Source organism: Leptotrichia sp. oral taxon 215 str. W9775 (assembly GCF_000469505.1).
In the GTDB taxonomy this organism is placed as follows: Bacteria; Fusobacteriota; Fusobacteriia; order Fusobacteriales; family Leptotrichiaceae; genus Leptotrichia_A.
Genome location: NZ_KI272843.1, coordinates 1 through 49,802 on the forward strand (window position 1 = coordinate 1; position 49,802 = coordinate 49,802).

Below are 49,802 nucleotides of genomic sequence, written 5' to 3' on the forward strand. Positions count from 1 at the left end.
AGGGAAAATCGGTCGTCGCCAAACTTTTTTTGTTGTCTTTTTTTTTTAATAATGTTATAATTATACTATTCTATTGCATAATATGAAGGGTGATAAAATTGAATATTACTTTATATAGAAAATATAGGCCTCAAAAATTTGAAGAGATAGCAGGTCAGGAATACGTAACAAGAGCTATAAAAAATTCCTTGAGGGAAAATAAGTTATCTCATGCATATTTATTTACAGGACCAAGAGGTGTAGGAAAAACAACTCTTGCAAGGCTTATTGCTAAAGGTGTAAATTGTCTGAATTCTGAAGATGTTACTGATAATCCTTGTGGAGTATGTGATAATTGCCGTGAAATAAGTCAAGGTATTTCAATGGATATGATTGAAATTGATGCCGCTTCAAATAGAGGTATAGATGAAATTAGGGAATTAAAAGAAAAGATAAATTATCAGCCCATCAAAGGTAGAAAGAAAATATATATAATAGATGAAGTTCATATGCTTACAAAGGAAGCCTTTAATGCTTTATTAAAAACATTGGAAGAGCCTCCGGCACATGTTCTTTTTATACTTGCAACTACTGAGATTGATAAAATACCTGATACAGTAGTATCACGTTGTCAGAGATATGATTTTCTTCCTATTGATAAGAAAGATATAACTAATCTTTTAAAAGGTGTAGCTGAAAAAGAAAATATCGATATTGATGAGGAAAGTCTTGAATTAATATATAGAAAATCGGAAGGAAGTGCCAGAGACAGTTTTTCAATTTTTGAACAGGTTATTTCTAACTTTGAAGGTGAAAAAATAGATATTTCTAAAACTCAGAAGGCATTAGGAGTAGTACCTGATATTGTTTTAAATGAGTTTCTGGAATTAATTCTTTCTTCAGATAAAATTCAATTATTGGAATTCATCGATAAGATTTGGGAAGATGGAATTGTAATTGAGACTTTTCTGAAGGATTTTGCTTATTATCTTAAAGAGCAGTTTAAAACAAATAGCAAATTATCAGTTAACTTTATTTTGAGTACGATAAGTTCGATTTTCTTTATTTTAAATGAATTTAAGTATGAGGAAGATAAGAGGCTTTTAGGATATGTTCTCGTACACGAATTATATAAAAATAGAAAGATAAATGGAAATATTGAAATTTCGACTAGTGAAAGCCATTCAGCTGTTAATAATGCTGTAATAAAGAAAAATAGTAAAGAAAATGTTAGAGAAGATGAAGTTATAAAAAATAGAGTTTCAGATAATATTGAAAATAATACTAGTTTTCAGTTGAGTGATAGTGAAGTAAACCCTTCAGAATTATTTAAAACTGATGATACTAACATCTTGACTGGAAAAAATGTATCTGAAACTTTTGCTGGAGAAGTTGAAGATAGAGGAAGTAATGAATCTTTATCACAAAATACAGAAAGTTATCCTGAATATTCAATAGATTTATTTGAAGAAAAGTGGGAACAAATACGTAAAGAAATAAAAAATAGCGGTGCAATATTAAATGCTCTTATGGCTGATACTTATCCTGAAAAGGTTAAAAATGGTGTTTTAGAAATAAAATTTCCAGATGGTCATAAATTCCATAGCAGACAGATTATGGAGCTTGATAAAAGAAGCAAGATAGAGATGATAATAAATAAAATATGTAATACTGATATAAGAATAACTACAATTTTTGATAATAATGAAAATGAAAATAGTGATGATAAATTTATTGAAAAAGTAATTAATTTTTTCGAAGGTGAAATTATAGAGAAAAAATAGTATGAAGGAAACAGAAAAATACAGCAGGAGGAGAAATATATGAAAATAAAAGTTATTTTAAAAGAAACAATAAAAGGTGTGGGTAAAAAAGATGAGATTGTTGAAGTTAAAGATGGATATGCTAATAACTTCTTATTCAGTCAGAATAAAGCTATTCCGGCAACACCTGAAAATATAAATAAACTGAACAGTAAAAATGAAAAAATTAAGAAAAATCATGATAATGATGTGAGAAAAGCAAACGAACTTAAGGAACAATTAAATTCAAAAGAAATATTACTGAAGGTAAAAGCAGGAAATAACGGGAAAGTATTTGGATCTGTTGGAGGAAAGGAAATAGCAGAGGCTATAAAAGAACAGCTGAATATAGAGGTTGATAAAAAGAAGGTTTCAACAGATGCAAGAATGAAAGAATTAGGACTACATACTGTTGAACTGAAACTTCATTCTGAAGTTAAGGCAACAATAAAAATAAAACTGGAAGCACAGGATTAGTTTGTAAGATAATCTATAAAAATAGTGAAATTTTATGGAAGATAAAATTTCAGTTTATTAAAAATACAACGAATATATAATTTGAAAGGTCAAATATTATGGAATTATTTGATGAATCTAAATTTGAAAATGAACTGAAAATACCTTATAGTATTGAAGCGGAAGAGGCATTGCTTGGTTCAATTTTCATAAAGCCTGATGCAATAAGTGAAATTATAGAAGTTATCACACCAGCTGATTTTTATAAAAACAACTACAGAATAATATTTGAAGAAATGTTAAAAGCGTATAATATTGGAAAAATAATAGATACCCTTTTAATTGTAGAAGCATTGAAAAAATCAGAGAAACTGGAAGAAATTGGTGGAGAAGATATAATTTATGATCTTGTTGATGTGGTTTCTACGGCAGCAAATGCAGTGAATTATGCATATGTAATTAAGGAGAAATCCATTCAGAGACAGCTGATTGAGACAGGAGAAAGAATAACAAGAATGGCTTATCGTGGCTATGATGAAGTGGATACAATGCTTGATAAGGCAGAAAGTATGATTTTTAAAATAGCTGAAGCAAAACAGAAAAAGGATGTAGTCTCACTAAATGAACTGGCAGGTATGAAAATATCAAGTCTGGATGAAATGTCTAAGTATAAAGGTGGAATAAGAGGAATAAGCTCGGGATTTTCCAAATATGATGAACTGACAAGTGGTTTTCATGGTTCAGATTTAATTATATTGGCAGCAAGACCTGCGATGGGAAAAACTGCATTTGCATTGAATCTGGCTCTGAATGTTGCGAAAGCAGGAAAACATGTTCTTGTATACAGTCTTGAAATGGGAAATGAACAGCTTTTTGACAGACTTCTTTCAATAGAATCTAAAATAAAGCTGTCAGCAATAAAAGATGGAACATTGAAGGATTCAGACTATACAGATTTAGGAAATGGAATGGGAAGGCTTGCTGAACTTCCATTGTATATTTCAGATTCTTCAAGTGTAAATATTCTTGAAATAAAAGCTGTGGCTAGAAGATTAAAGGCTGAAGGAAAACTGGACTTTATGATGATTGATTACTTACAGCTTATAAATCCAACTTCAGGATCAAAAAAGAGCAGGGAGCAGGAAATATCTGAAATATCAAGATCACTAAAAATAATAGCTAAGGAATTAAATATTCCTATTGTCACTTTATCACAGCTGTCGAGAAGTGTTGAACAGAGAACTGACAAAAGGCCTATACTTTCAGATTTGAGGGAATCAGGAGCAATTGAACAGGATGCCGATATGGTAATGTTCTTATATAGGGAAAAATATTATAACAAGGATAATGTACAGCAACCTGGTGATAGTGGTAATTCAGAAGTACCAAGCCAATATACTAAGCCTAAACAGCAGTCAAATGATGAAGAACTTGAAAAGGTTGAAGTAATAGTAGGAAAACATAGAAGTGGTCCTACTGGAACTATAATTTTAGGATTTAGACCGGGATATCAGCAATTTGTAAATGTCATGGGTGATGATGAAGCCACAAGACATTCACAATAAATAATGGTTATATACAAAAATGTATAAATAATAGACAGTTAAATGTCATTTAAATAAATTTGAGGAGGAAAAATGCAACAGCAAAAAGGAAAAGTTGAACTTCTTGCACCTGCAGGAAATATGGAAAAATTAAAAACAGCTTTTCATTTCGGAGCGGATGCCTGCTTCGTAGGAGGAAGTGCCTTTAATTTGAGAGGAATGTCCTCTAACTTTAAAAATAGTGAATTAAGGGAAGCTATAGACTATGTTCATAGTTTAGGAAAAAAAATATATGTCACTTTAAATATATTTGCACATAATTCGGAAATCGAATATATGCCTAGGTTTGTAAAATTACTGGAAGAATATGGAGCAGATGCTGTAATAGTAGCTGACTTGGGAGTATTTCAACTTGTAAGGGAAAATGCCCCAAATTTACCTATTCATGTAAGTACACAGGCTAATAATACAAACTGGATGAGTGTAAAAACATGGAGGGACATGGGAGCAAAAAGGGTTATACTTGCTAGGGAAATGTCATTGAAGGAAATTAAAGAAATAAAGGAAAAGGTGCCTGATGTAGAAATCGAAGTATTCATACATGGAGCAATGTGTATGGCAGTATCAGGAAGATGTCTTTTAAGTAATTATTTCACATCCAGGGATGCAAATAGAGGCATCTGTGCACAGGATTGCAGATGGAATTATAAAGTAATTGCAGAAGGGCATGAAGAAAAGGGTGCACATGATATTGTTGAGGAACAGGGAGAAACTTTTATTTTTAATGCTAAAGATTTATGTACAATAGATTTTATAGACAAGGTTATTGAAACAGGAGTTGATTCACTGAAAATAGAAGGAAGAATGAAAAGTATCTATTACAATTCAACTGTTGTAAAACAATATAGAAAAGCAATAGATTCCTATTATTCAGGGAATTATGAATATGATCCGGAATGGTATAAGGAACTTCAGACAATAAGTCATAGATTATACTCAAAAGGTTTCTACCTTGGGAAAACTACCGAAGAGGATCAGAATTATAATACAGGAAATTCTTACAGTCAGACTTATCAGCTTGTGGCAAATGTAAAGGAAAAGCTGGAAGATGGTAAATATCTGCTTCAAATAAGAAATAGAGTTTTCGCTGATGATACACTTGAATTGATAAGACCTGAAGGAGATCCGGTAAAATTTAAGGTGAAAAACTTTTTCAATACTAAAACAGAAGAGTATGTGGAAGTAGTACATCCAAATACTATAGCTGTTATTGAGTCGGAACTGGAAATGGGACCAATGGATCTAATAAGAATTAAATTACCTGAAGGAAAATCTGAAAGTGATATGGATACAGAGACTAACACGTTATAAATAGCATTTTTGAAAACAAATGCTTAAGTTTATTCAAAGTTAATCTATAAATAAATCAAAGTGTCATGAAATATACTCTTCTAAAGGGAAAATACACGATTATGAAATAGTAGAGTATTAAACTCTACTATTTTTTTAAAAATTGGTGTATAATATAAAAAAGAATCAAAAAACTATAAAAAATAAAGTTGGTGAAGAAAATGAGAGAAAAAATATTAGTAATTGAAGATGATCCAAAGATTTCCAGATTATTGGAAATAGAATTAAAATTTGAAGGATTTGATGTGTTCTTTGCATATGACGGAAAAGAAGGACTTAATATGGCAAAATACGGTTCATATGACTTGATTTTATTGGATGTAATGCTGCCTAAAATGAGTGGAATGGAAGTATGTAAAAGAATAAGGGAAGGATCACAGGTACCTATAATAATGCTTACAGCAAAAGATGAAATAAGTGATAAAATAGTAGGATTTGATTATGGTGCTGATGATTATATGACTAAACCTTTCTCAAATGAAGAATTACTTGCAAGAATAAAAGCTCTTTTAAGAAGAACTAAGAAAACAGTAGATCATAAGGGTGTTTTTGAATTTGAAGATTTAAAAATAAATTATTCTACTTATGAAGTATTTAGAGGAGAAACATTAATTTCTTTATCTAAAAGAGAATTTGAACTATTAGATTTCCTTGTACTAAATAAAGGGATAGTATTATCAAGAGATAAAATACTTGAAGAAGTATGGGGATTTGACTACATAGGTAATGATAATATACTTGATTTATATATAAAGTATTTAAGAGATAAAGTTGATAAACCTTATGAAAGAAAGTTTATTCAGACAGTAAGAGGAATTGGATTTATCTTTAAATAGGGAGACATTGTATGAGAAAAATGAAATTAGGAGGACGTATCGCTTGGAGTTACGCTCTTCTATTTTTGACGTTAATGACTATTTTTATAATCATGCTGAATATAACTTTAAGGAATGAAAATAAGAAAGTTTTGGAAATAGCAGCTGGAAAAAAAGTAGATGAAATAGAGAAGAGATATCTAAATAGGATAGCTGTTTATTCAGAATTGTATGATAATCTTCCTTTGGAATTTAATCCTCAGTTTGACGGTAAGAAAATAACTTATAGAAAGCCTTTTGATCCAGGAGAAGAGGCATATCTTTATCTTGTGGAAATTAAAACAATACAGGGCAGCAGAGTACCTCTGAATACTGTAAGTTCCCAATATGATATAGTTGATGAATCTGTGGGATATAGCCTGATGGAAGAAATTGAAAAAAATAAAATAACAGAAAATACAAATATTGGAAAAATTATAACTTTAAGTGATAATAATAAATATTATGTATTTAAGCTGAGTAGGGAAATAAAAAGTAATATTCTGAATATTTATGTACTGAAAAATATAAATCAGGTAACTGAAATATATGACAGGTTAAATACCCTATCGATTATTTTTGTCTGTATAGGAGTTGCAATAGCAATAATAATGTCAATTATTCTTGGTCAGAGAATAGTAAAGCCGATAAAGAATATAATTAAAACGACAGAAAAAATTACAACAGATGATTTGAGCCAGAGAATAGTAGAACCAAAGTCAGATGATGAGCTGAAAACACTTACACAGATTATAAATCAGATGCTTGACAGGTTGGAAAACTCCTTTGATAACCAGTCAAAATTTGTTTCAGATGCATCACATGAATTACGTACTCCTCTTGCAATAATAAAAGGATATGCGGAAATTATAAAAAAGAGAAGGTTTGCTGACGAAGAGATTTTTGAAGAATCAATAGATTCAATAATAAATGAAACAGAGAATATGAAAAATCTTGTTCAGAAACTTCTATTCCTTGCAAAAGGAGAAATTTCAAAAATAAATACGAATTTTCAGATAATAGAAATGAAGGAATTTATTCAGCAGATATATAATGATACAGAAGTTTCTACTAAAACGCATAAAATATATCTGGAAAGAGATGACGTATATGAAATTAAAGCAGATGTAACTTTACTGCAGCAGGCAATCAGAGCGCTTCTTGAAAATGCAATGAAATATTCTGAAAAAGGTACAAATGTTTATATAAAATCTGCTATAATTGATGGGAAAAATGGAGAAGTTTCAATTAGGGATGAAGGAGTAGGAATTTCAGAAGAAGATTCCAGAAGAATCTTTGACAGATTTTACAGAGTGGATGACTCCAGAACAAAAGCAACTGGTGGAACTGGATTAGGTCTTGCAATTGTAAAAAGAATAGTTGAGCTTCATAAGGGAGAAATAAAAATTAATTCTGAACTGGGAAAAGGAACTGAAATTTCAATTGTTTTACCTTTAGTTACTCAAAAAACAGAAATAGTACCTCAAAGACTAAGAACTAATAAGAAAATATAATATAAAATTTTAGGAGGAAAAATGGCAAGAAAGTATTTTGGTACAGATGGAATGAGGGGAGAGGCCAATAAAGATTTAACAATAGATCTTGTTACAGATTTAGGGTTAGCTTTAGGATATTATTTAAAAAAGAATAAAAAGGGAGATACAAAGCCGAAAGTAATTTTAGGAACTGATACCAGAATATCTGGATATATGATAAGATCAGCATTGACAGCAGGTCTTAACTCAATGGGAATAAATATTGATTTCGTAGGAGTTCTTCCGACACCAGGTGTATGCTATCTGACAAGAAAATTAAATGCAGATGCGGGAATTATGATTTCTGCTTCCCACAATCCGGTAAAAGATAATGGAATTAAAATTTTCAGCCAGAGTGGTTATAAATTGCCTGATGAAGTGGAAGAAGAACTGGAAAAATTAATGGAAAACAGGGAAGAACTTTTAAAGCATCAAGTACCTGGAGATAATCTTGGAAGATTTAAATTCGTGGAAGATGATATGAGAATTTATCTTGATTTCTTAGGGTCAACAGTAAAGAAAAACTTCAAAGGAATGAAAATAGTAATTGATGCGGCAAATGGAGCGGCATACAGGGTTGCATCTAAAATATATCAAAGATTAGGTGCAGATATAATAGTTATAAATAATATACCAAATGGAAAAAATATTAATGTAAAATGTGGTTCAACTCATCCTGAACTGTTACAGGAAGTTGTAAAAGTATATAAGGCAGATCTTGGACTTGCATTTGACGGAGATGCTGACAGACTTATTGCAGTTGACCATACAGGACATATTGTTGACGGAGATTTAATAATAGCAATAATTGCACAGTCATTAAAGAAAAAAGGATTGTTAAATGACAATAAGGTAGTTACTACTGTATTAAGTAATATGGGATTTGAAAAGTATCTGGAAGAAAAGGGAATAGGACTTATAAGAGCAAATGTAGGAGATAGATACGTTCTTGAAAAAATGAAAAAATTTGGGCTTAATGTAGGTGGAGAACAGTCAGGACACATTTTAATGCTTGATTATAATACTACTGGAGATGGAGTCCTTTCATCAATTCAGCTAGTATCTGCAATACTTGATAGCGGAAAATCATTGAACGAACTTATAAAGGACATAAAACTATGGCCTCAGAAATCTCAGAATATCATTGTTGCAAAAGAAAAGAAAGCAACTTGGGATTCAAATGAAGAATTAATGAATTTTATCAAGGAAAAAGAAAAAGAAATAAATAAAAAAGGAAGAGTATTAGTAAGGGCTTCTGGAACAGAACCTCTGATAAGGGTAATGGTAGAAGCTGAAACAATGGAAATAGTTGATAAATATGTAAAAATCTTATCTGAAAAAGTTCAGGAAATTTTAGGTTAGGATAAGTAAGAATAAGAAATTTCAGGTAACAGAAAACTTAGGATATGATACAAAAATAAGAATATAATTTAGACTGTATTTTTAAAGATATTTTCATAAAGATGCAGTTTCTTGAAACAATTAGAAATAGACTAAATTAGACTGGACTTTTTCCAGTCTTTTTTATATAATAATGTACAGAAAGAAAAGGAGTCTATCTCAAAAAATAGAAATAAAGATAAAATATATAAAAGAGGATGTTACAAAATAATAAAATATAGATATAATTTATAAAAAACTATATTTTTCATTTACAAAAATTTTACTCATATAAAACCGTCATTCATTAAGAAAAAGTCGAAACTCGCTTTTCGGCTCAGACAGTTGACTTTGTTAAACTTTAAATTTTTTGAGACAGTCTCACAGATAGGAGAAAAAAATGAATATAGTCGCACCGGCAGGAAATTATGAAAAATTAGAGGCGGCAATAAAGGCAGGAGCAAATGAAGTATATTTCGGTCTTAAAGGTTTTGGAGCAAGAAGAAACAACCAGAACCTTAATATAAAGGAAATATTGGATGGAATAGATTATGCACATTTAAGAGGGGTTAAGACTCTGCTGACTTTAAATACAATAATGAAGGATGTTGAAATTGATTCGGCATATTATAATATAAGCAGAATATATGAACATGGAATAGATGCTGTAATAGTACAGGATTTAGGCTTTGTAAAATTTCTTAAGGAAAATTTTCCTAAACTGACAATACATGGAAGTACACAAATGACGGTGGCAAATCACGTGGAAGCAAACAAACTGAAAGAGTTGGGACTTAGCAGGGTAGTACTTGCAAGGGAACTGTCATTTGAAGAAATAAAAAGTATAAGGGAAAAAACTGATATAGAGCTTGAAATATTCGTTTCAGGGTCATTATGTATTGCCTATTCGGGAAACTGTTATATAAGCAGTTTTATAGGAGGAAGAAGTGGAAATCGTGGACTTTGTGCATATTCCTGCAGGAAAAAGTTTCAGGATGAAGAAGGGAATAAGGCATATTTCTTGAGTCCGAATGATCAGTTGTTACAAACAGAGGAAATTAATAAACTGAAAGAAATAGGAATTGATGCGATAAAAGTTGAAGGAAGAAAAAAATCAAATGAGTATGTCTACGAAACAGTAAGCTATTATGACAATATACTGAAGGGAAAACCTAGACCGACTGAAAGTTATAAATTATTTAACAGGGGATATTCAAAAGGATATTTCTATTTAGATAATAAACTTATGAATTTTAAATATTCATCAAATTTTGGATATTTTTTGGGAGCGCGAATTGAAAACAGCAATAACTTTAAAATAGATGATGAACTTATTTTAGGGGATGGAGTTCAGTTTGTAGATGAAGATTTTGAAAAAATTTCAGGAGAATATGTAAGCAGAATAACAATAAGAGGAGAAAAAGTTCAGAAGGCTGAAAGAAACGATATTGTTTCAATTGGAAAATTGCCTGAAGGGACAAAATATATTTATAAAAATTATTCCAAGGAAATAAATGACAGGATAATTCATAATTTAAAAGTTTCTAAAAGATTTTCATCTGTTGATGCAGAATTATATGCAGAAAAAGGAAAAGAAATGTTGCTGAAGTTTTCTCTAAATAACTTAAAGGGAGAAAGAATATCAGCAATAAAAAAAGGAAATGTAATAACTGAAGATGCCAGAAAAGAAATTACGAAGGAACAGATTGCGGAAAAACTGGGAGAATTAGGAGAAACAGCATTTGAACTGGGAAATGTAAAAATAGATTATGACGGAACTTCTTTTATTCCTTTCAGTGAGCTGAAAAATCTAAAGAGGGAATGTATAAAGCAGCTTGAAATGGAACTTCTGGAATCATATAAAAGAACAGGAAGTCCAAAAAAGACATATTCATTTAGTAATGAAAAAATAGAAAAAGAACCCCTGTTTTCAGCACTTGTTTCAAATAAGGAACAGGAAAAGGCATGCCGTGAAGCAGGGATAACTAAAATTTATTATAAGCAGTATGATGTGGCAAAGGAAAAAAATCTGGATAAAACAGATAAAATAAAACTAGATACAAACCTTGCATCAAATCTGTATCAGGTTGTGATGGGGGAAAAAAATGGATTAAAAGGTCAGTCACTTGACTGGAATCTGAATGTATACAATAACTATACATTAGATCTGTTTTCAGAATTTGATAATCTTGAAACTGTATTTTTGTCGCCTGAACTGAATTATAAGCAGTTTAAAAATATAAAGTCTGATAAAATAAAAAAAGGAATGGTAATATACGGATATTTGAAGGGAATGTACATTGAGCATAAAATATTTGATAAAGAGTATAAGGAGCTCAAGGGGGATCATTATGACAGATATAAAGTGCTGAAAAATGATCTGGATAATATTGAACTTTATCTGGATAAGCCTATGAATCTGATTCCAAAACTGGATTTAATTAGGGAATTTAATTTCGATGAACTGAGAATGGATTTTACATTTGAAACACCTCAGGAGGTAAAGAAAATCATAGGAAGTCTGAAAACAAAAAAAGGAAATTATAATCCTTATTCATTTGAAAGAGGAGTATTCTAATACATGAAAAGAGGTTATATGAATTGGAAACTATAAAAAATAAAGGATATGTGGAAAAGCTGTATGTACTGCTTGGAGCATCAATTTTTATTCATTATGCTTTATTAGTGCTTGTATCTCTTGTAATACTGACAGAGATTTTTGTATCTGGAGAGTATAAGAAAATTTTAAAAAACAAATCTTTGATGATTGTGGAAGCAGTTTTAGGATTTTCAATAATAATGTCAATAATATACAAAAATTATTATGGACTGATAGCAGTTCCAATTTTACTTTGCCTTATGGTTGGAAGATATTATACCCTTATAATTGATGATAACTTTAAAAAAAATAATTTGGAACTTATTGCCAAATTTTCAGCAGTGGCATTTTTTATAAGTATAGTGGAATATTTTGTAACAAAAAGCAGGGCAGGATATTTTGCCTATCTGAATCCAAATTATCTTGGAAGTATAATGATGCTTGCGGCAATAATAAATCTGTACTTCTTTTTTGAAAAAAAATCAAAAATAAACTTTGCCGTATTTATTTTAAATATAATAACATTACTTTTATCAGGGTCTAGAACGGCTTTAGCGGCAGTAGTGGCAGGAATACTCGTATTATTTTATTTTTATCTGAAAAAGAAATATTTTATTGGATGTATCTGTTTATTTATAGGATATATTACAGGAGTATATTTTGGAAGGGTGCCATTTTTAAGACTTGACAGTTTGGGGGAATATTTTAAGTTAAGAAAGGACATAATTAAAATAGCCTTCAGAATTTTTAAAAAGACAAATCTATTATATGGACATGGGAATTTTTATTACTACAAATATACTAATTATGTGTATCCTCATTCGCATAATGTTCTTATGGAATCACTTTTAAGTTATGGATTATTAGGAACAGCCGCATTAGCAGGAGTATTTTTAAAATATTTATATGAAGTAATGAAGGGAAATAAAAGAAACACATTGAAAATAGCTCTGCTTATAGGAACAGTAGTACACAATTCAGCAGATTTCACTATTTTCTGGATACAGACAGTTCTACTTTTTATACTGGCTTTTTCCTATAATGAAGATAGAATAGTAAATTAATGAGTATTTTAAAATGAAAGATAATAAATTTTTAAAGATAGACTAAAAAACACAGTACTGACTCAAATTCAGACTGTGTTTTTTCTAATATTCATATCTTATTTTTAAATATTATAATTAATAAACCTTTTAGTCTATAAATAATAAATTTACAACTTTTTCAAGATAAGGTATTTTAAATTCTTTTTCTACAAGAGCAGATATTGCCGCAATTATTTGGAAAATTGACAATATAGCTGTAAAAATTAAGAATACAAAAGTTCCTAGAACAACTACAATGTTTAGTGCAAGTGCAACTACAGTAACAACACTAAGTGCCAAAGTTTGTTTTGCATAATTTCTTACAAAATCATTTTCACCTTCTAAAATTAATGCTACTATTGGTACTATAAGATTTATTCCTGGCAGGAAATAAGAAAGATTAATTAAAAATGCGGCCGCATTGGCTCTTAATCCTGCGATAGATCTTTGTTCTTTAATATTTGAGTTCATATGTCATAACCTCCGATTCTATATGATTTATTTTTTAAATTTTATCACAAAAAAAGTAAAAAATCAAATTGAAATAAATGGCTAAAGAGAGTATACTGTTACTATAAGAAAATAAAAAAGCGATAAAAAGGAGAAATATGATATATTTTATCGGTGGACTGCAAAATAGGGAATTTAAATATTTTGATACTTTAAAGAAAATAAGAGAGGAAAATCCTGGAATTACAGAGAGTTTTTTTGATGCAGATATAAAAGAGGAAGAAAAATTCCTTGAAAAGATAAGTTTTAATTCGATTTTTTCAGCAGAAGAGCTTGTTGTACTAAAAAGAGCGGAAAAACTGAAGGATTTAGAGAAAACACTTTCCTATATAACGGAACTTGACTTAAATAAAAAGGAAGTAGTGATTGACTATGGAAGGGAAGATGGAAAAATCCCTGCTAAATTAAATAAAAAGCTGGAGTCATTAAAAAAAGAAAAGAAACTGGAAGTTTTTCTGTTTTTAAAGGAAGATGACAAGGATATAAAAAAATATATTCAGGAAGAACTTGAAATTTCACAATTTGAAGCAGATACTCTACTGGAAATGATAGGGAAAAATCCTTTTAAGGTGAGAAATGAAGTCGATAAAATAAAGGTTTACCTTAATGGAGAAAAATTTGAAATTGGTAAAATTAGAAATATAGTATCTGTTCAAAAGGAATACAGAATATATGAAATGACAGAAAATATATTTTCAGGAAAAGCTCAGGAAGTTATTGATTATCTTGAAACAACGAAGGAATATATGGGGATACTTTATCAGCTTTACAATGAACTTGAAATAATGTATAAGCTTAGCAGCTTAAAGGAATCAGGAAGAAACATTTCAAGCCAGTATAATGCATTTAAAGCTCAGTTTGAAGAAATAAAGGAAGTTTTTAAGTCAAATGGCAGAATACCTAACTACTACTCTGTTTTTAAGAAAATAGAAAAATTAAGAAAGTATTCCAACAGAAATTTAAAAAAGCTTGTTTTTCGATGCTGGGAAATTGAGAAGGATATAAAAACTGGAAAAATGGCAATGGAAACAGGAGTTGAGCTTTTAATAATGGAGATAGTAAGCTGTTATGGCAAAAAGTAAAAAAATTATAAAAACTGATAGAAGGGAGAGTGGTTGTAATTTCCGGAATTATTGAATTCAGAAATGTGAGTTATTCAAAAAATAATAATATGATACTGGAAAATATATCCTTTTCCCTGAAAAAAAATAAATATAATGTTATTATTGGAAAAAATGGAAGTGGGAAATCCACAATTTTAAAACTGATTGTAGGACTTGAAAAAATAAGTGGAGGACAGATTTTTATAGATAATGAGGAACTTGTTTATAAAAGGGATGAGCTTTATAAAATCAGGAAAAAGACAGGGATTGTTTTTCAGGAGTCAAATGAACATATAATTGGAGAAACAGTAGCTGAGAGTTTAATTTTTGGGATGGAAAATAATAGGATTCCTTTGGAGAAAATGAAGGAAAATATGACAAAATACGTAAAATTATTTCAGCTTGAGAATATAATAGATAAAAAAACTGTAAATCTTTCAGGAGGGGAAAAACAGAAGGTAGCCCTTGCAGGAGCAGTTATAACAGAGCCTGAGATTATACTGCTTGATGAAGTTACAGAAATGTGGGATAAGGTAACGAAGGACAAAATGAATGGAATTATAGAAGAGTTTCTGAAAGATGGGAAAACAGTAGTTTCAGTAACTCATAATCTGGAGGAGATAAAGAGAAGCGATAATATTGTCTTTATAACTGAAGAAGGAAAAATCGTAACGGGAAAATCAGAAGAAGTAAATAAGATAATTGAAAAAAAAGAAAATACAGAAATAAACCATGAAGTGATATCGGAATATTCTGCTGATTTGACAAAAATGTCCTTAAAGGAAGAAGAAATTAAGGTAAAAATTAAGGATATAAGTTATTATTATGAAAAGGAAAGAAAAATAATAGACAGTTTTTCAGTTAATATTCCAAAAGATAGTATAACTGCAATTACAGGAAAATCAGGAACTGGAAAAACAACATTAATAGAGATAATATCGGGATTGGCATTTTTGGGAGAAAATTTTTCAGGGGAAATTGGGTATAATTTCAGGAATGAAAATAAAGAAAAGGAAGATGAAAAATTACTTCTATATAAAAATATTTCAGAAAGAGAACTGTATGAAATAAGAAAAAGAATGGGAATAGTATTTCAGAATACTGGTGAACAGTTTTTCTCAGGAACAGTTTTGGAAGAACTGGAATATAACATAACAAAAAAATATAAAATAAAAAATAGAAAATCAAAGGAATTAAATGATAAAATAAAAGAAATAGCAGAATTGTTCGGATATGATGAAAAGTTTCTTATGAAGTCGCCATTTGTACTTTCAGGAGGAGAGAAAAAGATGCTGGGATTAGCGCTTGCAGTATGTCTGGAGCCTGAAATACTTATATTGGATGAACCAACAGGAGCGCTTGACTACAATATGACAATAAAATTTATGCAAATAGTGGAAAAAACGAAAAAAAATGGAACAACCGTAATTCTTGTAACACATGATGAAAATATAGTAAAACAGTATTCAGACTATATTTTAAAGATGTAGTTTAAAGAGTAGGGATAAAAAAGATTTATTAAAAATAATACTGAATTGGAGAAGAAAATGGGCAATATATCATTTACACAGGGAATTTATAATCCTTCAGATTCCTTTTTACATAAACTGGATCCGAGGAGTAAAATAATAGGCTCTTTAATGCTGATAATTTCAGTACTGTCAGGTTCTTTTTTTTCATTCGAAGCTTCATTTAAAGGATATTTTTTAATTTCTGTATTCCTTTTTGTGGAAATGATTATATCAAAAATAAGTTTTACAGGAATTATAAAAAAAATAAAAATATATTTGAGTATGGGATTTATCCTGATGATTTTTAATATTTTTTTTATGAAAAGCGGATTGCTTCTGTTAGATTTAAAAATTTTAAAAATTTATGATACTCCTGTACTGATTTCAATGAATGTAATGTGCCAGATATTTCTTCTTACATTAATAGTCGAAATTTTCACATCAACTACAAGTACAAATGAAATAATGAAGGGATTAAACTATCTGACAGGGAAAAAGGGGAAAAATACCGAAATGAGCCTAGTTTATACTTTTTCTGTTTATTTTCTTCCTATTGTATATGAAGAATTTAGAAAAATAATAAAAATACAGAAGAGTAGAGGAAATTTTTCAAAAATATCAGTGAAAAATTTTAAGGAATTTTTTCTTATTATAGTTCCTTTATTTAGACTGACTATTGAAAAAGTAAATAGGACTGCAGAAATAATGACAGTAAAAAATTTTATTATAAATGGAGAAATAATTGAATTTAAGGCGTTAAAATGGAGCTTGAAAGATACATTTTATATAATTTTTGTGATTTTATTTGTTATATTTTATATTTTTCTGTTCTATTTTTAGAATTTTGTGGTATAATTTTAACAATGAAATAAAAAATTCAAAATAGAATTTGTTACATCGTTTTAGGAGGAGAGAGAGAATTATGAACTTGATAAGTGGAATTGGTAAAATCAGGCTCAATGGAAAAAAGGGATTGACAAAGAATAAAGAGATTGTCACTATACCTGAGCCACCAATGATTTATATACCTCTAATCATTGGTTCTTCAACTGCATTTGATGTACATGTGCAGGAAGGAGATCATGTCTGTAAGGGAACAAAGCTTGCTACAAGAACAGACATGTATGTACCCATTTACAGTCCTGTTTCAGGAACAGTAAAGGGAATAGAGAAAAGAATGCATATATCAGGAAAGGTACAAAATCATCTTTTAATCGAAAATGATTTTAAAAATGAAGAAGTTGTGCCATTTTCTTATGAAAATCCAGATGAACTTTCGGCAGAAGAACTGGTGGCTGCAATAAAGGAAATTGGAGTACTGGGATTAGGAGGTTCGGGATTTCCTACATACATTAAGTATGAAAATGCAAAAAATATCGATACTGTATTGATAAATGCAGTAGAATGTGAACCTTATCTTACTTCAGATTATAAAATAATGGAAAAACATGCTAAAGAACTTATAGACGGTACTCATTTTTTAATGAAGGCCGGTCATGCTAAAAAAGGAGTAATTGCAATAAAAGTTGTAAATGACAAACTTGCAAAGAAACTTCAGGAAGCAACAGAAGGATACCAGAATATAGAAGTGGTTACAGTACCTGATGCTTATCCGATGGGATGGGAAAGAGTTCTTATAAGGGAACTTTTCAAGAAAGAATATGACAGATTCCCAGGAGAAATTGGAATAATAGTAAATAATGCCACTACAGCAATCTATCTTTCAGAAGCACTGAGAGATAAAAAGCCTATAACTCACAGAATAGTTACAATATCAGGAGAAGGAGTAAAAAATCCTGAAAATGTGTATGTTCCAATAGGTACATCAGTAGATTATATAATAGAAAAAATAGGTGGATATACTGAAAATATAAATGAAATGTTTGTATTAGGTGGAGGGCCTATGATGGGTAAATCCATTGCAAACGATACTTTTGTAGTAACTACTTACAGTAACTCGATAACTGTACTGCCTAAAGTAGTTGAAGAGGAACTTCCTTGTCTGAGATGCGGACTTTGTGTTGAACATTGCCCAGCAAAAATACAGCCTGTACAAATTATGAATCTTGAAAAACAGAAAAATACAGAGGGTGTAATAGCAGCCTGTGCTGACAGATGTATCACATGTGGATTGTGTACATATATCTGTCCTTCTAAAATAGAAGTTACTGACTGGGTCGGAAAAGCTAAAACAAGAGTAGCTAATGCACGAAAGGCGGGAAAATAAGTATGAAGATAATTTTTAAAAGAACAACACCTACATATAGAAATCAGCTGACTACTCAGCAGGTAATGTTATATTTAACAGCAACTCTGGTAGTAGTAAGTTTGTTTTCTGTCGGGTATTACTTTACTTTGGGAGCAGATTATGGTATTAAAGCTTTATTAATGATAATAGCATCAGTAGTTGCGGCTTATTTATGTGAAGCCGGATATTTCTATCTGCTTAAGGAAAAAGATATAAAAAAGGCAGTTAATAACTCTTTTCCATATGTTACAGCAATATTATTTGCATTGATACTGCCAATAGGAACACCATATTATGTTGTAATTTTCGGTAGTATTTTCTCAATTTTAATAGGAAAATTACTATTTGGAGGATTTGGACAGAATATATTTAACCCTGCACTGATAGGAAGGGTATTTGTAATGATGTCTTATGGAGATAAACTTACAGCGGTACTTCCTGGAAAAGCTGTAGATGGTGTAGCTTCGGCAACTCCTACAACTATTATGTCAATGGGAAGCTGGATGGGAGACTCAAACATATCTCTTGCAAACTTATATTTAGGATTTTATAAAGGGTCAATTGGAGAAACTTTTGCAGTTGTAATCATTATTGCAGGAGTATTCCTTGCTATAAAGAAAGTTCTTGACTGGAGACTTCCTGTATTTTATATAGGAACGGCTTTTGTAATAGCATTTATCGCAGGAATGACACATGGATTATCTCCATTACACTTTGCATTGGTTCATATAGGAATTGGAGGACTTGTATTTGGAGGAATATTCATGCTTACAGATCCGGTAACTTCACCTGTAGATCCATTTGGAAAAATATTATTTGCAGTAGGAGCGGCATTCTTCACAATGCTTTTAAGATTCAGATCAAATATGCCTGAAGGAGTTCTTTATTCTATATTGATAATGAACATGCTTACTCCTATGATTGATAAGTATACTGTAAAACCTACAAATAAAGATGAAAGTAGAAAACTGATAATAGTTATAGCAGCAATGCTTGTATGTTCTTTACTTATAGCATTAGTATGGAAGGGGGCGTAAAATATGAAAAAATCATTGTATTTAAGTTTCTTTTTGGCGGTAATAAGCATTATCTCGGCTTTTATTCTGTCAATGACAAATTCGCTGACTTCAGAAACAATAAAAAATGCAAATATAGCAAAGCAGAATAAAAAACTGCAGGCAATGTTTAATGATAAAACAAAATTTACAGAAGAAGGAACTTCTCATGATAATCCTGCAATAGAAAAGGTTTTCAAAGCGGAAGAAGATGGGAAGGTAACAGGATATGTGTACAATGTAGTTACAAAAGGTTATGGAGGAAAAATTAAATTTCTTGTGGCAATAAGCAGTGATGGGAAATACATAGCTTTTGATTCACTTGAACATAATGAAACTCCTGGATTTGGGACAAAAATGGATGAGCCTAAGTTTAAAGGACAGTTTAAAGACAAACCTGTTACAGATGAAATAGATGGAATCAGTGGTGCCACAATAACAACAAAGGGTCTGAAAAAAGGATTTGATGCGGCAGTGGAAGATTTTGAGAAAAATTATAAGAAATAGGAGGCAGAAATGAAAAAGTCAGAAATAATTAAATCAGGAATATTAAAAGAAAATCCTGTTTTTGTAATGTTCTTAGGTACATGTCCGACACTGGCTACAACAAATTCCCTTACAAATGCTGTAGGGATGTCAATTGCATTTGCGGTTGTACTTATGATGACAAATACAATAATAGCGGCAATAAGAAAAATAGTTCCGGATCAGATAAGAATACCGGTATATATAGTAGTAATAGCAACAGCAGTAAAGTTTTGTGAAATGCTTCTTAACGCATATGCACTTCCAGTTTATGAATCATTAGGGGTATTCCTTGCACTGATAGTCGTAAACTGTATAGTTTTAGGAAGAGCAGAAGCGTTTGCAAGTAAAAATACAGTAATGGATTCGTTTATGGATGCAATCGGAGTAAGTATAGGATTTGGACTGAGCTTGATATTAATGGCGGCATTCAGGGAAATTCTTGGAACAGGTGGATTAAAGCTGAAAAGTCTTTTTGACAGTGAAAAAGTAATATTTGATATTCCTGTATTTAGAGATTATGCAGCTTCATTCTTTACTTCAGGAGCAGGAGCATTCTTAAGCTTTGGAATATTGGCAGGATTGTTTAATATATATAAGAGCAGTCAGGAAAAAAAGGCTAAAGAGAAAAGCAAGAATGAAGCAAAGAAAAAAGCAGCTGAAAACGCGGCTGCCAAGGAAGGTAAGGTGGCATAATGGAATTGGTAACGTTATTTATATCAGCAGTTTTAATAAATAATATAATTTTGACAAAGTATCTTGGGGTATGTCCTTTCCTGGGAGTTTCTAAAAGTGTAAAATCATCTTTTGGTATGGGACTTGCCGTAATATTTGTAATTTTTTCATCATCAGTAATAACTTATGGACTATATTATACAGTTTTAGTTCCTTATAACATGGAATATCTGGATTTGATAACATTCATACTTGTTATAGCTTCACTTGTACAGTTTGTGGAAATGGTAATTAAAAAGTTTTCACCTACACTGTATAAAGCGTTGGGAGTTTATCTTCCGCTAATTACTACAAACTGTGCGGTATTGGGAACAGCTCTTTTAAATATAAGAGAAGGTTATACTTTTGCACAAATGTTAGTTAACTCGATTGCAGTTCCTGTTGGATTTATGCTTGTAATGTTAATATTTGCTACAATAAGAGAAAGACTTGAGTTATCAAAGACTCCTGAGCATTTTAAAGGAAATGCAATTTCATTGATAGTTGCGGCATTGATGGCAATGATTATGCTTGGATTTGCAGGGGTGGTATAAAATGGCTTTAGCACCAATATTATGGGTATTGTTTTTAGTGGCAATGTTCATAACAACTTATCTTTTAAATAAAAAAACACCTAAACCAAAAGGGTGTGAAGATATTATTAAAAATGCAGGATGCAGAGGATGTAAAATGATTTCCTGTGGACATCATCCTTCTGCCGGAAGGGAGAAAAAATAATGCAGATATCAGCTTTAGTAGCGTTAGGACTAATAGGGGCAGTTTTAGGACTTCTATTGGGAATAGCGGATAAATATTTACAGGTAAAAGTGGATGAAAGATTAACAAAAGTAAATGAAATGTTACCTAATTTTAACTGTGGTGCATGCGGTTACCCAGGTTGTAGCGGATTTGCAGGCGGTGTACTAAATGGAGAAATTAAATCTTTAAAACAGTGTAAACCTATGAAACCTGCTGCAAGGGAAAAAATAAAAGAATATTTGGAAACAACACCTGGAGCAGACGGATCAGTTATAAAAGTGGAAGCATAAGTACGGAGATAAAATGAATTTTAATAAAAAAGTTAACATGAATAACATTAATAAAAAATTCGGGAAAATGGGACTTATATTTTTAATATCAGTCCTAATTTTCTCTTGTTTTAATAATAAGGAAAAGGTATATACTGAAACTGTAGATGGCCTATTTGATACAGTGCATGTAATATCGGGATATGACAAAAGTGAACAGGAATTTAAGAAAAAAGTAAAGTTTTATCAGGAGGAAATGGAAAAACTTCATAAATTATATACTTCTTATGAAGATTTCCAGGGAATAAACAATATAAGTACAATTAATGAAAATGCCGGAATAAAACCTGTAAAAGTAGACAGGAATATAATAGACCTACTGAAGGATACACTGGAAAGAAATAAGGAAATAAGTGATAAGGTGAATATAGCGGCAGGAAATGTCATTGATTTGTGGGATAAGGCAAAAACGGAAGGAAAACTTCCTGAACAGTCAGAACTGGAAAAAATGCAGAAATGTGCAAAAACTGAAAATATTGTAATAGATGAACAGAATTCAACAGTCTTTATCAAGGAAAAATGTACTAAGCTAAATTTAGGAGCAGTTGCAAAAGGTTATGCTGTGGAGCAGGTTACAAAAAAGATGGAAAAGGCAGGAATGACATCCTTTATAATATCTGCAGGTGGAAATGTAAAGGTAGTTGGGAAAAGAAAAATTCCAAAAAAGGAAAGTGAAATAACAGATTTAAAAAGTTGCAAGGATCAGTTCTGTATTGGAATAGCTTTACCGTTATATAATGATAATAAGATAGATAAGAGCAATCCTTATAATAATGGTAAAAATGACTATCTTGCAAAAATTGCGACAGAAAATATGTCGATAGTGACAACAGGAAATTATCAGAGATATTTTGTAATGGATAATAAAGTTTATGGGCATGTAATTAATCTTGAAACTTTAAAGCCGGAAGACAGTTTTGCTTCAGTAAGTGTAATAACAGAGGATTCAGGATTGGCAGATTTTATGTCTACTACACTGTTTCTACTTTCTTATGAAGAAGGAAAAGCGCTTATAGAGAAAATGGGTAAAAAAGAAAAGATAGATGTTATATGGGCAATGAAAAATGGAGATGTAATGTCTTCTGAAGGGCTTATAAGTGGAGAAAATTATGTCAAATACAATTTCAGATAGAATTTTTAAGGATACGTCAGAAAAGAAAATGTTAAATAAATTTGATATACTGTATGTGCTATTTATAGTTTTTTTATCATTTTTTCTAATTTTTTTTGGTATTTTCTTTGTGAAAAAAACTGGAAACAGGGCAATTGTAAAATATAATAATAAAGAAATAATGGCGATAGGATTAAATAAAAACCAGACAATAACACTAAAGAAGAAACAGTATCCCCTGTTACTTGATGACATGGTAATAGAAGTCAGGGATAAAAAAATAGCAGTAACAAAGGAAAAATCCCCTTATAACTACTGTTCTATGGCAGGGTTTACAAATGAAAGTACGAGACCGATAATATGTCAGCCTAATAAAGTTGTAATATTGATAGAAGATGTGGAAAATATCAACAAAAAGGATATTGATGCGGAGGTTCATTAATTTGGAAATAACAGGTAAAAAGGAAAATTGTGATGAAATATTAAAGAATGATAAGATATTTGAAAATAAAAATATAGTTGAATCGGATCAGGAATTGAGAAAAGCACTTTTAATATCGGTATTTCTCAGTTTAAGCATAATATTACAGATAGCTGAAAGTTTTATATTTATTCCTCTATTTTTACCTGGAATAAAGCTGGGACTTGCGAATATAGTAACAGTGATAGTCCTTTATGTATATGGAATAAAGGAAGCAGGTAAGATAGGAATAATGAGGATATTTCTTGCAGGAATATTGAGAAATGGACTTGGGATGAATTTTATGTTTTCATTAGTCGGGATATTATGTTCATTAATTGCATCAAGTTTCTTAAAAAAAACAGGAAAATTTTCTGTAATGGGGGTAAGTATTGCAGGAGCAAATTTCCATATGATAGGACAGATAATAGTAGCATCAGCTATTTATAGGACAAATTTACTTTATGTAAGCTATTTACCGTATATGCTGTTAATATCATTGTTTACTGGAATGTTAACAGGGTATTTTGCTGAAAAAATATTGGAAAGAGTAGATTTTAAAAGTTTTTGAGAATAGAAAAATGAAAAAGACTTGATTTTTCTTAAAAAAAATGATAATATATTGTGGTAATTTTGCATCTAATATTATAGAGCAATATTCATAAATATAAATATAATGTTTGAAAGGAGGATGTAATGGCACACTCAAAATCATCTAAAAAAAGAGTATTTATCGGAGAAAGAAACGCTGCTAGAAATAAATCAATAAAGAGTAGAGTTAAAACATTCGTGAAAAAAGTTCTTATTGCTGTTGAAGCTAAAAATGTCGACGAAGCTAAAGCAGCATTACAAGTTGCGTACAAAGAATTAGATAAGGCAGTAACTAAAGGTGTTCTTAAGAAAAATACTGCATCAAGAAAAAAATCTAGACTTACATTAAAAGTTAATGCATTAGCAAACTAATTTTGTTAATGATTAATTTTAAAAAAATTTTTTTAAAATTGTATAAAATATGGAAAACCGGTTTAAAAGTAAATTTTTATCGGTTTTTTTTGTTATAAAAAATAATTTTTGTGCTATACTATAATAGAAAAGTTATTAAAATAATTAGGGGTTTAAAATGAAAGTGAATAATCAAAAAAATGCTGATATAATGATAAAAGCTGCTGGACTTTCAGCAATAATACTTATTTTCTTGTGTTTATTACTTATAATTTATGTTGCCATGTTCAAGAGTGGTACTACCGAACTTCAATATAATAGTGAAGAATATGGAAACAGTGTATTCTACAAGAATAAAGATAAAATCTATGCTTTAGTTTATGGGAATGGATTATTAGAAGTTGAAGGAGTAGATATTCCTACTTTTAAAGTCTTTGAAGAAGATAATAATGGAAATGTAGCTTATGATAAAAATAGAGTTTATTTTGGAAATATTGCAGTTTCAGATTTAGACACAAATAAATTGTATTATGTAGGGAATAATTATTATAGTGATGGGACTAATAGTTATTTTTGCTCAACATCTGTTGAAACATATGAAGAATTGTCAGCACGAAGTATAAATATAAAAAATATATCTCACTTCTTGTTTAAAACAAAAAGACCTCAATACTATTTTTATCCATATAAAAAATTAGAGACTAATAAAAGATTGGAAAAAGTGGAAGAATTAAAAAATGCTGCAACTGATGGGAAAGAAGTATATTATGCCGGCGAAAAGCTAGTTAATGCAGACATCAATACAATAAAAACAATTGAAGATAGCTTATTTTACTTTGCTGATAAAGAAAATGTTTATTATAAATCTAAACTTTTATCATTTAAAAATAACGGAAAATTAAAAGTATTTCATGAGAATGATTACAATGTCTACTATCTTTATGATGAGGAAAGTAAGAATGTTTATGCAAATGACTATCTTTTTGATACCGCAAATGCTCCCTATAAAGTTGTTGGAATTGATGGAACTCATCATTTTAGTTTACTTTTTATAAGTAAGAATGGAGTTTATTTTTATGACCCACTTAAGAGAAAACAAGAAAGAATAGGGGATAATATTTTTAAAGGTGAAATTAAAGAAATTTATCCAGATATATTTTCTGATGATGAAAATGTTTACTATTTAGATGTCTATGAAGACTGGGCAAAAAGGTCAGGTAATAATCCTTTTTCATTATTAAAAGGTCCTTTTAATGGCCAACTAATATCAAGAAACACTAGAATACGTTATCTTGATAAAAAAACTGCTTGGGAAAATGATTGGAAAAAAGTAGCTGATATCAATTTTGATAGGGATGGAAGTATATGGAAAAAAGGAAATAAATATTACTATTTTGATATTTATGGTTTTAATCAAAATATAAATAGAACTATTTATGAAATTGTTGATAAAGAAGTTCTTGACTATTTATTGAATTTTTCAAACTTAAAAGATATCTATACTATAAACTTACCAGATAAAATAAGAGATTTTATATCTAAAAAAAAATTAATAGCCTTTAATGGTGAAGTTAAAATGACCGCTACTATCTATTTCCATGAAGATCCTTATGCTTATAGTATTCCAAAAATTATTTTTATTTCTATTTTCTTTTTATTTGGATTATATGCAAGATATAGATTTGATATTGCAAACTTTTTAAAAAAACGAAAAAAATCTAAATTTTCCAAGAAATAAAAATTAATATAAAAATTTTAGGAGAAAATCTTATGAAGAAAAACAATTTAAGGGAGAGGGTGAACAATATGAATGCAGAAATTAATATAAGTAATGTTATACTGGAAACAGATAGATTAATCCTTCGTGCCTGGGAAATTACAGATTTAGATGATTTCTTTGAATACGCTTCAGTTGAGGGAGTTGGAGAAAAAGCAGGTTGGGAACATCATAAAAGTAAAGATAAAAGTTTAGAGATCCTTAAAATGTTTATAGAGGAGAAAAAAGTTTTTGCTATTGTTCTAAAAGAAAATCAGAAAGTTATAGGTTCTATTGGTATAGAAGAACTTAGTGAAGAATTAGATAAAGATTTAGATAATCTAGTTGGAAGAGAATTAGGCTATGTCTTGAACAAAGATTATTGGAACAAAGGAATAATGACGGAAGCTGTTTCAAAAGTTGTTGACTATTGCTTTAATACATTAAAATTAAATTTCCTGATGGCCTCATACTTTAATCATAATATTGCATCAAAAAAGGTTCTGGAAAATTTAAATTTCAAATTCTATAAAGATATTATTATAAAAACAGGATATAATAATATCAAAGAAAAATCTACTTTAATGCTTTTAAAAAATAATTAGGAGGTTAAATAATGAAACTGGAGGACTTTGAAGAAGAGTTTGATTTTAAAAAGAAAAAAAGTGACTTTGATGAGGATTTTAAATTTAAGAAGAAAAGAAGTTCTGATACTTTATTTATAATTAAAGTTATTTCTGTTGCACTTATAGTATTTTCTTTTCTGTTTTCTTTTCTGATAATGAGGAAAATAGGCGGTTCAGAGTATGAAATAGAAGAAAAGGGGTATAAATATGGGAGAAGCCAATTCATAAAATATCAGGGAAAAATTTCAGTTCCTGTTCCCAGTGGAGGAAGATATTTTTTAGAAAATGTTGATATTAGTTCATTTAGTGAAGTAGATTCAGGAGATGTATCGGATAGAAGTACATTAGTGGTTGGAATGGATAAAAATCATGTTTACTGTGGAAATATTTCTCTTTCTGACCTAAATCCAAATAAGCTTGAAATTATAGGAAATGGCTATTATACAGACGGAACAAATACTTATTTCTGCTCGCCATTTTCTGAGAGAAATGAAAAATTATCTGTTCCAATGGAGCTGTTTCAGTATTTTATGTATGCTTTTTCAAAAACTAAAAAGCCACAGAGGTACATTTATCCCTATATAAAAATAAAAACTGACAAAAAGCTGGAACCAGTCAAAATTTACCAATATTTTGCAACAGATGGAGAGAAGGTCTATTATAAGGGAGAAATCCTGGAAAATGCTGATTTAAATACATTAAAAAGTGTTGATAGAAACAATGAATATTTTACTGATAAAGAAAATGTCTACTATAAGTCAAAACTTCTGCCAATTAAAAACAGCGGAAAGTTAAAGATTGTTTCAACTGAACAGGGGAATGAATTTCTTTATGATGAGGTAAATGGATATGTTTTTATGGGAACTTATTCTTTTGATAGAGGAAAAGCACCTTACAAAGTTCTTGGAAATGAAGGAAATCATTTAAATAGTTTAGTTTTTGTAAATAATGAAGGTGTTTACTATTATGACACAAAATCAAAGAAACAGAAAAGGGCGGGAGATAATATCTTTATTGGGAATATTGAAGAAATAAGTCCTAATGTCTTTACCGATGATGAGAATATATATTATTTTCATGCTTATAGCATATGGAGTAAACGTAAAGGTGGAGGAGGAGGTTTAGCTTCAAGAAATACAGAGATATATTATTTAGATAAAAAAGAAGGCTGGAAAAAAATTTCAGATGTAGGAAGTGGAGTTTATGGAAGTGTCTGGCAGAAAGGTGATAAATATTATTACTTTGATAATTTAGGAATTTCTCAATTAATAGACAATGCCATTTATGAAATAACTGATATGGGAACATTGGAAGAACTTCGTTCTTCTCAAAATGATAGAGTAATAAAAGAACTTATTGAAGATGAAAAATTGATAAAAGTTGAAGGAGAGAAAAAAATAAAAATAGTAGAAAAATATAAAGGAAGCTGGGATTATTTTATGATATTTTTTACACTATGTATTTTTATTGTTCCTACTATTTTTAATACATGTAAAAAGATTATATCTAGGAGGATAGATAATGAAGCCGGAAGATTTTGATGAAGACTTTAATTTTAAGAGGAAAAGAACATCAGATATTTTATTTATACTTAAAATTATCGGAATTATGCTTATAGTCTTTATAATTTTTTCATTTTCGCTTTCTATTAAGAAATTGGGAGGATCAGATTTAGAAATAGAGGAAAAAGGTGAAAAATATGGAAAAAGCTGGTTTATAAAATATCAGGGGAAAATTTCTGTTCCTATACCTAGTGGTGGAAGATATTTTTTAGAAAATGTTGATATTAATTCATTTAGGGCATTGGATTCTCAAGATAGAAGTACGCTAATGGTTGGAATGGATAAAAATCATGTTTACTGTGGAAATATTTCTCTTCCTGACCTGAATCCAGGTAAACTTGAAATAATAGGAAATGGCTATTATACAGATGGTACAAATACTTATTTCTGTTCACCTAATCCTGAAAGAAATGAAAAGTTACCGGATATAATGGAATTTTTACAGTCTCTTGTATATTCCTATTTAAATACTAAAAGACCACAGAGTTATATTTATCCTTATACAAAAATTGAGAATGAGAAAAAATTGCAGGCAGTTAAAGATTTATATCTTGCTGCAACAGATGGAGAAAAAGTCTATTATAAAGGAAAAGTTTTAGAAAATGCAGATTTAAAGACTTTAAAAAGAGTTGATATGTATACAGAATATTTGGCAGATAAAGAAAATGTATACTATAAGTCAAAGCTGCTGCCAATTAAAAATAATGGAAGGCTTAAGGTCGTTTCCCTTGAACAGGGAGAAAAATTTCTTTATGATGAAATGAATGGTTACGTATTTAAGGAAGATTATTTTTTTGATAGGAAGAAGTCGCCTTATAAGGCATTAGGAAATAAAGGAAACCACATGTATAACATGATTTTTGTCAATAATGAAGGTATATATTATTATGATAATGAGGAAAAGAAAGAGAAAAGAGCAGGAGATAATATTTTTATTGGGAAGCTTGAAGAAGTGAGTCCTAATATTTTTACGGATGATGAGAATATTTACTATTTTAATGGTCATGAAGTACGGGAAAGGTATAAAAAAACTTCAAGAAATACAGAAATTTATTATTTAGATAAGAAAGTTAACTGGAAAAAACTTGCAGACATAGAAGATGGAGTTTATGGAAGTGTCTGGCAGAAAGGTGACAAATATTATTATTTTAATAATTTAGGAATAATAGATAATGCCATCTATGAAATAGCCGATAAGGAGACATTGGAATATCTGATAAATAATTCAGGAAATGAGAACAGGATAAAAGAATTTATTGAAAATGGTAAATTAATACAAACTATTGGAGAGAAAAAAGTTGAAATTGCAGTAGAAGATAAAAAAATGCCGGATAATGAGAAAATGTGGTTTTTAGCAGCTCTTGCAGTAGTTTTTGTTGTGGTAATTATTTTAAGGATTAAAGAAAACCAATGAAAGAGGATGAAAAATGAAAAGAAATGATGAGGATTTTTTCCAATTTGAAAAGAAAAAGAATGGGACAAGACTCTTAAAAAAAGTAACAATAACATTTATTGTAATATTTCTAATTTTTAATTTTCTTGCTTTCATTTCCATATTTACAATGAAATCATATTATGATTTTAGCAAAGAAGTTTTTAATAATGGTCAAAAATATGAAAAAAGCATATACATTAAATATAAAAATAAAATATATGCCAATATATATGGAGAGGCCTATCAGCTAAAGAATGTTGATATAGAAAGTTTTAAAGTGATTGATTCGACAGATTATTCTGACAGTTATATAGCGGTAGATAAAAATTCTGTATATTTTGGAAATATTCCAGCTCCATATTTAAACCCGGAAAAATTTGAAGTTATAGGAAATGGGTATTATACAGATGGAAAAAATAACTATTTTTGTCAAAGGTATTCTGAAAAAAATGAAAAATTAAGTAAATTTGAGTATATAAAATATTTTCTGTTAATGGGAAATAGGCCACAGCGATATATTTATCCTTTTAAAAAAGTAGAAATGAATAGAAGTTTACAAGTAATTAAAGATATAGATTTTTTTACAACTGATGGGAAAAAAGTATACTATAAGGGAGAAATTTTAGAAAATGCAGATATAAATACTTTTGGAGTTGTAGATAGTAATAATGAATATTTTTTTGATAAGGAAAATGTATATTATAAGACAAAAATACTGCCAGTTAAAAATAGTGGAAATCTGGAAATTGTTTCTATTGACCAGGGACATAATTTTCTTTATGATAAAAAGAATGGATATGTATTTCTGGAGGATTATTCGTTTGATATGGAAAAGGCACCTTATAGGGTATTGGGAAATAAAGGGAATCATACATATGACCTGCTTTTTGTAAATAATGAAGGTGTGTATTTTTATGATAATCAAGCAAAAAAGCAGAAAAGGGCAGGGGATAATATCTTTGCCGGAAAGATTGAAGAAGTGAACCCTAATGTTTTTACTGATGATAAGAATATTTATTATCTTCAGTCTTATGATGTAAAAAGAAAAAAGAAAAATAAAGGCAGTTATGCAGATATTTTAGTTTCAAAAAATATAGGAGTTTTTTATCTTGGTGAAAAGAAAAACTGGGAAAAAATAAAAGATATTGATTCAGGAATAATAGGTCAAGTTTGGAAGGAAAATGATAAATATTATTATTTTGATAACTTAGGAGAGCATCAAATTGTAGATGATGTTATTTATGAAATAAGTGATGAAGGAACTCTTCAGGAACTATTGAATTCAGAAAATATAAGTTCAGATAAAATAAGAGAAATTATTAATAATAAAAAATTATTACCTATTAGAGGAAAAGAAATTCTTACTGCTGCTGTAAAATATAAGAGAAGTTATAAGGCGGAGATATTCTTAACAGTTTTTCTTACAATTTTTTTTGTAGGTAAACATTTTGTTTTAAAAAAGTTTAAGAAATTAGAAAATATGAAAGATGAAACAGATTATTACGAATTATAGTATTATTTATTTTTTCCATAAATATTAAAAAAGTAGTATTAGCTTAGAGAAAGCTTTTCTTAAGGTTTGATTTTTTGACATATAATAAAATTGTGGTATAATTACTTTGACATTCAATATATTAAGATAATTATAAGAATAATTAAATATGTAATCATATAAATCGCTATACAGTATAGAGGTGAGGAAAATAGTCACAGAAAAACTTAAGCCCGCAAGTGCAAAAAAGGAAAATATATATTTAGGAATAACGGTTATATTTTTAATTTTGACTGCTTTTCTGCTAATTAAAATGAGGAAACCAAAAGTAATAGAACAGAAAATAGAATCAGGACAGATAAGTTCCTATACAGAATTTTCAAGTATTGAAGCGGGAATTTATTCGGATTTGATAAATTTTGTAAGTGAAATAAAAATGAAGGGAAATGAAGAGAAACTTCCAACGATAAAACAGCTGGAAGATGAACTTATACCCCCATTTACAAAGGATATTACGTGGGAGGAAAGAGGGAGAATCACATGGGAAAGAATTGACAGGGAAAAAGCCACATATTATGTCGGACTATGTGAAAATGTCATGACAAGTGGAAATTTTATTGTAATAGTAGATAATGCAAACAGGGAAAATATAAAAATATTATTTATAAAAACCCATTTACACAAAGATGAAGTAGAATTTGCCATTGATGAGAATTTTCCTGGGTGGCAGGAAATAGTTCCATACACTGGTGAAAATGAAAAACAGAAAATTGAAGGGAAAGGTGATACAGAATGAAAAAATTTTTCTTAATTGTTTCAATGATACTAATAAACATAATTTCTTTTGGGAAATTGAGGGTTGGAGTGACGTTACAGCCATATTACAGCTTTGTAGCAAATATTGTTGGAGATAAAATGGAAGTTGTTCCTGCAATAAGAGGTGATATTTATGATGTTCATAATTATACGGCAAAACCGGAAGATATAAAAAAGATGTCTACATTAAATATTCTTGTTGTAAATGGAATAGGTCATGACCAGTTTATATATGGAATAATAAAATCTGCTAGAATGGAAGGAAAAGTAAAAATAATTAATGCAAATAAAGGGGTTTCCCTAATGCCTGTTTCAGGAATGAGAACAAATACCAGAATAATGAATCCGCATTCATTTATATCGGTAACTTCTTCGATTCAGCAGGTATACACTATTGCAAGGGAACTTGGTGTGATAGATCCTGCAAATAAAGCTTATTATAGTAAAAATGCACAGGTATATGCCCAAAAATTGAGAAATATGAAGGCTGCAGCCATAAATAAGGTAAATCACCTGAAAAATTTAAATATGAAAGTGGCAACAGCACATGCAGGATACGATTATCTCCTATCTGAATTTGGATTAAGGGTAAAGGCTGTAATAGAACCTGCCCATGGAATTGAGCCAAGTGCTTCAGATATAAAGGCAATGATAGATATTATAAAAAGAGATAAGATAGATGTGTTTTTTGTGGATGCACAAAGCCCAAACAAGTATGCGGCAACTATTCAGAAAGCTACAGGTGTAAGAGTGAGAACACTTTCCCACATGAGCAGGGGGCCATATACAAAGGATGGATTTGAAAAGTTCATGAAATATAATCTGGACTCTTTGACAAATGCAATGCTGGAAGTTGGAAAATCAAGAGGAAGATAGTATGCCAGGTATATTAATTGAAATAAAAGATTTAGAATTAACATTATCAAATACAAAAATACTGGATAAAATAAATATGACAATAGAGCCTGGGAAAATACACTGTCTTATAGGGCCTAACGGAGGAGGAAAAACTTCTTTGCTTAAATGTATACTGGGTCAAGTTCCTTATAATGGAGAAATATTTATTTCGTATGATAATACTAAAACAATTGGATATGTACCGCAATCACTGGATTTTGACAAGACATTGCCGATAACGGTGGAAGATTTTCTTTCAATTGTTTATCAGAAAAAACCTTGCTTTTTAGGAGTTTCAGGAAAATATAGGAAAGTACTGGAAGATTTGCTGAAAAGAATGGGAATGTATGAAAAAAGAAAAAGACTGATAGGAAATCTATCCGGCGGAGAAAAACAGAGGCTTCTTTTGGCTCAGGCAATATATCCGGAACCTGATTTGCTTATACTTGATGAACCATTTACAGGAATTGACAAATTAGGTGAAGATTATTTTAAAAGTATAATAAGAGATTTGAAAAATAAAGGGGTAACAATTTTGTGGGTGCATCATAATCTGAAACAGGTAATAGAAATGGCGGACACTGTAACATGTATAAAAAAGGAAATTCAATTTTCGGGTGATCCTAAAAAAATTCTGGATGAAGAAAAAATTCTGACTGCATTTTCATAATTTTGTTTGTGTCTTACTTTCAGAATATTTTATTTATATTCAAAAATGGAGGAAATTGTAATAATGCTCGAAATTATTAGAAGTTTTTTTACAGAGATGGTAAACAGACAGATGCTACCTGAGTATTTTAAATATGCCTTTGTAATAAATTCACTTATATGTACCTTATTTATAGGAACAATTTTAGGTGGAATAGGTACAATGGTTGTAACTAAAAGAATGGCATTCTTTTCAGAAGCTGTAGGTCATGCGGCACTTACAGGAATTGCATTTGGAGTAATGGCAGGAGAGCCTATTAATGCTCCATATGTTATGCTGTTTACATACTGTATAATATTTGGCCTGCTTATAAATTATACAAGGAACAGGACAAAAATGTCCACAGATACCCTTATAGGTATATTTTTATCAATATCAATAGCACTTGGTGGATCCCTGCTTATTTTTGTTTCTGCAAAGGCAAATTCCCACATGATAGAAAATGTTATGTTTGGGTCAATTCTGACTGTAAGTGATTCTGATATATTGATTCTTGTTGTGACAATTACAGTTTTAGGAATAATTCTCATACCGTTATTTAACAGAATGCTTCTTTCAAGCTTTAATGCAAATATGGCAACAGTTAAAGGGGTGAATGTCAAACTTATGGAATATATATTTACAGTAACTGTTACCCTTGTAACAGTAGTTTCTGTAAAAATAATAGGTGCGGCATTGGTGGAGGCACTGCTTTTAATTCCGGCGGCATCAGCTAAAAATTTATCAAAATCAATAAGAGGTTTTTTCTTTTATAGTATATTTTTTTCGCTGTTAAGCTGTATTTTAGGAGTTATTTTACCTATCCACTTTAATATATCAATCCCTTCCGGAGGAGCGATAATTTTAATATCCTCATTTATATTTTTTATAACGGTGGTAATAAAAAACATAAATGGAAAGTTTAATGGAAGTGAATAGTTTTATGGAATGGAGGAAATCAGAGTTGAAAAAGATAATATTCATGTTAATGGTTTTAATAGCGGGAACAGTACATGGAGAAAATATTACATATAAAAAAAATAAAAAGATTTTGACGTCAATCCAGGCGGTCTACTCAATCGCAAAAAGTTTGACAAAGGATACTGATATTGAGGTTTATTCAATATTTGATTCTGATGTTTCAATGGATTATGGGAAATCAGCCTTTGATAACAAGGATTTGGACTTGTCTTCAGCTAAAGATACAGTGGCTGTTGTTGATGTTGCTAGAGTCTGGGGCAATGATTATCTCTATGAATATGCCCGTAGAAAGAATATAAGAATTGTTGAAATTGATGCAAGTTATTCTTTTTCAGGAAGTGACTATTTATCACTGTCGCTTTTAAACTATAAAAATGGAGATAGAAATCCATATATATGGATGAGTTTTCAGAATGTTATAAAAATGGCAAATATTACCGCTGATGATTTATCAGAACTTTTTCCGGAAGACAGTAAGAGAATAGAAGATAATCTCATAAATTTTTCCCAGGAAATAAAAGAAATAGAAAATGGATATCTTGAAAAAACTTTAGACTTGAGTTCACTATCAGTAATTACTCTTACAGAAAATCTTGATTATCTGTTTAATGATTTGAATATTTTCTTTAATTATGTAGATTCAAATGAAATAACAGTGGAAAAAATTTCTGAAGTCATGAAAAGAAGTAATTCTAAAATATTTATATCAGACAGATGGCTAAAAAAGGAAATTATAAATGAAATAGAGAAAAAAGGTGGAAAATTTATAGTTCTGGATACTTTTAATATTCCAAGGGAACTGAATGAGAAAATGGATCCTGACGGTTATATAAAAGGAATGAAGGAAAATATGGAAAAATTAGTGGAAGTAATGAAATTTATGGATAAAAAATAATAATTTTATGAAATGAGGAAATGAAATATGAAAAAAATAATAGTAACGGGAATTCTTTTTATTTCAGCTGTAGTTTTTGCACATGCACCGCTTTTGTCGGTGGATGACAATAATGACGGAACCATATATATTGAAGCAGGATTTTCAAATGGTGAAAAAGCTGAAGGAATGGAATTTCTTATAGTAAAAGATAAGCCATATAATGGTCCGGAAGACACTTATGAAGGGAAAATGATAATATTTAAAGGGAAATTTGACAAGAAAAGTTCAGCGGTTGTTTTAAAGCCTTTAACTCCTAAATACGAAGTGATTTTCAATGGAGGGGCAGCACATATTATTACTAAAAAAGGGCCTAAACTCGAAGAGAGTGAGGTTGCAGAATGGAAGGGAAAAGTCGAAAAGGCTGATTACCTAAATGAATGGAAGGAAAAAATGATTCAGAAATAATGGGGAATTGGAGTGTTATCAATTTTTTGATATATCATAAAACAGAATACGGAGGTAATTTTTAATGAAAAAAATTTTAGGAATTTTAGCTGTATTAACTGCAGTAAATCTAAGTGCCCATAATCAGTTTATTTACACTGATACTTTAAATGTGACAGGAAAATCATCGGTTCCCTTCAAGGTGATGTTTGGTCATCCGGATGACGGTGGAGAAGAAGCTCCTATACCTGTTGGGAAGGTAAAAAATGAAACTCACCTGGCAGAAAAAGTATTTGCTATACACAATGGTGAAAAAATAGATTTAACTGGAAAAGTAAAGGAAGGAAAAATAACTACAGATAAAGCTTCGGGAAGAACTTTAGACTTTACACTTGACACTGAGCTAAAAGGTGGAGGAGACTGGGTAATTATTGCTGTTCCTGGACAGACTTTTGATGATGGAAGCTCTTATCTGTTTAACGGAATTGTAAAAACAGTTATAACAAAGGACGGAAGCAAGGGAAGTGACTGGAAAAAAAGAGCAGCTGACGGTTACTATGAAATAATTCCTTTCACAAATCCATCTGAAGTAAATGTAAATTCAGTATTTAAAGGACTTCTTGTAGATAAAAATGGTAATCCGATGAAGGATACTGATGTTGCAATCGACTATATAAACGGAAAAGTAGATATGAAAAAAGGAACATTTACAGGAAAACTTCAGAAGGAAAAGGTTGCATTGAGAACTTATACAGACAGCAACGGTTATTTTGTAGTTTCTTTCCCACATAAAGGTCTATGGTCTATAAGGGGAAGAGCAATGATAGACAGGGAAAAGAAATATGTGGAAGATACAACTTTACTGATTGAAGTAAAATAGAAAAAAATGATGAAAGAATTAGGAGTATACCTAAAAGATTTCATACAAAAGATTTTGAAAAATAAGAGTTATCATAATAAAAGTTATTAAAAAATTGTACCAATAAACTTGCCAATGAAAATTGAAAAGTTTGGAGGTACATATTTTTTATGAGAAAGTAAAGAAAAAGTTGAAAAAAAACCTCATATATAGTAAAATCTTTAAGTAGGAGGAGAAATGAGAATTACTGATTTTATTAATGCCGATACAATTGAAAAAATGAGAGAAGAGATAAGTGAAGCGAATGGGAATGAAGTTTTCTTCAGGGGTATTCCGGATGAAGCGGGAGTAGTCTCTGAAGTTGAGGTTATTGCAAGGGGGAATGAATATTCCGTAGCGGCATTACTGAATATGATGAAGAAAAATGAAGTAATAATACATAATCATCCTTCGGGAGTTTTACTTCCTTCAAATGCAGATATATCTGTTTCCAGTGGGTATGGAAACAGTGGAGGGGCATCCTACATTGTAAATAACAGTGTAGATGATATTTATGTCATAGTACCTTTAAAAAAACAGGAAAAAATAAATATAGATGAATATTTCGGAGAGAATGGAAGAATTCATGAGAAAATTGGTAAGTTTGAAACTCGTAAGGAACAGTACGAGATGTCAAAAAATATTGAAAAATGTATGAATAATAACAGAAAACTTATAGTTGAAGCTGGGACAGGTACGGGAAAGACCATAGCATACCTGCTGCCTACTTTACTGTATGCACTTGAAAATAATCTAAAACTTATTATTTCAACAAATACTATAAATCTTCAGGAACAGCTTATAAGCAAGGATATTCCTTTAATTGAAAAGATAATTGAAAGAGAATTTCAATATGAAATAGTGAAGGGAAGGGGAAATTATCTCAGTAAAAGAAAACTGCATAATATGAATACTATCGTAACTGAAAAGGATACAGAAGAAGAAAAGCAGGAAAAAAGAATAATTAAAAATCTTGTTGAATGGGATAATGTCACTGCTACAGGTGACAGGGGTGAACTGAAGTATGATGTTCCATATAAAATATGGGAACAGATAAAAAGTGAAACTGATACATGTATGGGAGTAAAATGTCAATTTTATTCAAGCTGTCATTTTTTTAAGGCAAGAAAAAATATTTCTGATGCAAATATGCTGATTTTAAATCATCATATGTTTTTTGCAGATTTGTCAATAAGAAATGAAATTGGTTTTAATACAGATTATTCCATATTGCCTAATTATGATATTGTAGTGTTTGACGAAGCACATAATCTTGAAGATACTGCAAGAAATTACTTTACTTATGAAATTTCAAGATATTCTTTTGGAAGGCTTATGGGAAGTATACACAACACAAGGGTAACAGGGAAAAATAATGCTGGGGCATTAACGAGACTTCTTGGATATCTGAATGAAAATCTTTCTCAGGGGGATTATATCAGGATAGATGACATGAAGGAAGAAATTATAAACATTTTAAACAGTTTTTATAATAAAGGAAACGAAATTTTTGACAAGATAATGTATCCTTTTGCTCAGGAACTTTCAAATGCTGAAATAAAGGAAAGAATAGATAGACCTAAAATAAAAAATACTAAATTCTGGAAGGAAATAATTGACAGAAATATTGAACTGAAGGAAATGTATGGTGAACTGATACGTAAAATAAATAAATTTTTAAATAATATAGAAGATTTTGACCTTGAAGATGAGGATGGAATAATTTTTGATTTTACAAAATATTATAACAGGTTGAAGGAATATTATAAAAATTTTGAGTTTATTATAGAATCAAATGATAAGGATTACGTATACTGGCTAAATTTTATTCCTTCAAAGGCAAATATAGAACTTCATGCCACACCTTTTGATATATCAGAAGATCTGAATGACAGCCTGTTCAGTAAAATGGAAAGGATGGTGTTTACTTCAGCTACATTGGCTGTGGATAATAAATTTAATTATTTCAGGGAAAGTCTTGGATTGAAAAATAACAAAGGAAAAAAAGTTGAAGAAAAAATAATAGATTCACCTTTTGATTATGAGAAACAGACAGAAGTATATATTCCTGAAGATACACTCGATCCAAATAATATAGAATTTTTAGATGATTTAATAGGATTTGTGGAAAAAATAATAAAAAAGACAGAAGGCCACTGTTTTCTTCTGTTTACTTCCTACAGTTCCATGAATTATCTGTATAATAAGATAAAAGTGTATTTCAGTAAAAATGATTATACACTGATAAAACAGAATGACTATCCTAGACATGAAATGATTGAAATATTTAAAAATTCCAGAAATCCTGTTCTGTTTGGAACAGACAGTTTCTGGGAAGGAGTAGATGTGCAGGGGGAACAGCTGCAGTCTGTAATCATAGTGAAACTTCCGTTTAAAGTACCAAATGATCCTGTAACGGAAGCAATTATAGAAAATATAAAGGAAAAAGGGAAAAATCCTTTTAATGACTATCAGGTACCTCAGGCGGTAATAAAGTTTAAGCAGGGAATAGGACGGCTTATAAGGAGTAAGGAAGATAAAGGAATTATAACAATCCTGGATAACAGGGTAATAAAGAAAAGTTATGGAAAGAAATTTTTAAGGGCATTACCTAAAAACATAACTGTAAAAAGTAAAAAAGAGATTTTAGAAATGGAAGATACAGAGTAATTGGAGGATGAAATGGTAATTAATATATTCGGGCGTGAAATTGTTCTGGAAGTAAAGGAAAAAAGAAAGCAGAGCAGCAGTAATGTAAAGAAGCGGAAAAAATTTCTATTCCGTTTTGGACTTGCTATTCTTGTATTTCTAATTTTTGGTATAATTATAGAAATTTCAAGATTACAGCGGGATTATAAAATCGGTTCCGTTGCTCAATCTGACATAATTGCCTATAAGAATGTCACATATTATATGGATATTCTGGATGACAATATTCAGGATAAGATAATAAAAACTACAACTCCGGAATATGATGAAATTCCGGAAGTGAAAAAGGAAACGATAGATTCAATTAATTCATTCTTTCAGGATATGAAAGGAATTGATGTTTCCAATGATGAAACAATAAAAAATTATATAAAGGAACATAAGTATAATCTTACTGTTGAAGATTACAAACAGCTGGCAGTGAGAAATGATGTTGGTTATATAGTTAACCTTATAACTACGGCTACAGAAGCTTATGGTATAGGAGTAGTAAAGGCAGAAGATTTTCCAAAAATACTTAGAAAAAAAGATATTAAAATAGATGGTCTGGATGCAAAACTGTTAAAGAATTTTATTAAGCCAAATTTGAAAATAAACGATGATGCAACAGCAAAAAAAATTGAAGAGAATCTCCGTTCGCTTCAGGATAAGGAAGTGAAAATATATAAAGGGGATATTATTGTGAAAAAAGGTGATACTATTGACAGTGATGCATATACGAAACTTGAAAAATTAAATATGATAAGAAAAGATGACAAAGTAAGAAAAACAGTTGGACTTGCTGTAACATTCATAATGATAGCTGCTTTATTTTATTTCATATTAAAGAAATATTCTGAAAAGGAAGTGGAATCAAACGCATTTTATCCGTCAATAATAACAATAATTATAACTAACGGATTATACATTATATTTTTCCACAGTGAATACAGTATATATCTTTTACCTTTTGCAATGATACCTATTATGCTGACTGTATTGGGAAATAAAATATATGCACTGACCTTTACATTTTTCAATATGATGATTCTTTCAAGGGATGAATCGTGGTTTCTAGTAACACTTGCGGTATCGGTAGTTGCCATTTACAAGGCTGATAAACTGACAAACAGGACTAATATAGTGAAACTGGGGATATTTTTAGGAGTATTCCAGGCATTGCTTACTTTAAGTTATGGACTTGTAAATCAGCTGGAATTTATATCATTGATGTTCATGATTATATTTTCTGTATTCTCAGGAATATTTACAGGAATGCTGTCACTGGCGTTACTGCCTTATCTGGAAAACACCTTTGATATACTGACGGATATTAAGCTGCTTGAATTAAGTGACTTTTCACATACGTTATTAAAACAGCTGCTGCTTGTAGCTCCGGGAACATTCCACCACAGCATAATGGTAGGGGCACTTGCAGAAAGTGGAGCGGAGGCAGTTGGAGCAAATGCAACCTTTGCAAGAATTGCTTCCTACTATCATGATATCGGTAAAATGAAATTACCTACATTCTTTGTGGAAAACCAGAAAGGTGGAGAAAATCCTCATGATAAAATAAAGGCTTCATTAAGTGCACTGATAATAACTTCCCATACAAAGGACGGGTATATTTTAGGAAAACAGAATAAGCTTCCTAGGGAAATACTTGATGTAATACTTGAACATCATGGAACTACACTGGTTCAGTATTTTTATTACAAGGCACTTGAAAATGGTGAAAACGTTCTGGAATCAGATTTCAGATACAGCGGTCCAAAGCCGAGAACAAAGGAATCAGCAATTATCTTACTTGCAGATACGATAGAAGCTGCAGTAAGGTCTTCCGAAGATAAAAGTAGGGAAGGACTGGAAAATCTTATAAGATATCTTATAAGATATAAAATTGATGATAACCAGTTAAGTGATGCAGATTTAACTTTAGGTGAAATAGAAAAAGTTACTCAGGCATTCCTTAATACTTTACAGGGTGCTTATCATGAAAGAATAAAATATCCTAAACTTGATGAAAAAGTTAGAAAGAGGTAGGTAAAAATGCTGGAATGTGACATAACATATGAAATAGAAGAGCTTGAGGAATATCTCGATGAAGAAAAAATAAGGGAATTTGGAAGTTTTATATTAAAAAGCGAATATAACGAAGAATATGAAAAAAATGACTATTATCTTTCATTGCTGATAACTACAAATGATGTTATTCAGACAATAAATAGAGATTATAGGGATAAGGATGCTGTAACAGATGTAATTTCATTTGCCTATAATGAAACAGAAAATATAGGGCCTATGAATATACTTGGAGATATTGTAATTTCTCTAGATAGGGTAAAGGAACAGGCAAAGGAATATGGCCATTCTGATGAAAGGGAATTTTACTATGTTTTTTGTCATGGATTGCTTCATCTGCTTGGATACGACCATATAATTGAAGAAGAAAAGGCTGTGATGAGAAAACGTGAGGAAGAAATACTTTCACAGTTTAATTATACAAGAGATTAAATGAATGGGGAGATGTGAATGAGTGAACAGAATCAGGAGAAAAAGCCTAAAAAAGGTTTCTTTATGTTTGGGAAAAAACCTGAAAATTATGACTGGGATATAAAGAAGGAAAGGGAGAGGGATCGTAGGATTATCGACAGCTTTAATTTTGCAATAGAAGGGCTGACAGCTTCATTAAGAAATGAAAAACATATGAAATTTCATATATTGCTGGCAATAATAGTCGTAATTCTTGCGATACTTACAAATGCCACAAAGGTGGAAATATTAATAATTTCTTTATCAGTTTCATTTGTTATAATAACTGAAATGATAAATACTTCGGTTGAAGCACTTGTGGATCTTATATCACCAAATAGACATCCTCTGGCAAAACTTGCCAAGGATGTGGCGGCAGGAGCGGTACTTGTGTCAGCTATAAATGCACTTTGTGTAGGTTATCTTCTGTTTTATGATAAACTTCTTGATATATTTGACAGTAAGAATGATTTGCATATTATGGCTGCAAGAAAGGGAAATATTGCAGTGCTTATATTGGTTCTGACTGCAATCATAGTAGTTGTAATCAAAACCTTTTATAAACATGGAACACCACTTGAAGGTGGAATGCCGAGTGGACACAGTGCGATAGGATTTGCCACTTTCGGTATAATAATGTTCATGACAAGTGATATAAGGATACAGGCATTAGGGCTGTTCATGGCACTTCTGGTGGCTCAGAGCAGGGTTAAAGCAGGAATACACAGTTTCAAGGAAGTTCTTGCAGGTGGAATACTAGGATTTATGATAGCTTTTATAATTATGTTTACACTTGTGCAGTTCAGGATACTGTATAATTAGAATGAATATTTTTTTGAATATGAGAAATCCTATTATGAAAAATATGGTATAATAGAAAAATACGATAAAGATAAAATAATTTTAAAAGAAATAGGAAAAAATTCAGGGGTTTTTATAGTAACTTCTGAAATTGCAATAGATGAAATAACTTTTTTAAATTTAAGAAACACAAAAATTAAATAAAATACAATCAAATTTTTAAGGAGGACAAATATGTCAATATTAGTTTTTGGACACAAAAATCCGGATACGGATACAATCTGTTCAGCAATAGCATATGCTGAATTAAAAGGAAAATTGGGGAAAGATGTAAAAGCGGTAAGATTAGGAGAAGTAAACGAAGAAACAAAATTTGTGTTAGATTATTTTAAGGTTGAAAAGCCTGAATTGATAGAAAGCGTTTCAGGAAAAGAAATAATGCTTGTGGATCACAATGAAAGAACTCAGACTGCTGACGGATTTGAAGAAGCAAAAGTTCTTGAACTTGTAGATCATCACAGAATATCAAATTTTAATGTGGATGAACCTCTATATGTGAGAATGGAGCCGGTAGGATGTACTGCCACAATAATACTTAAACTTTTTAAGGAAAATAATCTTCTTCCTGAACCAACAACAGCAGGACTGATGTTAAGTGCAATTGTTTCAGATACATTGCTGTTTAAATCACCTACATGTACAGGATGTGACGTGAAGGCAGGAAAGGAACTTGCTGAAATAGCAGGAGTAAATGTTGAAGAATATGGACTTGAAATGCTGAAGGCAGGAACAGCTTTAGGTGGAAAATCAGAATCAGAATTAATAAATATGGACATGAAAATATTTGAAGTGGATGGTTCAAAAATTGGAGTGGCACAGGTAAATACTGTAAATGAAGCAGAGCTTCTTGAAAGAAAGGAAAAACTTCTGGCAGAAATAAATAACATTATAAATAAAGAAGGATTGAAATTCTTTATATTTGCAATAACTAATATATTATCAAATGATTCAACAGGAATAGTTGCAGGAGACGGAAATGCAGTTATAGAAAAAGCCTTCAATGAAAAAATTGATAATAACTTAATAGCATTAAAAGGAGTAGTTTCAAGAAAGAAACAAATTATACCTCCTTTAACAAAAGCTATTCAGGAAGCATAATATAGGAATTTTTAGAAAATAGACAGTATTTAGAGGTCCTCCGTACAGAGAGGAGTGGCAACATTGCAAAAAACTGGAAATGAAATAATAAAATGCGAAAATTTAAATTACTGGTATGAAACTTATGAAAAAAAATCAGGAATAAAAGGTACATTACAGGATTTATGGAAAAGAAACCATAAAAGAGTAATGGCGATAAAAAATATAAATATATCAATAAATAAAGGGGAAATAGTCGGATTGCTCGGGCCTAACGGAGCAGGGAAGACAACCTTGATAAAATTGCTGACAGGAATTCTCGAAGTCAAGTCGGGAGAAATACTTTGTCTTAATAAAACACCTTATAAAAAAGAAAAGAATTATCTTAAAAATATAGGGGTGGTAATGGGACAGAAAAGTCAGCTTATTTGGGATTTGCCGGCTATGGAAACTTTAAGAATGTTAAAGGAAATTTATGAAATAGACAGAAAGGAATTTGAGGAAAGGCTTGAAAAACTTCTGAGATTGCTCAATCTGAAGGAAAAAGTCAGTACACCTGTCAGAAAGCTTTCGTTAGGAGAAAGAATAAAATTTGAGCTGACATGCTCACTAATCCATAAACCTCAAATTCTATTTCTGGATGAACCAACTATTGGGCTTGATATAACAAGTCAGTATGCAGTATATGATTTTTTAAGGGAAGTAAACAAAACAGAAAATACAACAATAATCTTAACAAGTCATTATATGAAGGACATTGAAAATTTATGTGAGAGAGTAATTATCATTTTAAAGGGTGAAAAGCATTTTGACTTACCACTTGAAGAATTAAAGGAAGAATTTATAACAAAAAAGACATATATTGTGGAAAGTAAAAGGGATGAATTGCCTTTTTCAGGAGATAACTTTACTGTAAAAAAACTGGAAAAAAATACTTTTGAAATTTATCCTGAAAATGGAGAATTTGAAATAGGTAACCTGAATTTAAAGGACATTGTTTCAATAAAGGAAAATACACCTGAACTGGAAGAAATTATATTTAAGCTTTTCAGTAACAAGGATTCTGACAGTCAAGTGGATATATCGGAAGAAACTTGTCAGGAAGAAGGCAGTGAATGAAAAAGTATATTATAATTGCACTAAATCAGGCTACAGTAAATTTACAGTATAAGTTTAATACGGCAATTACCCTTATTTCAAGAACAATACCAATATTTATGTCTTATTTTCTCTGGACTAATATATATAAGTCAATGAATGGAAGTAAAGTGGGAAACTATACAAGGAGCCAAATGGTTACATATATTATTCTTATAAGTCTGGTGGACTTTCTTTTCAATTTCAGTCATATGAGGGAACTTGGGAAACAGATTCAGGAAGGAACATTGACAACTTTACTGTTAAGACCTGTAAGTATACTGAATCAAAGTCTTGCAACCTTCATAGGAAAGAAATTTTTTATGATAATTATATATGTGACAGGAATTCTTACATACGGTTTTCTGGGCTATTTTAAGGATAAGCTTTATTTTGCAGAAGTTGCTGTATTTATGATTCTATGTTTCATGATGTTTTTTTACCTGTTATCCTTTCTTTCAACAGTAGGATTCTGGCTGATAGAAGTGTGGCCGATACAGGTAATAATGCTGGGAGTTTACTCTCTTTTTTCAGGAGCATTTTTTCCTTTGGATTTGCTTCCTGAAGGAGTGTACAATATATTTAAGTACAATCCCTTCGCCTTGATTGGATTTGTTTCAGTCCGTGCTATTCAGGGAATGTATTCTCATAGGGAAATGGCAGTCTATATTCTTGTTACTGTATTGTGGATGGTAATTTTAAGGATAGGATACGAGAAGGCGTTTAGAAAAGGTCTGAAAAGATATGAAGGGGTAGGTGCATAGTCTATGAATTTGAAAATATATAAAGCAATGCTTTCAAACAGTATACAGAGGGTTCTGATTTATAGAACTACATCTATTCTAATTGTGGTATTTAGTTTATTTTTCTATTTTTTAGAGATGTTTTCGGGAATGGTTTATTTCAGCTATACAGACAATATACTAGGTTGGACAAAATGGGATTATTTTAGCCTTATAACAACAGCGGCAATTATTCAGAATAGTTATAGTTTCTTTTTTGTATGGGGAACAAGTGATTTATCTATTAATATAATTCAGGGGAAACTCGACTATACACTATTACGTCCATTAAACTCCTTCTGGTACTATGCATTATATATGGCAGATTTTCCAAGCCTTATAAACGTAATACTTGGAATTATAGTTCAGGGATGGATTATTTTTAAGTATCATATAGGATTTTTTCATATAATAATGTATATTCTATTTGTAATTATGGGGATATGGTTTCAGTTTTTAGTGTGTAATTTTTCAAATATGATTACCTTCTGGGTAGACAAGGCCGATCAGATTTTATGGATTCCTGAAACATTGGAAGAAATATCTTCAAGACCGGCATCTATTTATCCAAAATGGGTAAGAGGGCTTCTTATGTGGCTTCTTCCAATACTGACAGCTATTAATTTGCCGGTGGATATTATAAGAGGCCAGATTAATTTGGTGAATATGCTATGGTATATAGGATTTGTAGCTTTCTTTACGGTAATTAACTATAAAGTATGGTATGCAGGACTAAAAAAATACCAGTCAAGTAACTGATGCTTTAAAAACTTGAAAGATAATCTTAACTTAATTGAAATTGAAAAATAATATTCTTTATGATATAATCACGATAAGTTTAGAAAAATTAAAGGATTAAGAAGGAAAAGTATGGCGGTAATAAAATTTAAGAAAAGAGAAGAAATTAAAATTCTTTTTGGGATAAAATTACCTTCAATAGTAACGGAGTTTTATAAAGAGACTAAAAATAAAAAACGTGCCTATGAAATAATGAGGGATACGCTTAATATTTCAGACGGAAGACTTATAAATGTAGTTGATGTAGTCGATGGTGCAGGAAATCCTGCTTCTGTCCTGGTAATTTACAGTAACTTTGTTACTGAAAAGGAAAGATTGAAGCTGGATCTGGAAATAGAAGTTTTTGATTTTCATATTTTTGAACTTGACTATAATAATAACGTTGATATTGAAGATATAATAAAAAGAATAAAAAAATAATAAGGAGAGGTTGATACAATGAAAAAGTTTACATTATTATTAGGAATTTTGATGCTTACATTCTTTAGTATCGGAAATGCTAAAATGACAAAAGAAGAAAGAAAATTTAAAAAAGCTATGAAAAGCTTTGAAATGGAAGCAGTAATTAAAACAACAAAAGGAGACATATCAGTATATCTGTATCCTGAAGCTGCACCAAAAAATGTTGCAAACTTTGTATATCTGGCTAAAAATAATTTCTACAATGGACTTACTTTTCACAGAGTTATCCAGAATGTTCTTATACAGGGAGGAGATCCCCTTGGAAATGGAACAGGTGGAACAGGATACACAGTTAATGATGAGATTTCAGACTGGTTGAGTTTTGAAAATGCGGGAATGCTTGCAATGGCAAACAGTGGACAAAATACAAACAGCAGTCAGTTTTTCATAACAATATCTCCTCTTACACAATTAGACGGGAAACATACAATCATAGGAGAAACAAAATCTAGACAGGATTTAAGTGTTGTAAGAGTAATAAGACCTGATGATAAAATATTAAGTATTGAAATTAAAGGAAGAAAAATAGATGACTTCTTAAATTATTTTGCTTATGAAACAACTCAATGGGATGCAATATTGAAAGCTTCTCAGCAACAGTAATAATAACAATATAACTGAATAACTTCTAATGGAGGATTTTGTAAAATCATGGATAATCAGGATTAAAAAATACTTGTTAGAAGTTTTTTTTAAGAAAGTGGATTTTGTTTTAAACACTTTTAATACAGAAAAAATTTATAAAAAACTTGCAAAAAATCAAAAAATGTATTATTATATAGTTAGCAGTCGAAGTAAGTGAGTGCTAAAAATGAAAAGTAATTAAATGAGATAAAATTACAGTAAATATAGGAGGATAAAATGATAATTAAACCTTTAGGAAAAAGAGTATTGATTAAACAGGTAGAACAGGAAGAAGTTACAAAAAGCGGAATAGTTCTTCCGGGAACAGCATCAAAGGAAAAACCTATTACAGGAGAGGTTATTGCAGTAGGAAAAGATGTGGAAGATGTAAAGGCAGGAGATAAGGTAATATTTGAAAAATATACAGGAACAGAAGTAAAAGATGGAGATGATTCATTTCTTATACTTGATATAGATAACGTGCTGGCTATTACAGAATAGCAGTTGGCAAAGTTTATATAATTAATGGAATTTAACAGGAGGAGAATATAAATGGCAAAAGTAATTAAATTTAATGAAGAAGCAAGAAAAGCACTGGAAGTGGGAGTAGATACACTGGCAGATGCAGTAAAGATAACATTGGGACCTAAAGGAAGAAATGTTGTATTGGATAAAGGATATGGAATTCCTACCATTACAAATGACGGAGTTACAATAGCAAAGGAAATTGAGCTTAAAGATCCTATTGAAAATCTTGGGGCACAGATAGTAAAAGAAGTTGCAACAAAGTCAAATGATGTAGCAGGAGACGGAACAACTACAGCGACAGTTTTAGCTCAGGCATTAATAAAAGAAGGACTTAAAATGGTTGCTTCAGGGGCAAATCCAGTATTTATAAGAAAAGGAATGGAAAAAGCTTCTAAAAAAGTAATTGAAGAATTAATTAAAAGAGCTAAAAAAATAGAGTCTAACGAAGAAATAGCACAAGTTGGAGCAATTTCAGCAAGTGACAGGGAAATAGGGGAATTAATAGCACAGGCTATGGCAAAAGTAGGAGAATCAGGTGTAATTACAGTAGAAGAAGCAAAATCACTTGATACAACACTGGAAGTTGTGGAAGGAATGCAGTTTGACAATGGATATTTGTCGCCTTACATGGTTTCAGATTCAGAAAGAATGGTTGTAGAACTTGACAGTCCATTTGTTCTTATTACAGATAAAAAAATATCAAGCATGAAGGAATTATTGCCTATACTTGAAAAAACAGTTGAAATGGGAAGACCGATGCTTATAATTGCTGAAGATGTTGAAGGAGAAGCACTTGCAACATTGGTAGTAAATAAACTGAGAGGAACATTGAACATAGCTGCAGTTAAAGCACCTGCATTTGGAGATAGAAGAAAAGCTATGCTTCAGGATATAGCAATACTTACAGGTGGAGAAGTAATTTCAGAAGAAAAGGGAATTAAGCTGGAAACAGCAGATATTAATTTCCTTGGTCAAGCTAAGAAAGTAAGAATTACAAAGGATAACACAGTAATTGTAGATGGACTGGGAGCTAAGGAAGATATAGCGGCAAGAGTAGGCCAGATTAAAAATGCAATTGAAGAAACAACATCTGACTATGATAGGGAAAAATTACAGGAAAGATTGGCTAAACTTTCAGGAGGAGTTGCAGTTATAAAAGTTGGTGCGGCTACAGAAACTGAAATGAAAGAAAAGAAATTAAGAATAGAAGATGCTTTAAATGCCACTAAGGCGGCAGTTGAAGAAGGAATAGTTCCTGGCGGAGGAACAATACTTGTTCAAATAGCTAAAGCAATAGAAGACTTTAAACTGGAAGGTGAAGAAGGTCTTGGTGTGGATATTGTTAAGAAGGCACTTTACGCTCCAATGAGACAGATAGCATTAAATGCAGGATTGGATGCAGGAGTTGTAATTGAAAAAGTTAAAAGTTCTGAAGAAGGAATTGGGTTTGACGCTGCTAAGGAAGAATATGTTGATATGGTAAAAACAGGAATAATAGATCCTACAAAAGTAACAAGATCAGCTATTCAAAATGCAATATCAGTATCGTCTGTACTGTTAACTACAGAAGTGGCAGTTGCAAATGAAAAGGAAGAATCTCCAATGGGAGGAATGCCTGGTGGAATGGGAATGCCGGGAATGATGTAATTAAGTAATTATAAGTTATAAATAATTGCTAAAATATAATTGATGGAAATAAAAACTAAGAAAAAGTAATTTTTTCCATGATTTATCAATCTCTTAAAATCAGCCTTTTATTTTATAAATTTGTAAAATCTATCTCTAAATCTAACAACCATTAAAGATTTTCAAGTTATAGGATTTCAGGCTGATTTTTATATATTAAAAAAGGCTGTCTCAAAATATTCAAATTATGAATATAATATAAAAAAAACCATATTTTTTTCATTTACTAAAATTTTACTCATAT

General features: G+C 30.5%; 48 protein-coding genes. 47 read left to right on the plus strand and 1 reads right to left on the minus strand.

Annotated features, from left to right (window positions below):
* The first annotated feature begins 98 nt into the window (after positions 1 to 98).
* The 9 genes from dnaX to HMPREF1984_RS05660 all read left to right on the plus strand — a co-directional run bounded on the left by dnaX (position 99) and on the right by HMPREF1984_RS05660 (position 12,623).
* A complete protein-coding gene (dnaX, locus tag HMPREF1984_RS05620; protein WP_036099967.1) occupies positions 99 to 1,763 on the plus strand; it encodes a DNA polymerase III subunit gamma/tau in 1,665 nt (554 codons plus the stop codon).
* Positions 1,764 to 1,802: 39 nt separating this feature from the next.
* A complete protein-coding gene (gene rplI, locus HMPREF1984_RS05625) occupies positions 1,803 to 2,258 on the plus strand; it encodes a 50S ribosomal protein L9 (RefSeq protein WP_021766958.1) in 456 nt (151 codons plus the stop codon).
* Positions 2,259 to 2,356: 98 nt separating this feature from the next.
* Positions 2,357 to 3,802, plus strand: a complete 1,446-nt coding sequence (dnaB, locus tag HMPREF1984_RS05630; protein WP_021766959.1) for a replicative DNA helicase — start codon at positions 2,357 to 2,359, stop codon at positions 3,800 to 3,802.
* A gap of 72 nt (positions 3,803 to 3,874) precedes the next feature.
* Positions 3,875 to 5,152: a U32 family peptidase gene (locus tag HMPREF1984_RS05635; RefSeq protein WP_021766960.1), complete on the plus strand. Its 1,278-nt coding sequence runs from the start codon at positions 3,875 to 3,877 to the stop codon at positions 5,150 to 5,152.
* Positions 5,153 to 5,352: 200 nt separating this feature from the next.
* The gene (locus tag HMPREF1984_RS05640; protein ID WP_021766961.1) at positions 5,353 to 6,027 is read left to right on the plus strand and encodes a response regulator transcription factor; all 675 of its coding nucleotides are present in this window, start codon (positions 5,353 to 5,355) and stop codon (positions 6,025 to 6,027) included.
* Between the two features lie 11 nt (positions 6,028 to 6,038).
* A complete protein-coding gene (locus HMPREF1984_RS05645; RefSeq protein ID WP_021766962.1) occupies positions 6,039 to 7,559 on the plus strand; it encodes an ATP-binding protein in 1,521 nt (506 codons plus the stop codon).
* A gap of 21 nt (positions 7,560 to 7,580) precedes the next feature.
* Positions 7,581 to 8,942 (plus strand): phosphoglucosamine mutase, encoded by a 1,362-nt coding sequence (gene glmM, locus HMPREF1984_RS05650; protein ID WP_021766963.1) that lies wholly within the window; start codon positions 7,581 to 7,583, stop codon positions 8,940 to 8,942.
* 418 nt (positions 8,943 to 9,360) lie between these two features.
* Positions 9,361 to 11,538: a U32 family peptidase gene (locus HMPREF1984_RS05655; protein WP_021766964.1), complete on the plus strand. Its 2,178-nt coding sequence runs from the start codon at positions 9,361 to 9,363 to the stop codon at positions 11,536 to 11,538.
* Between the two features lie 23 nt (positions 11,539 to 11,561).
* Positions 11,562 to 12,623 carry an O-antigen ligase gene (locus HMPREF1984_RS05660; RefSeq protein WP_021766965.1) on the plus strand — a complete coding sequence of 354 codons (1,062 nt, stop codon included), beginning with the start codon at positions 11,562 to 11,564 and terminating at the stop codon, positions 12,621 to 12,623.
* A 129-nt stretch (positions 12,624 to 12,752) separates the two neighbouring features.
* Here the strand turns inward: HMPREF1984_RS05660 and HMPREF1984_RS05665 are convergent, their stop codons facing one another.
* Complete coding sequence (locus HMPREF1984_RS05665; protein ID WP_021766966.1) at positions 12,753 to 13,115, minus strand: DUF4870 domain-containing protein; 363 nt, start codon at positions 13,113 to 13,115, stop codon at positions 12,753 to 12,755.
* Positions 13,116 to 13,252: 137 nt separating this feature from the next.
* Here HMPREF1984_RS05665 and holA point away from each other — a divergent pair, with 137 nt between their 5' ends.
* From holA to groL, 38 genes are all read left to right on the plus strand, one after another.
* Positions 13,253 to 14,236: a DNA polymerase III subunit delta gene (holA, locus tag HMPREF1984_RS05670; RefSeq protein ID WP_021766967.1), complete on the plus strand. Its 984-nt coding sequence runs from the start codon at positions 13,253 to 13,255 to the stop codon at positions 14,234 to 14,236.
* Between the two features lie 29 nt (positions 14,237 to 14,265).
* Entirely contained in the window at positions 14,266 to 15,747 is a 1,482-nt protein-coding gene (locus HMPREF1984_RS05675; protein WP_021766968.1) for an ABC transporter ATP-binding protein, read from the plus strand.
* A 57-nt stretch (positions 15,748 to 15,804) separates the two neighbouring features.
* Positions 15,805 to 16,608: an energy-coupling factor transporter transmembrane protein EcfT gene (locus tag HMPREF1984_RS05680; protein ID WP_021766969.1), complete on the plus strand. Its 804-nt coding sequence runs from the start codon at positions 15,805 to 15,807 to the stop codon at positions 16,606 to 16,608.
* 82 nt (positions 16,609 to 16,690) lie between these two features.
* Entirely contained in the window at positions 16,691 to 17,995 is a 1,305-nt protein-coding gene (locus tag HMPREF1984_RS05685; RefSeq protein WP_021766970.1) for an RnfABCDGE type electron transport complex subunit C, read from the plus strand.
* Positions 17,996 to 17,997: 2 nt separating this feature from the next.
* Positions 17,998 to 19,053 carry an RnfABCDGE type electron transport complex subunit D gene (locus HMPREF1984_RS05690; RefSeq protein ID WP_021766971.1) on the plus strand — a complete coding sequence of 352 codons (1,056 nt, stop codon included), beginning with the start codon at positions 17,998 to 18,000 and terminating at the stop codon, positions 19,051 to 19,053.
* 3 nt (positions 19,054 to 19,056) lie between these two features.
* Positions 19,057 to 19,578 carry an FMN-binding protein gene (locus HMPREF1984_RS10935; RefSeq protein ID WP_051314474.1) on the plus strand — a complete coding sequence of 174 codons (522 nt, stop codon included), beginning with the start codon at positions 19,057 to 19,059 and terminating at the stop codon, positions 19,576 to 19,578.
* 9 nt (positions 19,579 to 19,587) lie between these two features.
* Entirely contained in the window at positions 19,588 to 20,292 is a 705-nt protein-coding gene (gene rsxE / locus HMPREF1984_RS05700; RefSeq protein WP_021766973.1) for an electron transport complex subunit RsxE, read from the plus strand.
* Positions 20,292 to 20,864: an electron transport complex protein RnfA gene (locus HMPREF1984_RS05705; RefSeq protein WP_021766974.1), complete on the plus strand. Its 573-nt coding sequence runs from the start codon at positions 20,292 to 20,294 to the stop codon at positions 20,862 to 20,864. The genes rsxE and HMPREF1984_RS05705 overlap by 1 nt, the downstream gene beginning before the upstream one ends.
* A gap of 1 nt (position 20,865) precedes the next feature.
* Positions 20,866 to 21,048: a hypothetical protein gene (locus tag HMPREF1984_RS05710; RefSeq protein ID WP_021766975.1), complete on the plus strand. Its 183-nt coding sequence runs from the start codon at positions 20,866 to 20,868 to the stop codon at positions 21,046 to 21,048.
* On the plus strand, positions 21,048 to 21,359 hold the full coding sequence (locus tag HMPREF1984_RS05715; protein ID WP_021766976.1) for a (Fe-S)-binding protein: 312 nt from the start codon (positions 21,048 to 21,050) through the stop codon (positions 21,357 to 21,359). Before HMPREF1984_RS05710 ends, HMPREF1984_RS05715 begins: the two co-directional genes overlap by 1 nt.
* Positions 21,360 to 21,372: 13 nt before the next feature.
* On the plus strand, positions 21,373 to 22,530 hold the full coding sequence (locus HMPREF1984_RS05720) for an FAD:protein FMN transferase (protein ID WP_021766977.1): 1,158 nt from the start codon (positions 21,373 to 21,375) through the stop codon (positions 22,528 to 22,530).
* Entirely contained in the window at positions 22,508 to 22,951 is a 444-nt protein-coding gene (locus HMPREF1984_RS10940) for a NusG domain II-containing protein (RefSeq protein WP_021766978.1), read from the plus strand. Before HMPREF1984_RS05720 ends, HMPREF1984_RS10940 begins: the two co-directional genes overlap by 23 nt.
* A gap of 1 nt (position 22,952) precedes the next feature.
* Entirely contained in the window at positions 22,953 to 23,540 is a 588-nt protein-coding gene (locus HMPREF1984_RS05730; protein ID WP_051314475.1) for a Gx transporter family protein, read from the plus strand.
* 125 nt (positions 23,541 to 23,665) lie between these two features.
* Positions 23,666 to 23,932, plus strand: coding sequence for a 30S ribosomal protein S20 (gene rpsT, locus HMPREF1984_RS05735; RefSeq protein ID WP_021766980.1), 267 nt, complete (start codon positions 23,666 to 23,668; stop codon positions 23,930 to 23,932).
* A 157-nt stretch (positions 23,933 to 24,089) separates the two neighbouring features.
* Positions 24,090 to 25,649 (plus strand): DKNYY domain-containing protein, encoded by a 1,560-nt coding sequence (locus HMPREF1984_RS05740; protein ID WP_021766981.1) that lies wholly within the window; start codon positions 24,090 to 24,092, stop codon positions 25,647 to 25,649.
* A 68-nt stretch (positions 25,650 to 25,717) separates the two neighbouring features.
* The gene (locus HMPREF1984_RS05745; protein WP_021766982.1) at positions 25,718 to 26,272 is read left to right on the plus strand and encodes a GNAT family N-acetyltransferase; all 555 of its coding nucleotides are present in this window, start codon (positions 25,718 to 25,720) and stop codon (positions 26,270 to 26,272) included.
* Between the two features lie 11 nt (positions 26,273 to 26,283).
* Positions 26,284 to 27,834, plus strand: coding sequence for a DKNYY domain-containing protein (locus HMPREF1984_RS05750; protein WP_021766983.1), 1,551 nt, complete (start codon positions 26,284 to 26,286; stop codon positions 27,832 to 27,834).
* Entirely contained in the window at positions 27,815 to 29,269 is a 1,455-nt protein-coding gene (locus HMPREF1984_RS05755) for a DKNYY domain-containing protein (RefSeq protein ID WP_021766984.1), read from the plus strand. Before HMPREF1984_RS05750 ends, HMPREF1984_RS05755 begins: the two co-directional genes overlap by 20 nt.
* A gap of 13 nt (positions 29,270 to 29,282) precedes the next feature.
* Positions 29,283 to 30,803 carry a DKNYY domain-containing protein gene (locus HMPREF1984_RS05760; RefSeq protein ID WP_021766985.1) on the plus strand — a complete coding sequence of 507 codons (1,521 nt, stop codon included), beginning with the start codon at positions 29,283 to 29,285 and terminating at the stop codon, positions 30,801 to 30,803.
* Between the two features lie 181 nt (positions 30,804 to 30,984).
* Positions 30,985 to 31,578 (plus strand): DUF6162 family protein, encoded by a 594-nt coding sequence (locus HMPREF1984_RS05765; RefSeq protein WP_021766986.1) that lies wholly within the window; start codon positions 30,985 to 30,987, stop codon positions 31,576 to 31,578.
* Positions 31,575 to 32,474, plus strand: a complete 900-nt coding sequence (locus tag HMPREF1984_RS05770) for a metal ABC transporter solute-binding protein, Zn/Mn family (protein WP_021766987.1) — start codon at positions 31,575 to 31,577, stop codon at positions 32,472 to 32,474. The genes HMPREF1984_RS05765 and HMPREF1984_RS05770 overlap by 4 nt, the downstream gene beginning before the upstream one ends.
* A gap of 1 nt (position 32,475) precedes the next feature.
* The gene (locus tag HMPREF1984_RS05775) at positions 32,476 to 33,165 is read left to right on the plus strand and encodes a metal ABC transporter ATP-binding protein (protein ID WP_036099969.1); all 690 of its coding nucleotides are present in this window, start codon (positions 32,476 to 32,478) and stop codon (positions 33,163 to 33,165) included.
* Positions 33,166 to 33,228: 63 nt separating this feature from the next.
* Positions 33,229 to 34,122 carry a metal ABC transporter permease gene (locus HMPREF1984_RS05780; protein ID WP_036099972.1) on the plus strand — a complete coding sequence of 298 codons (894 nt, stop codon included), beginning with the start codon at positions 33,229 to 33,231 and terminating at the stop codon, positions 34,120 to 34,122.
* 25 nt (positions 34,123 to 34,147) lie between these two features.
* Positions 34,148 to 35,059 (plus strand): metal ABC transporter solute-binding protein, Zn/Mn family, encoded by a 912-nt coding sequence (locus HMPREF1984_RS05785; RefSeq protein ID WP_198011762.1) that lies wholly within the window; start codon positions 34,148 to 34,150, stop codon positions 35,057 to 35,059.
* A 27-nt stretch (positions 35,060 to 35,086) separates the two neighbouring features.
* Positions 35,087 to 35,506: a hypothetical protein gene (locus HMPREF1984_RS05790; RefSeq protein ID WP_021766991.1), complete on the plus strand. Its 420-nt coding sequence runs from the start codon at positions 35,087 to 35,089 to the stop codon at positions 35,504 to 35,506.
* A gap of 64 nt (positions 35,507 to 35,570) precedes the next feature.
* Positions 35,571 to 36,365 carry a DUF4198 domain-containing protein gene (locus tag HMPREF1984_RS05795; protein WP_021766992.1) on the plus strand — a complete coding sequence of 265 codons (795 nt, stop codon included), beginning with the start codon at positions 35,571 to 35,573 and terminating at the stop codon, positions 36,363 to 36,365.
* A gap of 216 nt (positions 36,366 to 36,581) precedes the next feature.
* Positions 36,582 to 39,053, plus strand: coding sequence for a helicase C-terminal domain-containing protein (locus HMPREF1984_RS05800; RefSeq protein ID WP_021766993.1), 2,472 nt, complete (start codon positions 36,582 to 36,584; stop codon positions 39,051 to 39,053).
* A 12-nt stretch (positions 39,054 to 39,065) separates the two neighbouring features.
* The gene (locus HMPREF1984_RS05805; protein ID WP_036099975.1) at positions 39,066 to 41,114 is read left to right on the plus strand and encodes an HD family phosphohydrolase; all 2,049 of its coding nucleotides are present in this window, start codon (positions 39,066 to 39,068) and stop codon (positions 41,112 to 41,114) included.
* Positions 41,115 to 41,120: 6 nt separating this feature from the next.
* Positions 41,121 to 41,585: an rRNA maturation RNase YbeY gene (ybeY, locus tag HMPREF1984_RS05810; protein WP_021766995.1), complete on the plus strand. Its 465-nt coding sequence runs from the start codon at positions 41,121 to 41,123 to the stop codon at positions 41,583 to 41,585.
* An 18-nt stretch (positions 41,586 to 41,603) separates the two neighbouring features.
* The gene (locus tag HMPREF1984_RS05815; RefSeq protein ID WP_021766996.1) at positions 41,604 to 42,425 is read left to right on the plus strand and encodes a diacylglycerol kinase; all 822 of its coding nucleotides are present in this window, start codon (positions 41,604 to 41,606) and stop codon (positions 42,423 to 42,425) included.
* A gap of 213 nt (positions 42,426 to 42,638) precedes the next feature.
* On the plus strand, positions 42,639 to 43,562 hold the full coding sequence (locus tag HMPREF1984_RS05820) for a manganese-dependent inorganic pyrophosphatase (RefSeq protein WP_021766997.1): 924 nt from the start codon (positions 42,639 to 42,641) through the stop codon (positions 43,560 to 43,562).
* A gap of 63 nt (positions 43,563 to 43,625) precedes the next feature.
* Entirely contained in the window at positions 43,626 to 44,660 is a 1,035-nt protein-coding gene (locus tag HMPREF1984_RS05825; RefSeq protein WP_156894251.1) for an ATP-binding cassette domain-containing protein, read from the plus strand.
* Entirely contained in the window at positions 44,657 to 45,442 is a 786-nt protein-coding gene (locus tag HMPREF1984_RS05830; RefSeq protein WP_021766999.1) for an ABC-2 family transporter protein, read from the plus strand. Before HMPREF1984_RS05825 ends, HMPREF1984_RS05830 begins: the two co-directional genes overlap by 4 nt.
* A 3-nt stretch (positions 45,443 to 45,445) precedes the next feature.
* Positions 45,446 to 46,219 carry an ABC transporter permease gene (locus tag HMPREF1984_RS05835; RefSeq protein ID WP_021767000.1) on the plus strand — a complete coding sequence of 258 codons (774 nt, stop codon included), beginning with the start codon at positions 45,446 to 45,448 and terminating at the stop codon, positions 46,217 to 46,219.
* A gap of 111 nt (positions 46,220 to 46,330) precedes the next feature.
* A complete protein-coding gene (locus HMPREF1984_RS05840; protein ID WP_021767001.1) occupies positions 46,331 to 46,678 on the plus strand; it encodes a hypothetical protein in 348 nt (115 codons plus the stop codon).
* Between the two features lie 18 nt (positions 46,679 to 46,696).
* Positions 46,697 to 47,323, plus strand: a complete 627-nt coding sequence (locus HMPREF1984_RS05845) for a peptidylprolyl isomerase (RefSeq protein WP_021767002.1) — start codon at positions 46,697 to 46,699, stop codon at positions 47,321 to 47,323.
* 258 nt (positions 47,324 to 47,581) lie between these two features.
* Positions 47,582 to 47,845: a co-chaperone GroES gene (locus HMPREF1984_RS05850; RefSeq protein ID WP_021767004.1), complete on the plus strand. Its 264-nt coding sequence runs from the start codon at positions 47,582 to 47,584 to the stop codon at positions 47,843 to 47,845.
* Positions 47,846 to 47,896: 51 nt separating this feature from the next.
* Positions 47,897 to 49,519, plus strand: a complete 1,623-nt coding sequence (groL, locus tag HMPREF1984_RS05855; protein ID WP_021767005.1) for a chaperonin GroEL — start codon at positions 47,897 to 47,899, stop codon at positions 49,517 to 49,519.
* Positions 49,520 to 49,802 lie beyond the last annotated feature (283 nt).

Bases quoted from the DNA above. Each gene is read 5' to 3' on its own strand.
- holA (WP_021766967.1), top strand. From the start codon at position 13,253: ATGATATATTTTATCGGTGGACTGCAAAATAGGGAATTTAAATATTTT.
- ybeY (WP_021766995.1), top strand. From the start codon at position 41,121: ATGCTGGAATGTGACATAACATATGAAATAGAAGAGCTTGAGGAATAT.
- HMPREF1984_RS05750 (WP_021766983.1), top strand. From the start codon at position 26,284: ATGAAACTGGAGGACTTTGAAGAAGAGTTTGATTTTAAAAAGAAAAAA.
- HMPREF1984_RS05740 (WP_021766981.1), top strand. From the start codon at position 24,090: ATGAAAGTGAATAATCAAAAAAATGCTGATATAATGATAAAAGCTGCT.
- HMPREF1984_RS05820 (WP_021766997.1), top strand. From the start codon at position 42,639: ATGTCAATATTAGTTTTTGGACACAAAAATCCGGATACGGATACAATC.
- HMPREF1984_RS05780 (WP_036099972.1), top strand. From the start codon at position 33,229: ATGCTCGAAATTATTAGAAGTTTTTTTACAGAGATGGTAAACAGACAG.
- HMPREF1984_RS05665 (WP_021766966.1), bottom strand. From the start codon at position 13,115: ATGAACTCAAATATTAAAGAACAAAGATCTATCGCAGGATTAAGAGCC.
- groL (WP_021767005.1), top strand. From the start codon at position 47,897: ATGGCAAAAGTAATTAAATTTAATGAAGAAGCAAGAAAAGCACTGGAA.
- HMPREF1984_RS05840 (WP_021767001.1), top strand. From the start codon at position 46,331: ATGGCGGTAATAAAATTTAAGAAAAGAGAAGAAATTAAAATTCTTTTT.
- HMPREF1984_RS10935 (WP_051314474.1), top strand. From the start codon at position 19,057: ATGAAAAAATCATTGTATTTAAGTTTCTTTTTGGCGGTAATAAGCATT.
- rpsT (WP_021766980.1), top strand. From the start codon at position 23,666: ATGGCACACTCAAAATCATCTAAAAAAAGAGTATTTATCGGAGAAAGA.
- HMPREF1984_RS10940 (WP_021766978.1), top strand. From the start codon at position 22,508: ATGTCAAATACAATTTCAGATAGAATTTTTAAGGATACGTCAGAAAAG.
- HMPREF1984_RS05635 (WP_021766960.1), top strand. From the start codon at position 3,875: ATGCAACAGCAAAAAGGAAAAGTTGAACTTCTTGCACCTGCAGGAAAT.
- HMPREF1984_RS05645 (WP_021766962.1), top strand. From the start codon at position 6,039: ATGAGAAAAATGAAATTAGGAGGACGTATCGCTTGGAGTTACGCTCTT.
- HMPREF1984_RS05775 (WP_036099969.1), top strand. From the start codon at position 32,476: ATGCCAGGTATATTAATTGAAATAAAAGATTTAGAATTAACATTATCA.
- HMPREF1984_RS05790 (WP_021766991.1), top strand. From the start codon at position 35,087: ATGAAAAAAATAATAGTAACGGGAATTCTTTTTATTTCAGCTGTAGTT.
- rsxE (WP_021766973.1), top strand. From the start codon at position 19,588: ATGAAAAAGTCAGAAATAATTAAATCAGGAATATTAAAAGAAAATCCT.
- HMPREF1984_RS05850 (WP_021767004.1), top strand. From the start codon at position 47,582: ATGATAATTAAACCTTTAGGAAAAAGAGTATTGATTAAACAGGTAGAA.
- HMPREF1984_RS05815 (WP_021766996.1), top strand. From the start codon at position 41,604: ATGAGTGAACAGAATCAGGAGAAAAAGCCTAAAAAAGGTTTCTTTATG.
- HMPREF1984_RS05705 (WP_021766974.1), top strand. From the start codon at position 20,292: ATGGAATTGGTAACGTTATTTATATCAGCAGTTTTAATAAATAATATA.
- HMPREF1984_RS05680 (WP_021766969.1), top strand. From the start codon at position 15,805: ATGGGCAATATATCATTTACACAGGGAATTTATAATCCTTCAGATTCC.
- HMPREF1984_RS05690 (WP_021766971.1), top strand. From the start codon at position 17,998: ATGAAGATAATTTTTAAAAGAACAACACCTACATATAGAAATCAGCTG.
- glmM (WP_021766963.1), top strand. From the start codon at position 7,581: ATGGCAAGAAAGTATTTTGGTACAGATGGAATGAGGGGAGAGGCCAAT.
- HMPREF1984_RS05845 (WP_021767002.1), top strand. From the start codon at position 46,697: ATGAAAAAGTTTACATTATTATTAGGAATTTTGATGCTTACATTCTTT.
- HMPREF1984_RS05805 (WP_036099975.1), top strand. From the start codon at position 39,066: ATGGTAATTAATATATTCGGGCGTGAAATTGTTCTGGAAGTAAAGGAA.
- HMPREF1984_RS05685 (WP_021766970.1), top strand. From the start codon at position 16,691: ATGAACTTGATAAGTGGAATTGGTAAAATCAGGCTCAATGGAAAAAAG.
- HMPREF1984_RS05720 (WP_021766977.1), top strand. From the start codon at position 21,373: ATGAATTTTAATAAAAAAGTTAACATGAATAACATTAATAAAAAATTC.
- HMPREF1984_RS05835 (WP_021767000.1), top strand. From the start codon at position 45,446: ATGAATTTGAAAATATATAAAGCAATGCTTTCAAACAGTATACAGAGG.
- HMPREF1984_RS05655 (WP_021766964.1), top strand. From the start codon at position 9,361: ATGAATATAGTCGCACCGGCAGGAAATTATGAAAAATTAGAGGCGGCA.
- HMPREF1984_RS05715 (WP_021766976.1), top strand. From the start codon at position 21,048: ATGCAGATATCAGCTTTAGTAGCGTTAGGACTAATAGGGGCAGTTTTA.
- HMPREF1984_RS05760 (WP_021766985.1), top strand. From the start codon at position 29,283: ATGAAAAGAAATGATGAGGATTTTTTCCAATTTGAAAAGAAAAAGAAT.
- HMPREF1984_RS05710 (WP_021766975.1), top strand. From the start codon at position 20,866: ATGGCTTTAGCACCAATATTATGGGTATTGTTTTTAGTGGCAATGTTC.
- HMPREF1984_RS05745 (WP_021766982.1), top strand. From the start codon at position 25,718: ATGAATGCAGAAATTAATATAAGTAATGTTATACTGGAAACAGATAGA.
- HMPREF1984_RS05795 (WP_021766992.1), top strand. From the start codon at position 35,571: ATGAAAAAAATTTTAGGAATTTTAGCTGTATTAACTGCAGTAAATCTA.
- dnaB (WP_021766959.1), top strand. From the start codon at position 2,357: ATGGAATTATTTGATGAATCTAAATTTGAAAATGAACTGAAAATACCT.
- HMPREF1984_RS05640 (WP_021766961.1), top strand. From the start codon at position 5,353: ATGAGAGAAAAAATATTAGTAATTGAAGATGATCCAAAGATTTCCAGA.
- HMPREF1984_RS05755 (WP_021766984.1), top strand. From the start codon at position 27,815: ATGAAGCCGGAAGATTTTGATGAAGACTTTAATTTTAAGAGGAAAAGA.
- HMPREF1984_RS05800 (WP_021766993.1), top strand. From the start codon at position 36,582: ATGAGAATTACTGATTTTATTAATGCCGATACAATTGAAAAAATGAGA.
- HMPREF1984_RS05770 (WP_021766987.1), top strand. From the start codon at position 31,575: ATGAAAAAATTTTTCTTAATTGTTTCAATGATACTAATAAACATAATT.
- HMPREF1984_RS05830 (WP_021766999.1), top strand. From the start codon at position 44,657: ATGAAAAAGTATATTATAATTGCACTAAATCAGGCTACAGTAAATTTA.
- rplI (WP_021766958.1), top strand. From the start codon at position 1,803: ATGAAAATAAAAGTTATTTTAAAAGAAACAATAAAAGGTGTGGGTAAA.